The 48,271-nt window shown below is 38.2% G+C and carries 45 protein-coding genes and 4 tRNA genes (1 of these 49 cut by a window edge); 16 read left to right on the top strand and 33 right to left on the bottom strand.

The window, feature by feature from the left end; genetic code table 11:
* The first annotated feature begins 470 nt into the window (after nucleotides 1–470).
* The 5 genes from BW964_RS13435 to BW964_RS13410 all read left to right on the top strand — a co-directional run bounded on the left by BW964_RS13435 (nucleotide 471) and on the right by BW964_RS13410 (nucleotide 8,794).
* A complete protein-coding gene (locus tag BW964_RS13435) occupies nucleotides 471–3,296 on the top strand; it encodes a TonB-dependent receptor (protein ID WP_076507865.1) in 2,826 nt (941 codons plus the stop codon).
* A gap of 10 nt (nucleotides 3,297–3,306) precedes the next feature.
* Nucleotides 3,307–4,614, top strand: coding sequence for a DUF5690 family protein (locus tag BW964_RS13430; RefSeq protein WP_076507863.1), 1,308 nt, complete (start codon nucleotides 3,307–3,309; stop codon nucleotides 4,612–4,614).
* Nucleotides 4,615–4,616: 2 nt separating this feature from the next.
* Nucleotides 4,617–5,771 carry a TIGR03364 family FAD-dependent oxidoreductase gene (locus BW964_RS13425; protein WP_047455940.1) on the top strand — a complete coding sequence of 385 codons (1,155 nt, stop codon included), beginning with the start codon at nucleotides 4,617–4,619 and terminating at the stop codon, nucleotides 5,769–5,771.
* 6 nt (nucleotides 5,772–5,777) lie between these two features.
* Nucleotides 5,778–6,446: an HAD-IA family hydrolase gene (locus BW964_RS13420; RefSeq protein WP_076507861.1), complete on the top strand. Its 669-nt coding sequence runs from the start codon at nucleotides 5,778–5,780 to the stop codon at nucleotides 6,444–6,446.
* Between the two features lie 494 nt (nucleotides 6,447–6,940).
* Nucleotides 6,941–8,794: a LamG-like jellyroll fold domain-containing protein gene (locus tag BW964_RS13410; protein WP_076507857.1), complete on the top strand. Its 1,854-nt coding sequence runs from the start codon at nucleotides 6,941–6,943 to the stop codon at nucleotides 8,792–8,794.
* Between the two features lie 193 nt (nucleotides 8,795–8,987).
* Here BW964_RS13410 and BW964_RS13405 read toward each other — a convergent pair whose 3' ends face one another.
* The 4 genes from BW964_RS13405 to BW964_RS13390 all read right to left on the bottom strand — a co-directional run bounded on the left by BW964_RS13405 (nucleotide 8,988) and on the right by BW964_RS13390 (nucleotide 12,435).
* Nucleotides 8,988–9,473, bottom strand: coding sequence for a GNAT family N-acetyltransferase (locus tag BW964_RS13405; protein WP_076507855.1), 486 nt, complete (start codon nucleotides 9,471–9,473; stop codon nucleotides 8,988–8,990).
* A 639-nt stretch (nucleotides 9,474–10,112) separates the two neighbouring features.
* On the bottom strand, nucleotides 10,113–11,528 hold the full coding sequence (locus BW964_RS13400; RefSeq protein ID WP_076507854.1) for an aminotransferase-like domain-containing protein: 1,416 nt from the start codon (nucleotides 11,526–11,528) through the stop codon (nucleotides 10,113–10,115).
* Nucleotides 11,529–11,569: 41 nt separating this feature from the next.
* Entirely contained in the window at nucleotides 11,570–11,935 is a 366-nt protein-coding gene (locus tag BW964_RS13395) for a hypothetical protein (protein WP_076507852.1), read from the bottom strand.
* 418 nt (nucleotides 11,936–12,353) lie between these two features.
* Nucleotides 12,354–12,435 (bottom strand) — tRNA-Leu (locus BW964_RS13390).
* Between the two features lie 657 nt (nucleotides 12,436–13,092).
* Between BW964_RS13390 and BW964_RS13385 the strand changes: the two genes are divergently transcribed.
* The 4 genes from BW964_RS13385 to BW964_RS13370 all read left to right on the top strand — a co-directional run bounded on the left by BW964_RS13385 (nucleotide 13,093) and on the right by BW964_RS13370 (nucleotide 17,386).
* Complete coding sequence (locus BW964_RS13385) at nucleotides 13,093–13,668, top strand: hypothetical protein (protein WP_076507851.1); 576 nt, start codon at nucleotides 13,093–13,095, stop codon at nucleotides 13,666–13,668.
* A 121-nt stretch (nucleotides 13,669–13,789) separates the two neighbouring features.
* Complete coding sequence (locus BW964_RS13380) at nucleotides 13,790–16,264, top strand: GEVED domain-containing protein (RefSeq protein WP_076507849.1); 2,475 nt, start codon at nucleotides 13,790–13,792, stop codon at nucleotides 16,262–16,264.
* A gap of 78 nt (nucleotides 16,265–16,342) precedes the next feature.
* Entirely contained in the window at nucleotides 16,343–16,849 is a 507-nt protein-coding gene (locus BW964_RS13375; RefSeq protein WP_076507848.1) for a hypothetical protein, read from the top strand.
* Between the two features lie 108 nt (nucleotides 16,850–16,957).
* Entirely contained in the window at nucleotides 16,958–17,386 is a 429-nt protein-coding gene (locus BW964_RS13370; protein WP_084175846.1) for a transposase, read from the top strand.
* 162 nt (nucleotides 17,387–17,548) lie between these two features.
* Here the strand turns inward: BW964_RS13370 and BW964_RS13360 are convergent.
* The 3 genes from BW964_RS13360 to BW964_RS13350 form a co-directional block, all read right to left on the bottom strand.
* Nucleotides 17,549–17,632: transfer RNA gene (locus BW964_RS13360), tRNA-Leu, on the bottom strand.
* 5 nt (nucleotides 17,633–17,637) lie between these two features.
* Nucleotides 17,638–17,713, bottom strand: a tRNA-Gly gene (locus BW964_RS13355).
* Between the two features lie 4 nt (nucleotides 17,714–17,717).
* Nucleotides 17,718–17,799, bottom strand: a tRNA-Leu gene (locus BW964_RS13350).
* Nucleotides 17,800–17,971: 172 nt separating this feature from the next.
* Here BW964_RS13350 and BW964_RS13345 point away from each other — a divergent pair.
* The 3 genes from BW964_RS13345 to BW964_RS13335 are packed head-to-tail and all read left to right on the top strand — an operon-like array spanning nucleotide 17,972 to nucleotide 19,940.
* On the top strand, nucleotides 17,972–18,349 hold the full coding sequence (locus BW964_RS13345) for a DUF3127 domain-containing protein (protein WP_076507844.1): 378 nt from the start codon (nucleotides 17,972–17,974) through the stop codon (nucleotides 18,347–18,349).
* Between the two features lie 60 nt (nucleotides 18,350–18,409).
* A complete protein-coding gene (gene aat, locus BW964_RS13340; RefSeq protein ID WP_076507842.1) occupies nucleotides 18,410–19,063 on the top strand; it encodes a leucyl/phenylalanyl-tRNA--protein transferase in 654 nt (217 codons plus the stop codon).
* Nucleotides 19,050–19,940: a DMT family transporter gene (locus BW964_RS13335; protein WP_076507840.1), complete on the top strand. Its 891-nt coding sequence runs from the start codon at nucleotides 19,050–19,052 to the stop codon at nucleotides 19,938–19,940. The genes aat and BW964_RS13335 overlap by 14 nt, the downstream gene beginning before the upstream one ends.
* A 292-nt stretch (nucleotides 19,941–20,232) precedes the next feature.
* Here BW964_RS13335 and BW964_RS13330 read toward each other — a convergent pair whose 3' ends face one another.
* From BW964_RS13330 to BW964_RS13295, 8 genes are all read right to left on the bottom strand, one after another.
* A complete protein-coding gene (locus BW964_RS13330; protein WP_076507954.1) occupies nucleotides 20,233–21,615 on the bottom strand; it encodes a tetratricopeptide repeat protein in 1,383 nt (460 codons plus the stop codon).
* Between the two features lie 208 nt (nucleotides 21,616–21,823).
* Complete coding sequence (locus BW964_RS13325; protein WP_076507838.1) at nucleotides 21,824–22,042, bottom strand: hypothetical protein; 219 nt, start codon at nucleotides 22,040–22,042, stop codon at nucleotides 21,824–21,826.
* 23 nt (nucleotides 22,043–22,065) lie between these two features.
* Complete coding sequence (gene glmM, locus BW964_RS13320) at nucleotides 22,066–23,448, bottom strand: phosphoglucosamine mutase (RefSeq protein ID WP_076507836.1); 1,383 nt, start codon at nucleotides 23,446–23,448, stop codon at nucleotides 22,066–22,068.
* 61 nt (nucleotides 23,449–23,509) lie between these two features.
* Nucleotides 23,510–24,538, bottom strand: coding sequence for a DUF4421 family protein (locus BW964_RS13315; RefSeq protein ID WP_123911965.1), 1,029 nt, complete (start codon nucleotides 24,536–24,538; stop codon nucleotides 23,510–23,512).
* A 220-nt stretch (nucleotides 24,539–24,758) separates the two neighbouring features.
* The gene (gene feoB, locus BW964_RS13310; protein ID WP_076507833.1) at nucleotides 24,759–26,792 is read right to left on the bottom strand and encodes a ferrous iron transport protein B; all 2,034 of its coding nucleotides are present in this window, start codon (nucleotides 26,790–26,792) and stop codon (nucleotides 24,759–24,761) included.
* Complete coding sequence (locus tag BW964_RS13305) at nucleotides 26,792–27,046, bottom strand: FeoA family protein (protein ID WP_076507832.1); 255 nt, start codon at nucleotides 27,044–27,046, stop codon at nucleotides 26,792–26,794. The genes feoB and BW964_RS13305 overlap by 1 nt, the downstream gene beginning before the upstream one ends.
* 235 nt (nucleotides 27,047–27,281) lie before the next feature.
* A complete protein-coding gene (locus tag BW964_RS13300) occupies nucleotides 27,282–27,566 on the bottom strand; it encodes a hypothetical protein (RefSeq protein WP_076507830.1) in 285 nt (94 codons plus the stop codon).
* A gap of 235 nt (nucleotides 27,567–27,801) precedes the next feature.
* Nucleotides 27,802–28,710 (bottom strand): GLPGLI family protein, encoded by a 909-nt coding sequence (locus tag BW964_RS13295; RefSeq protein WP_076507829.1) that lies wholly within the window; start codon nucleotides 28,708–28,710, stop codon nucleotides 27,802–27,804.
* Nucleotides 28,711–28,956: 246 nt separating this feature from the next.
* Here BW964_RS13295 and BW964_RS13290 point away from each other — a divergent pair, with 246 nt between their 5' ends.
* A complete protein-coding gene (locus tag BW964_RS13290; RefSeq protein ID WP_076507827.1) occupies nucleotides 28,957–29,454 on the top strand; it encodes a DinB family protein in 498 nt (165 codons plus the stop codon).
* Nucleotides 29,455–29,521: 67 nt separating this feature from the next.
* On the opposite strand, the gene BW964_RS13285 is transcribed toward BW964_RS13290, so the two are convergent.
* Entirely contained in the window at nucleotides 29,522–32,197 is a 2,676-nt protein-coding gene (locus tag BW964_RS13285) for a carboxypeptidase-like regulatory domain-containing protein (RefSeq protein WP_076507826.1), read from the bottom strand.
* Nucleotides 32,198–32,694: 497 nt separating this feature from the next.
* Here BW964_RS13285 and BW964_RS13280 point away from each other — a divergent pair, with 497 nt between their 5' ends.
* Nucleotides 32,695–33,576, top strand: a complete 882-nt coding sequence (locus tag BW964_RS13280; RefSeq protein ID WP_073328563.1) for a cupin-like domain-containing protein — start codon at nucleotides 32,695–32,697, stop codon at nucleotides 33,574–33,576.
* A 35-nt stretch (nucleotides 33,577–33,611) separates the two neighbouring features.
* On the opposite strand, the gene BW964_RS13275 is transcribed toward BW964_RS13280, so the two are convergent.
* From BW964_RS13275 to BW964_RS13200, 16 genes are all read right to left on the bottom strand, one after another.
* A complete protein-coding gene (locus BW964_RS13275; RefSeq protein WP_076507824.1) occupies nucleotides 33,612–34,028 on the bottom strand; it encodes a hypothetical protein in 417 nt (138 codons plus the stop codon).
* Entirely contained in the window at nucleotides 34,018–34,299 is a 282-nt protein-coding gene (locus BW964_RS13270; protein ID WP_076507823.1) for a hypothetical protein, read from the bottom strand. Before BW964_RS13270 ends, BW964_RS13275 begins: the two co-directional genes overlap by 11 nt.
* A 141-nt stretch (nucleotides 34,300–34,440) precedes the next feature.
* Nucleotides 34,441–36,165: a M14 family metallopeptidase gene (locus tag BW964_RS13265; RefSeq protein ID WP_076507821.1), complete on the bottom strand. Its 1,725-nt coding sequence runs from the start codon at nucleotides 36,163–36,165 to the stop codon at nucleotides 34,441–34,443.
* A gap of 297 nt (nucleotides 36,166–36,462) precedes the next feature.
* Complete coding sequence (locus BW964_RS13260; RefSeq protein WP_076507952.1) at nucleotides 36,463–37,218, bottom strand: metallophosphoesterase family protein; 756 nt, start codon at nucleotides 37,216–37,218, stop codon at nucleotides 36,463–36,465.
* A gap of 1 nt (nucleotide 37,219) precedes the next feature.
* Complete coding sequence (locus BW964_RS13255) at nucleotides 37,220–37,762, bottom strand: RNA 2'-phosphotransferase (RefSeq protein WP_076507820.1); 543 nt, start codon at nucleotides 37,760–37,762, stop codon at nucleotides 37,220–37,222.
* Between the two features lie 13 nt (nucleotides 37,763–37,775).
* Nucleotides 37,776–38,717 carry an ADP-ribosylglycohydrolase family protein gene (locus BW964_RS13250; protein ID WP_076507818.1) on the bottom strand — a complete coding sequence of 314 codons (942 nt, stop codon included), beginning with the start codon at nucleotides 38,715–38,717 and terminating at the stop codon, nucleotides 37,776–37,778.
* On the bottom strand, nucleotides 38,717–39,403 hold the full coding sequence (locus BW964_RS13245) for an SIR2 family NAD-dependent protein deacylase (protein WP_076507817.1): 687 nt from the start codon (nucleotides 39,401–39,403) through the stop codon (nucleotides 38,717–38,719). The genes BW964_RS13250 and BW964_RS13245 overlap by 1 nt, the downstream gene beginning before the upstream one ends.
* Before the next feature lie 4 nt (nucleotides 39,404–39,407).
* Nucleotides 39,408–39,914, bottom strand: a complete 507-nt coding sequence (locus tag BW964_RS13240; protein ID WP_076507815.1) for an O-acetyl-ADP-ribose deacetylase — start codon at nucleotides 39,912–39,914, stop codon at nucleotides 39,408–39,410.
* 53 nt (nucleotides 39,915–39,967) lie between these two features.
* Entirely contained in the window at nucleotides 39,968–40,576 is a 609-nt protein-coding gene (locus BW964_RS13235) for a hypothetical protein (RefSeq protein WP_076507814.1), read from the bottom strand.
* Nucleotides 40,577–40,656: 80 nt separating this feature from the next.
* Nucleotides 40,657–41,130 (bottom strand): macro domain-containing protein, encoded by a 474-nt coding sequence (locus BW964_RS13230; protein WP_076507812.1) that lies wholly within the window; start codon nucleotides 41,128–41,130, stop codon nucleotides 40,657–40,659.
* Nucleotides 41,130–41,591 (bottom strand): ADP-ribosylation/crystallin J1, encoded by a 462-nt coding sequence (locus BW964_RS13225; protein WP_228432016.1) that lies wholly within the window; start codon nucleotides 41,589–41,591, stop codon nucleotides 41,130–41,132. Before BW964_RS13225 ends, BW964_RS13230 begins: the two co-directional genes overlap by 1 nt.
* An 8-nt stretch (nucleotides 41,592–41,599) precedes the next feature.
* On the bottom strand, nucleotides 41,600–42,670 hold the full coding sequence (locus BW964_RS13220) for an adenylosuccinate synthetase (protein WP_076507811.1): 1,071 nt from the start codon (nucleotides 42,668–42,670) through the stop codon (nucleotides 41,600–41,602).
* 3 nt (nucleotides 42,671–42,673) lie between these two features.
* Nucleotides 42,674–43,528: a hypothetical protein gene (locus BW964_RS13215; protein ID WP_076507809.1), complete on the bottom strand. Its 855-nt coding sequence runs from the start codon at nucleotides 43,526–43,528 to the stop codon at nucleotides 42,674–42,676.
* Between the two features lie 3 nt (nucleotides 43,529–43,531).
* Nucleotides 43,532–43,867 (bottom strand): hypothetical protein, encoded by a 336-nt coding sequence (locus BW964_RS13210; protein ID WP_076507807.1) that lies wholly within the window; start codon nucleotides 43,865–43,867, stop codon nucleotides 43,532–43,534.
* Nucleotides 43,868–44,008: 141 nt separating this feature from the next.
* Nucleotides 44,009–44,551, bottom strand: coding sequence for an NADAR family protein (locus BW964_RS13205; RefSeq protein WP_076507806.1), 543 nt, complete (start codon nucleotides 44,549–44,551; stop codon nucleotides 44,009–44,011).
* A gap of 258 nt (nucleotides 44,552–44,809) precedes the next feature.
* A complete protein-coding gene (locus tag BW964_RS13200) occupies nucleotides 44,810–45,487 on the bottom strand; it encodes an NUDIX hydrolase (RefSeq protein ID WP_076507804.1) in 678 nt (225 codons plus the stop codon).
* Between the two features lie 121 nt (nucleotides 45,488–45,608).
* Between BW964_RS13200 and BW964_RS13195 the strand changes: the two genes are divergently transcribed.
* Both BW964_RS13195 and BW964_RS13190 read left to right on the top strand, forming a co-directional pair.
* Nucleotides 45,609–46,241, top strand: a complete 633-nt coding sequence (locus tag BW964_RS13195; RefSeq protein ID WP_076507802.1) for a DUF1579 domain-containing protein — start codon at nucleotides 45,609–45,611, stop codon at nucleotides 46,239–46,241.
* A 99-nt stretch (nucleotides 46,242–46,340) separates the two neighbouring features.
* Complete coding sequence (locus BW964_RS13190; protein ID WP_123911964.1) at nucleotides 46,341–46,550, top strand: hypothetical protein; 210 nt, start codon at nucleotides 46,341–46,343, stop codon at nucleotides 46,548–46,550.
* A 39-nt stretch (nucleotides 46,551–46,589) separates the two neighbouring features.
* Here the strand turns inward: BW964_RS13190 and lepA are convergent, their stop codons facing one another.
* Nucleotides 46,590–48,271, bottom strand: the 3' portion of a protein-coding gene (gene lepA / locus BW964_RS13185; protein ID WP_076507799.1) for a translation elongation factor 4. 115 nt of this gene lie beyond the right edge of the window; 1,682 of the gene's 1,797 nt are visible here — the last part of the coding sequence; its start codon lies off the right edge, out of view; its stop codon occupies nucleotides 46,590–46,592.

Here is a 48,271-nt window from a genome sequence, read left to right as displayed (position 1 = left end):
AATACAATATCAACACAATTATTAATAAAATATAAATATTTTAACTTTTAAAAGTTGGCAATTAACATAGAATGTCAAGGTTTTGAACCTTGACACGGTTAGCACGTAGAAATGTTCCGTTTTTAGGTTCACATTTTAGATAAGCTTTCTTATTTATTAGGACAAAAAGTTTACAAATAGTAAAATTTATAATTTTCTGTTTACCTCTAAAATTAACGTTATGTTAACCCACAAGACTATCTCTGTCTAAAATTCTCATTCAGGAAACATTTCATCAATTAAACTAAAACGCTCTGTAATAAAGATATTTGAGGACTAAGTATCACTTTATTTTTCATTTCCCAAAAGGTAAATACAGTAAAATATAAGTAACAAATTGCCCTGATTTGTTAAATAATACTTAATACAAAATATTTATATATATTAAAATTATTAGCTTGATTTGCAGTGAAAATTTAATATATGTAAAAATGAGGACCCAATTAGAGAAATTATTGACCCTTGCTTTTGTCTGTTTGATCTTTTTTGTGTCAGCGCAGAAGCAGTTAATTATAGGAACTGTTTTTGACGACAGCCAACCCCTTCCCGGCGCGTCAGTCAAAATAAAAGGTTTATCAAAAAATACCGCTACAGATATTGATGGAAAATTCACGGTGAATGATATCAAAGAAGGGCAGTATAATTTACAGATAAGCTATATCGGTTACGAAACAGCAGACATCAATGTAGATGTGAAATCCGGAGAAACGGTAGATTTAGGTGCTGTCAAATTATCCCAACAGAGAAAGAACATTGACGAAGTTGTGGTAACCGGAACTTTGAAGAATACGGAAGCTAGAGCTTTAAACTTTCAGAAAAACTCGGTGAATATTACCAATGTCATCGCATCAGACGGAATTGGAAAACTTCCGGACAGAAATGCGGCAGAAACCGTTCAGCGTGTTCAGGGCGTTTCCATCGAAAGAGACCAGGGCGAAGGAAGATTTGTTTCTTTAAGAGGACTTCCTCCATTTTGGGCCTCAACAACCATCAACGGTAACAGGTTGCCTACTGCAGAGGAAGAAACCACTTCCAGAGCAACCGCATTTGACTTCTTCCCTACCGAGCTTATCTCCTATGTTCATGTGAATAAGTCGTTTACCCCTGATATGGAGGCTGACGGAATCGGAGGTGGAGTCAACTTTATTACGAAAACGCCACCCATGAAAACAGAGTTCAAAGCGACCATTGGAAGCGGTTACAATGCTAAAGCTGATAAAGGGGTTTACAACCTTGGACTTCTTTACGGAGGCCGGACGAAAGATAAAAAATTCGGATATCTTTTCAATTTGGCGCACTTCATCAGAAACTGGTCTACAGATAATTTTGAAGCAAGAAGAAGTGGTGACGAAGGTGTTTTCCGAATGGAGCTCCGTGACTACAACGGGGTCAGAAAAACAACGGGTGTGAATGCCGCTTTTGAATATGTTCTTTCTCCAAAAAACACATTCTATGTAAAAGGAATGTACGGAACACTTTCGGATGATGAAACGCATTACAAACACAGAATCAGATTTGATAAATTCAGTTCTGCGAATAATACGGCAAGAGTGGAACTTCAGAATATCCACAACTTACTGATCACCGAACTTACTTCTATATCTTTAGGTGGAGTTCATACTTTAAATAAAGGAAAAATCGACTGGGATCTATCCTATTATGACAACCGTTTTAAGTACGGGAACATTCCTGACAAGCAAAACAATTCCTATTATGTGATTAAATACACTCAATCCGGAGTAGGTATTAATCCTGATTATATTTCCAACCATGGAAGCGGGCCTAGAGCCTACTGGAAAGCAGATGGCGGAAAATTAGACTATAAAAATCCAGATGCTTTATTTGGGTTCTACAGTGATCCGGGCTTTAAAATGGATGCTTCGCAGATGAGATTTACAGACCTTGAATTCTACAAAGTTTTTGTTGAGGAAAAAGATAAAATCGTAGCAGCCTTCAATCATGAGATCAATGCATCAGATAAGCTGACTTTAAAATACGGATTCAAATACAGAGACAAAGAAAGAAACGCCAGATTCTCCGATATTTTCTATAACTGGAACGGTGGAACAGCTCCTCTTCTGTCTGATTATGCTCCCTACATCACCACACAGGCGAACGGACCAAAATATTTAAGTGAAATGAATACCCATATCGGGAACACTTTCGGGCCGGTGCTTTCTACCACAGGTATGGATCAGTTCTGGATCCAGAACCAGGGAAATCTGAAGATCAACCCTACCGATTCTGAAGCTTTAGAATACAATAAAGCATTGGGAAGAAACTTCGATGTTTTTGAGAAACATGCTGATGCTTACGGAATGGGAACGTATAAACTGAGCGACAAGATCACGATTTTAGGAGGAATCAGATTATCCAATACCAATACAAGAGTAAAAGGATATAATGTCGTTGAGGATGTTCTGACACCCGTTGAGCATACCAAAAAATACCTGGCCGTTCTTCCAATGCTCCACATCAAATATGCTTTGAACGATAAAACCAACCTTCGTTTTGCAGCAACCAGAACGTTTTCAAGACCGAACTTCGGGGATATTACACCGGGCGGAACGTACAGCGAAGCAGACAATGAATTCAAAGGTGGAAACCCAAACCTTAATCCAACGTATTCACTGAATTTTGACCTGATGGGAGAATATTATTTCTCCAATGTCGGGATCGTAAGCGGAGGTGTTTTCTATAAATCGATCACGGACCCAATTTTCCAGGATTCTTTCATCGGAAACTATAATGGAATGACGGGTGTACAGTTTACAGCACCAAATAACGGTAATGCAGCATGGTTGGGTGGTGTTGAGCTTGGAATCAACAGAAGATTCGACTTTTTACCAGGCTTTCTTCAGTATTTCGGAACACAGCTGAACGCCACGTTCATGACTTCGGAAATGGAAAAACCAAGCGGAAGAAAGGTAGCGCTTCCTTATCAGGCCAAGCAATTGTATAACGTACAGGTTTTCTTTGAGAAAAAAGGATTCAATGCAAGACTGGCTTATAATTACAAAGGAAAATACGCCGTAGAATATGCTGAAGACGACATCAATGATTCGTATTACGGGAAATACAGCAGCTTAGATTTCGGAGGATCCTACCAATTCACAAAACACCTGATGCTGTATGCCGATGTGAACAACATCCTGAACAAACCTTTGATCTATCATTTCGGAAAGAATGAAGACCGTCCTGAACAGGTAGAATATTACGGCGTACGATGTAACCTTGGAATAAAACTGAACTTCTAAACCATCATCAATGGCACAAAGTATCCATAAAAAAACATTAGTAACACTGAAGGCTGCCCTGGCTGCTTTCGGTGTTTACTTCTGCATGTACGGTTTCAGGAAACCCTTTACGGTAGCTTCTTTTGAAGGACTCGCCTATTTCGGGGTTGATTATAAAATCCTGATCATCATTGCACAGGCGGTGGGGTATTTCATTTCGAAATTTATCGGGATCAAATTTATTTCAGAGCTGAAACCTGAAAAAAGAATCGTCTATTTACTGGCTTTCATTGGAGTGGCAGAGCTTGCCTTACTTGGATTCGCAGCTGTTCCCGCTCCTTACAATATCTTCTTTATGTTGATCAATGGGATTCCGTTGGGAATGATCTGGGGAATTGTATTCTCTTATATTGAAGGCCGGAAAACGACAGAAATCATCGGACTTTTCCTGTGTACAAGCTTTGTGGTTTCTTCAGGATTTACAAAATCGGTCGGGAAGTCTATCATGGATACTTTTCCTGTTTCGGAATTCTGGATGCCGTTCTGCACCGGATTGGTTTTCATTATTCCCCTGATTATTTTCGCTCTTCTTTTAGAGAGAATTCCCAAACCTACGGAAGAAGATATTTTGCTTAAAAACAAAAGACAACCTTTGGACCGTACAGAAAGAAGGGCACTGATCCGCAGGTTTTTCATTCCGATTGTATGCATTATTTTCCTGTATGTCTGCTTAACCGTTTTAAGGGATTTCAGGGATAATTTCAACCGAGAGATCTGGGATGGTCTGCATTTTAGTTTTGACAGTTCTATTTTTACCCTCACAGAAATTCCGATTGCGATCATGGTGCTTCTCATCTTAAGCTTTATGGTCAAGGTGAAAAACAATAAAAAAGCATTTGCCTACTACCATTATATCCTTTTTGGAGGGATTCTGACGGTAGGATTGTCAACGTATCTGTTCCAGAATGCTGCATTATCTCCTTTTCTGTGGATGGTGATCTCAGGTTTTGGTATGTATATCTGCTATATTCCTTTCAACGGAATTTATTTTGACCGGATGATCGCCGCTTTTGACATCAAAGGAAATGTAGGGTTCCTGATTTATACCGTGGATTCTTTCGGTTACCTCGGAAGTGTACTGATCCTGCTGTACAAGAACTTCGGTTCTGCGCAGACTTCGTGGCTTAATTTTTATATTCATTTAAATTATATCATTACAGCCGCCGTTCTTATTCTTTCGGTTACAGCTTTTTTAGCTTTCAAAAAAAAGGCAAAACCGAATTCAAATTCTAATCAATTCATCAATTTCGATCCGTCGAAGTTTTATAAATTAAAATAACAATGACAGCAAAATTTGATTTAATCGTTGTGGGAGGAGGAATTCTGGGAACATTCCACGCCTATCATGCCCTAAAAAGAGGTCTTAAGGTCGCTATACTGGAAAGGAATTCCGTTCCTCAGGGCGCAACGGTGAGAAATTTCGGACAGGTAGTTCCCTCCGGAATGGATCTTACTTGGCAGAACTACGGAAGAGAAAGTCTGGCCATTTATAACGAACTTCACGCCCAGGCAGATCTTACCATAAGAAAAAACGGTTCCGTATATATCGCTTCGAATGATGAGGAAATACAGCTGATTGAAGAGCTGTATGAAATCAACAGAAATAATGATTACGAATCCGTTCTGTTATCTAAAAACGACTGCATCAAGAAATTTGATGGCCTCCGTTCGGATTACTGCAAAGGAGGACTTTTTTTTCCGCAGGAACTTTCGGTAGACTCTGCTGATATGATCGTCAAGCTTCACAAGCTGTTGCAGGAAAAACTGGGACTTCAGATTTTCTACAATACCACAATTATTGAAACGGGTGAAAACGGCCAGAACTGCGTCGCCATAAGTGCAGACGGAACAGAATTTACAGCATCGAAAATCATGATCTGCGGAGGCCATGAATTCAAAACATTATACCCTAAAGTATTTGATGAAAGCGATTTAGAAGTGAGTAAGCTGCAAATGCTTCAGACAAAGCCACAGGGCATTTATTCGCTTCCGGGAAATATTCTTACAGGACTTTCCATCAGAAGATATGAATCGTTCAGTGAATGTGCATCTTTTGAAAAAATCAAGGCATCAGAAGATCCGAAATCTTTTGAAAAGAAGTATGGGGTTCATATTTTATTCAAACAGGCACTTGACGGATCTATCATTCTGGGCGACTCCCATGAATATGCAGATGCTAAAAACGCCGATGATCTTGGCTACGATCTGAATATGGAAATCGACGAGTTCATGATTCACGAAGCCAAAAAAATTATAGACCTTCCTACCTATGAAATTCAGAGGAGATGGTTCGGGATCTATTCCCAGTGCAAGACAAAAGATATTTTTGAACACAATCCTTCCCCGAATATCTACATCGTAACAGGGATCGGAGGCAAAGGAATGACGGGAAGCGGAGGCTTTTCCAAATTTAATATAGATAAAATTTACGCATAAATTTCAATGAAGAATATAGAATTACTGGTTCTGGATATGGCCGGAACAACGATTGACGAAGACAATGTAGTGTACAAAACTTTAACGCAGGCTGTGAATAATCACGGCTACCATGTGACGTTAGAAAACGTGCTTTCAAGCTGTGCAGGAATGGAAAAGCTGGAAGCCATCACCAGTTTACTGAAGGAAATCGGGGGCAATGAAAAGGATGCTTCCGTTATTTTCCAAAACTTTTCGGAACAGTTAAAAGAAGCTTACCAAAAACTGGAAGTGAAGCCTATCAACGGGACCGAAAACTTTCTTTTAAAGATGAAAGCTCAGCATAAAAAAGTGGTTCTCAACACCGGTTATACTTCCGAGATTGCCCATCAGCTTTTGGATAAATTACAATGGAAGGAAAATATACACTTCGATGCGCTGATCACCGCAGACGATGTTTCAGAAAGCCGCCCGAGCCCTGATATGATCAATCTTGCGATGAAAAAATTCAATATCACTGAGCCGGAAAAGGTTTTAAAAGCAGGTGACTCTGTGATCGATATTGAAGAAGGGAAAAATGCAGGCTGCGGACTGACGATCGCTGTTCTTTCCGGAGCACAAAGCAGGACGGAGCTGGAAAAGGCACATCCTGATTATATTTTTAATACGATTTCTGAGGCTGAAGATATACTTTAACTCTTCTTTCAAATTATACTTACTTTTTTCAGCCTCATCTTTTAATTTTAAAATATAATCTGAATAAACAGGTCGCTTAGCTTATCTTTTTTTAACATTAAGAAGTTAAGTTGATTGGGTAAAAAAAGAAGAATTAAGAATTTGCCGCTGGCAAAATGAAGCAGCAGCCTTAATGAAATATCGGAGATATTCTTAATAAGTCTTTAAACTCAATGTTATGAATCTCTTAATGCCTTAATGTTTGATTTTATTACAAATTTAAACAGTCCAGTGAACACTAATGGCACTAATATTTTTCACAAATAACACCACTTTATGATTCGTGGAAATTCGTGAAGGTATTTGTGCTGTTTGTGTTTAAAAACCTTAAACATTTAGTTATCAATTTCTTAACTTTAAGTTTACACATGTTTACAAATAGTAAATTAATTTTACAATAGTTAAAAATAAAATTACTATTTGTAAACATTTCTTTTTCAAAACCCTTTATCCCCATGAAAACAAAACTATTCTCAATGGCCGTTCTTATGAGCTGTTTCTTTGAAGCTCAGACCAAGAAAGTTCTATTTATCGGTATCGACGGATGCCGTGCAGATGTGATGATGTCCAGCAACATTCCAAACATCCAAAGCCTTGTCAATCAATCCATTTACTCCCTTGATGGTCTGTGTGCCGCCACGACATGGAGCGGAAACGGCTGGAGCACCATGCTTACCGGTGTATGGCACACGAAACACAATGTTCAGGACAACAATTTCACCAGCCCAAACTATGTGAACTATCCTGACTTCTTAACAAGAGCTGAAACTTATAATCCCAACTTAAGAACGATGTCCCTGGTTAATTGGGCTCCGCTTAATGACAAGATTGTAAAGACCGCTGACGTAAAAAGCAATCTTGGATCAGACCTGGCCGTAAAAAATGCAGCCGTGAATGCCATGCAGAATGACAATCCTGATATTCTTTTTGTGGATTTTGACGATGTGGACCACGCAGGACATTCTTACGGATTTGCAGGCACGGTTCCTCAGTATGTTGCCTCAATTCAGACTACGGATACTTATATCGGAGAGATTGTAAATGCTATGAAAAACAGGCCAACATACAGCAATGAAGACTGGTTGGTGGTCTTAACAACAGATCATGGGGCTATTCAAAGCTCTCACGGTGGCGGAAACCTTTCGGAGCGAAATATCTTTAATATCTATTCCAATCCGGGATTTACGCCTCAGCAGATCAGTAAAACCATTCTGGAATCCAATAAAACGTTTAACCAGCTTAGCTTTCCGGCAGGTACCTATGCAAAACCGGCTAATCAGACTCCGTTTAATTTCGGGGCCACTCAGGATTTCACGATTGAATTCTGGGTAAAACCGAATGCAGCCTATTCAAGCGATCCGGTGATGATGAGTAATAAAAACTGGGCGAACGGAAGAAATAAAGGTTTTGTGATCTCCGGAAGCTCGGGACAAAATTTCAAAATGAATATCGGTGACGGAACGAACAGAATTGACCTGACCGGTGGAAAAGTGGAAACAGGAAAATGGAAACATATTGCCGTAAGTTTTGACAGAGACGGTCTTGTAACCCTGTACGAAGATGGTGTTCCGGTGACTTTTGCTAAAATGAATACCATTGGAAATATAGATTCCGGGCTGCCATTTACTATCAATCAGGACGGAACCAATGTCTATGGTGAGAATCTTGCTGCCTCCTATAAAGATATCAGAGTCTGGAAATCTGCTCTTCCGAATGATGTGATCGTTAACTGGGCGAACCAGGATATTACTTCTTCGCATCCTTATTATGCCCAGTTGCTGGCGGACTGGAAATGCAACGGAACATCAGGAAACACGCTGGCCGATTCAAGCCCGAATGCCAACAACCTTGCCGTAACCGGATCTCCGGCTTATGCTGCAGGGACTACCAACGTATTTAAAATATATGATTACACCTCAACAACGAGAGAAACGGATCATTTCCCTACCGTTCTGAACTGGATGTGTATTCCGGTACAGTCATCATGGGGAATCGATGGGGTGAACCGTATTCCGGTATGTGCTAACGGTGCTTTGGCTGTAAAGGATACTAAAGCAAAAACGGATGATTTCAGACTTTATCCAAACCCGGCTTCAGAAAGCATCAGCATTCAGTATCAGTCTGATGATAAGGAAATTAAAGCAGAAATCATCGATGCTAAGGGAGCATTAATTTCAACGACCTCTCTAAAATCATCCAACGGAACTTATAACGAAAAAATAAGCATTCAGGGTCTACCCGCAGGAATGTATTTTATGAAAATGAACGGAAGCAAAAAGTCGCTGACGAAGACTTTTATTAAGAAATAGGAGAAGATGGGAAGTTTGAAGCTCGAAGATGGAAGTTATCTTAGCCTAAAGCCAAAATTGCAGTGGGTTTTAATCACTTTTTATAGAAACTGTTGAGATGAATGCCTAACAGCTCTACCAACGCATTAGATTTAATTTTTTTTGATATTAGAACAAGGATTTTCATGTCCGAGTTCTAATATCTTTTTTTTGCTTAATCATTGAATGTCAGCAGCATTTGGGTATCACAACGGTCATAGGCTGAATCTGAAATTGGCATATGTCTGAACCCCAGCTTTTCGTAGAGTTTTATCGCAGGAACCAGCACAGAATTCGTTTCCAGAAAAATACTTTCTGCTTTCAGTTCTCTTGCTTTATCCACTAAAGCCTGTCCTACCAGATACCCTATTTTCTTTCCCTGTGCTTTAGGGCTTACCGCCATCTTTGAAAGTTCAAATCTAAGCGGCTCATCGGACATTTTTACCAGTGCACAGGTTCCTACCGCTTCATGATCCAAAATTGCAAAAACAATATGCCCTCCTTTATCTATAATATGTTCTTCGGGATTGTCCAGCAGTTTATAGTCGCCAGCTTCCATGGTAAAGAATGTTTTGATCCATTCTTCATTTAATGTTTTAAAAGCTTCTTTGTACTGAGGCTCGTAGTTGATAATGGTTACTTCATTATTCATTTCATTCATCGCTATAGGGTTTAATTGATCGTATTATTTATATTTTGACAGATTTTTGTAATCATGATTCCTCTAAAAATCTCCGATTTTTTCTAAACTTATGTGCACTTTTTATGCTCAATACATTCAACTTAAAATAACTAAAGTGTTTAAAAACTTTTGTGACTTTTGTGGTTAATATTTTTTTCCACAGATTTTCACAGATGATAACATATATATTTTTTTGAAACATTAAGATCAGTGAAGGAAGTAAAAAGAGTTAAGAGAAAATCTAAAGATTTTTTAAGCTGCAATCCTTATAGCGAAGCTCTCTTAATCATCTTAATACCTTAATTTTCCTTAATGGTTTAAATCATATTCATAAAAATCTCCGATTTTTTTTAAATCTTATGTGTTCTTTTTATCCTCAATACATTCAACTTAAAATAACTAAAGTGTTTAAAAGCTTTTGTGACTTTTGTGGTTGATTTTTTTATCTCTCGCAGATTTCTCAGATGGTACAGATTTTAATGCATGTTTTAAAAAAAAATCTCTGATTTTTTCTAAAGTGATATGCTCTTTTTATCCGTAATACATTTTACTTAAAATAACTAAAGTGTTTAAAAAATTTTGTCACTTTTGTGGTTGATCATGATCCGGTACCGGAAATTAAATTCTTTTCTTCACCATTTTGGCTAATTTTTCAAGATCACTCTCCACTCTGCCCGTCCATTCCAGCGCATAATTCAGACGCATACAGTTCTGGTACTGATTGTACTGCGAAAACATCCTCCCCGGCGCAAAATTGATTTTCTGACTCATCGCTTCATCAAACAAATCTTCCGTACAGATTTTTTTATCCAGTTCCAGCCACAGCATAAAGCCTCCTTTGGGTTCTGATATTTTGGTATTATCGGGAAAATATTCCGTCACCGACTTCTGTATCTGAAGATAATTCGCATATAATTTTTTCCTGAATGTCCTCAAATGATGGTCGTACCGTCCGTGCTCGAGAAAATCTGCAATGACATCCGGATAGATGGACGGGCTGCATACCGTCTGCACCAGCTTCTGCCGGATGACCTGCTCTTTAAATTTTCCCGGAGCTACCCATCCCACTCGATAACCCGGCGCAAGGGTCTTGGAAACCGATCCTATCCACATCACCAATCCGGCTTCATCATAGAATTTACAGGGCTTTGGTCTTTCTGCTCCAAAATACAGGTTCCCGTAGATATCGTCTTCGATCAGCGGTACATTATATTCCGTGATCAGTTTTACCAGTTCTTTTTTGTTATCATCAGGCATCTGGAAACCTAACGGATTATTGAAATTAGTCACAAAACAGCATGCTGAAAGCGTGGGAATCACTTTTTTCAGCGCCTCCAGATCTACTCCGTAAATAGGATGGGTAGGAATTTCCACCACCTTCAGTCCCAACTGCTGAATAGCCTGAAGAACCCCGAAATACACCGGACTTTCCACGGCTACGGAATCTCCCGGCTTCGTTACCGCCATCAGGCAGGTGTACACCGCATTCATCGCTCCGGAGGTGATCACCAGGTCATCTTCCGAGATTTTCCCTTCCAGTACCAAAGCCCACTTGGCCGATTCTCTGCGCAGATATTCATTTCCCTGCACCGGTTCGTAATCTGTTCCGCTGTCAGCCTTTCTGTTAATGACATTGATCATCGATTTCTTTAGCTTGGCTAATGGAAGAAAGCTTTTTCCCGGAATTCCCAAAGCAAACTGGGTAACATCTGTTCCACCGATGGTTCCGAACACTTTATCAATAAGAACCTCTGCTGTATTTTCTCTTTCCGCTACTTTCATAGGCGCCACAGACGGCAGCGCCAGCTTTCTTTGGGAACTCTGGCTCACAAAATAGCCGTATTTCGGACGTGATTCTACCAGCGAACGGCTTTCCAGCTCCATATAGGCCTGCTTCACGGTATTCAGACTGACATTGTAAAGTTTCTGGGCACTTCTAAGGGAAGGCAATCGGTCTCCAAACTGCAGGGTATCGCTTTTGATCTGCTCCGTGACAGATTTTGCTATTTTAAGATACAGAACGTCTTTAGACATAGGGAATCGGGTTTAAGTAAATGTACAACTTTCCATTATTTCTATCCAATATTCAGCCAGCTGACCATTCGCAAAATACTGCTTTTAAGCTGCTCCGGATTTCGGAAGTTCGCAGTATTACTTTTCCTGAAATAACTTTCCGTGCGCTGGGTAAAATTTCTTTTCTCAGTATCGGAAAGACGGTCTTCATAGATCTTAAAGGCAATCTCTCCTTTTTCACTGATCACCAGAGTGGCAAACGCTACCACTTCCCCTTTCTTCTTAACCAAAAGAAAAGGAACCCCGAAATTCTGATTCAGTTGTTTGAGGGTCTGGGTCCGCAAAAAGATGTCTTTCAGGGCTGGCATATCTGAAATAAAAACTTCAGCATAGAGAAGCTGATCTCGGGATTGTGGTAAGGTTTCCATACTATTCTGCTTTATTTCAACAAAATTATGGACTATTTCATCATGGATACAGATACAGAAGTTACTATTATTTTGGATACAGATAAGAGTCTTTCCCCTGTTAAAAAGAAAAACCATTTCTTTTCTGACCTCTTTTTAATGGATAAAATATGGCTATTTTGAAAGAGAAACCAAAAATAAGTAAGACAACCAAAAGAAATGGTACTCTTTTAAGGTCCATTCAAAAAAAATCAAATTCTTTTTTTAACGCAGGATATGGATTAGGATAGAGGATATTACTGTAAGTATTGAGAAATGAAAAGGTATTTGATTAGCTTAATCCGTTATTTACCATTCTTCATCATTAAAAAGGATAGAGATGATCAGTCTAAAAACAAAAAACTCTCTGTGAGATTTCACAAAGAGTTTTTTTGCTGAGTGCGGATGAAGGGACTCGAACCCCCACGCCTCACGGCACCAGATCCTAAGTCTGGCATGGCTACCAATTACACCACATCCGCTGGTTGTTTTATTCTTTATTAAAAAGAGTTTACATCCTTTTGAGACTACAAATATAAAACATTTTGTTTTAAAATAAAAACTAAAAAAAAGAAACATTCAGAAAAACTCAATAAAATAATAAAGATCTTTTCAATCTTCTTAAAACCAAAAGCCCGGCTTGCAGACAAAGACTCTAGATGTTTTTAGCATAATAAATGGTCGCTCTGTAAAATTTTGGGGTAAGAATTCATCATTATATATTGCCAAAAAGGTAAAAATTCCATACAATGGAGCAAGAAAATAACGATGATTATGGGAATAAAATAATTTTATTATTAATTTCGTTTTTTGAGAAAAAAATTTTAAAATTCATAATAAACAAAAATTATTATTTTATTTAAACAGGAGAATAAAAAAGACAATTATTCAAGAACTGGCCTTATTATTTTATAAAAACTCATGTTTAAATAGGTAGGGATTAAGATTATTTAATTTAATAATAATAACCCATTTTTAATGTTTTTTTTATACCCTTTTTTTTCTGAAAAAGTTAAAATTTAGACCATAAACACCTACATCACAAGTACTTATTTCTATATTTTATTAGAATTTAACTATATTCGCACTTTACCAAACGAATATATTTAGCACCACTTTAACACAAGTAATCGTCAGTGATGGAAAAAAAACATATAGTATCATTCTATATCAATGGGAAGTGGTTCTGCATTTTTCTGTTACAGATATGTTTTATTTTTCAGATACAGCATCTAGGTCCTTTTCAGAATTACATAAAAAATGACAGGATAAAACAAAAGTTTTCTATTATTCCTTCCTCTTTTCAGGGAAAGAATAAAATTTACAGTTTCAAAACCATTCCCACAGGACAGCTTTCTGATAAAACGCTATTCTTAAGTCAATTTCCTGTAAGTAAATCTGATCAAAAAGCTTCATCTGCTGTTTCACAGATTCCCTATTATATCATGCTTTATCAAAAGAGATTTTTCATTGTTCCTCATTTCAGCTCTTTTTTATCTTTAGCAGCATTGTCTTCGGGTCAATTCAAAACACACAATAAAATCATGCTGAAGAGATTAGAATCTCTTGACCATTACAATATCCTCGATCTCATCACCAATAATAAGGACTATCCATCTTTATTTATATTTTATATTTTCCTGAGGTCATACAGGTTACGTCCACCTCCCCTATTAATCAGTTATAAGGTTTCTGAAGATACCCAACTGAATTAACCGAAACACTAAGAAATTTTAAAACTAACTGTTATTCTGAATCTTGTCATGAACATTGATCTGCCAAACGGTAATCGTGAGATTAAAAATTTAGAATAGCTAATATTCATACAGACATAAAATGAAATTAAAAATTTATACTTCCATAAAGCATAGTCTTCAAGTATTATCCTGTATCTGTACAGTTTTACTGACATTCTATCAGACTAAGGGGCAAAATCTTTTAAAAGAAAGCTTCAACTATACCTCGGGCACATTGCTGACAGACAATAACTGGATTGTCCAGTCAGGGAATGGAACAAATGATATAACTGTTTCCAATGGTAATCTTCTTTACCCTGGCTCCATAGGAAACACAATGGGAAATAAAGTTCCTTTGGCTAATAACGGAGAGGACGTCTACCGTACTTTTACCACGACTGCTGCTCCTATCTACTCCTCACTCATTGTTAAAGTGTCATCAGCCAACAGTGTGGGAGATTTTTTCTATTCGATAGGCACAAGTATAGATCCGGTTTCCACCGTAGGAGCCAAGCTATTTATACGATCGAATGGAACAGGTTTCAGTTTTGGAGTTCTGAGAGGAACCGGAGGGATCCCCAGCTATGAAACAACCGTAAGACCCTTTAATACCAATGTATTGGTGGTTATAAAATATGAAGTGGTAGCTGGAGCTACGAACGACGCTGTAAAACTCTATGTAAATCCGCCATTGGCTTCGGAACCGGCAACAACCGACGCCACCTATAATGCAGCAACCGGAACGGATGCAGGAGCTTTTTCTGCCATAGCCCTTCTTCAAGGCACAGCAGCTTCAGCCCCCACTCTGGAGGTAGATGGTATCAATGTAGGAACTACCTGGGCAAGTATCACGTCTGCTATTTATGATTATGGAGATGTCCCTACGATGTATGATTTTACAAAAGATGGCGTCTATGCTCCTGCAGCACATATTCCCCTTACCGGTCTGTCCCTTGGAAATATTATTGGGGATGTAGAACTTTCACCATTAAGTGTCGTTTCAGGAGCTGACAATAATGGAAGCAATGGAGATGGCACCGATGAAAATGCCATAGTCCCTTCAGCCAATTCTATAGTAAAAGGGGTCACATATACTTTAAATGTTCCTGTGAATAATCCTGCAGCTACTGCAAAATATCTTTACGGCTGGATTGATTTTAATAATGATGGCCTTTTTGAGGTAGGTGAATTATCTGATGCCATTGTTTCATTTTCCACAACAGGAGCGACAACACAGACCCTTACATGGTCTTCTTCCAAAACAGCAACGATAACCACAGCTTCTAAGGTATATATGAGACTGAGGCTCTCAGACCGGTCTCTGAACGATTTTACCACCGCGGCATCCGGAGGTGCCCTTATTGATGAGCGAAGCATTGGAAATGGAGCCTTAAGCACAGCCAGTGCCGCTGATTTTCCTTCAGCCGCCAATGGTGAAGTTGAAGATTACCAATTATCTGTGGTTGAACCTACTACCTGTACCGGTGGCAGTGCCAATATTGCTCCTAATGGAACCACCACAATAAACGGGGTGCAAGTTACTTCATCATCAAGTGGTGATGTAGGTTCTTATCCAATACCTTTGGGGGGATGTGCAGGAAATAATACTAGTGTGAACTCATTATTTGTAGGACAAGTAGGTTCATGGTCCGAAACACTTACTTTTAATAAACCCGTCAATAATTTGTTGGTTATATTAACGGCTACGGGTATTACTGCTAATGAAAATTTCATTTTCAATTCCAATGGAGGCACGGTATCTATTATGTCTACCTCCTTCTGCACCTCGACTATAATCGGTAATACGATTTTATCAGGCAACGGGGCGAACCCTACAACCGGTGGAGGTGGCGTCTTTAGAATTACCTCTCCTACTGCATTTACTTCATTGACAATAAATGGGGCAGGCGGGTCCGGAGGCTCAAGTATGGCTCTATGTACTGCCAGTATTACTCCTCAGGGGCCAATTATATCCTCTATCACGCCCAATCAGCAAACGGTTTGTCAAAATATTACGCCTTCCGCTATTACAGCAACCGCAACAGGGGCAGGCTCGTTAAGCTACAAATGGTATCGCAACACGACAAATACTAATGTTGGAGGAACTTTAATCGCCGGTGCAACATCTCAAAACTATACCCCTCCTGCTACCGCAGTTGTAGGAACAATTTACTATTACGTAGAGATTACCGATACCAATGCAAGCACCCTCTCCTCACCTGTAAGTGTAATCACAAAAAGCTGTGCATGTTACAAGCCCGGAGTAATAAGCGGAACTGCATTGGACAGCAATCTGGGAATAACCTCTCTAAGCAGGGCAGGAACAACAGATCCTGATAAATGGCCTATGGTACGTAAAGGAGGGTGGATGGTCCTTGAGTCAAAGACTAAAGGATTTGTAGTGAACAGACTGGCCTTTGATGCTTCCGGCAATCCGGTAGGTATTCCTGCTGCCAATTTTGTAGAGGGGATGATGCTATATGATACGACGAATAATTGTCTGAAAATGTATACATCAACAGATGGAACTACCTATGCATGGTTTTGTATCAATACACAAACCTGCCCTGATTAAATCTATGAATTCGTCTGAAACAACAAATCCTTTTCTATGTTGATTTAGGCAAGTCTTTTAATTTTAAAATTTATAAAAATGAATAAAATAATCTTAATTATTACGGCATTTTGTATGGTCATCGTGAAGGGTCAGGTGGCCATAGGAAAGGGCAATGTAGTGAACACCTCAGTATCTCTGGAGTTCGCCAGTACAGAAAATAGAGGGTTGGTCCTTCCCTATGTAGAAGATACTAGTGGGATTTCCCAAAATGGAACTTTAATTTACGATACAGGGGATCATAAGGTAAAATACCTTAAATCCGGTGTTTGGTTCGACTTAAGTGTCGATACTACGGGCACTGCTGATCTGAGCATACAAACATCAAAAACAGAGAAAACAGGAGCCAAAGTCAGTATCGGAAGTCCTACTTCAACAGCGGGGATTCTGGTGTTGGAAGATAGTAACAAGGCGATGATTTTACCCAAAGTAGCCAGCCCTTATTTGAATGTAATTAACCCTGCGGCAGGAATGATGGTCTATGACACTACCGCAAGACAATTAGCCATATATAATGGCAGTGTATGGTCTTTCTGGAAACCTTAAGATCCGTTTAAACTTAAGTCTACTTCAGCCAAATAATCGGGGTACAATTTTACATCATTATTAGGCTGAAGTTTCTTTTATAGATGACTCATCAATAAATCATTAAACATGGATATCAACTTCAAAAATATTCATATCGGCTCATTACTTGAGCAGAAAACGAGAGAGTTGGAGATCGAAACTTCTCGTATTTGTAATTTCATAAAATGTGATGAGAAAGAGGTGGAGAATATGTTTTTACAAAAAGATATGCCAACTGATATTTTATTGAGGTGGTGTAAATTGCTGGAGTATGATTTCTTTAGATTATATAGTCAGCATCTGATCTTATTTTCGCCTTCCGTCAGGCGTAATAATGACCGTACCCATAAGATCTGTCAACTTCCACAATTCAGAAAAAATATTTATACCAAAGAAGTCATTACTTTTATTTTAGAGCTTATCCGTTCTGGTGAAAAAACGAAACAGCAGGTCATTAGCGAATACCGAATCCCAAAGACAACACTTTTTAAATGGGTCTCAAAATACAATGTATGACAACATATCTATCTGCTTTCAGTTAAAAGCACAGGAGGAGTATAAAAATACAGAATTTATAGAAGGATTGTGGTCTGAATTTACAGGTAGCGTCACTGCCGCCCTCTTGTACGTCTTAAAAACAAAAAACCCTCTGTTAACCGAAGTTACAGAGGGTTTTAGTACCCCGGGCGGGACTTGAACCCGCACGTTCTTACGAACACAGGATTTTAAGTCCTGCGTGTCTACCAGTTCCACCACCAGGGCAGGTGTGGAGCGAAAAACGGGATTCGAACCCGCGACCCCAACCTTGGCAAGGTTGTGCTCTACCAGCTGAGCTATTTTCGCATAGTGCGGATGAAGGGACTCGAACCCCCACGCCTCACGGCACCAGATCCTAAGTCTGGCATGGCTACCAATTACACCACATCCGCTGGTTTTTGTTTATTTTAAAGAGCTTGCTTCGTTTTTGTGAGTGCAAATATAGGACATTTTCCTTTACCTCCAAACTTTTCATTAAAAAAAATTAAAATTTATAGATTTTTTTTCTGTCCACCCTATTATTACATTTCATTTTCTTACTTTTACAACGTTAATAATTACAATATGGAACTACAAGGAACGGTAAAGAAACTTTTTGATGCTCAGACATTTGCAAGCGGTTTTCAAAAAAGAGAAATGGTTATTTTAACCCAGGAACAGTACCCACAGCCGATAAACATAGAATTTTTGTCTGATAAGATCAGTTTATTAGATAACCTTAAAGAAGGTGAAAATGTAAAAGTGGGAATCAACATCAGAGGAAGAGAATGGGTTTCTCCACAAGGTGAAACTAAATATTTTAATTCTATCACAGGATGGAAAATTGAAAAAGTAATGGATAACGGATCTGAGCCAACTCAGGCGTCTCCTGCTCAATCTGCATCTCCGGTTTCCAACGAAAACCCTTTCGCTGGCGATGATGACGATGATTTACCTTTTTAATTAAAAAACAAGATCAAATATAAATCCTACTTTCTCAAGTGGGATTTTTTTTCCAAAATAATGGTCCGACTAGACGAAAATGAGATTTCATTCCCCGATCCTGAACTTTATGACGGCCACGAAGGCCTGATTGCTTTCGGTGGTGATCTATCTATAGAACGTATTTGGTTTGCTTACCAGCTAGGCATTTTCCCTTGGTATAATCCGGGAGAGGAAATACTGTGGTGGAGCCCTGATCCAAGATTTGTTCTGTTTCCTGATGAGCTAAAAGTTTCAAAATCGATGCGGAAAATACTCAACAGATCCGTTTTTACATTTTCCGAAAACAAAAGTTTCAGAGAAGTGATCCAAAACTGCCAGCAAAGCAGCAGAAAAGGACAAACGGGAACCTGGCTTTCAGACGAGCTGATGGAATCTTTCATCAAACTTCACGAATACGGCCTTGCCAAAAGTATTGAAGTATGGCTTAATGAAGAACTGGTTGGCGGATTTTACGGAATTCAGATCGGCCATGTTTTCTGTGGAGAAAGTATGTTTGCAAAGGTAAGTAACGCATCTAAAGCAGGCTTTATACATTTTGTAGAAAGCAACAAAGAAGCCTTAGATCTCATTGACTGTCAATCTCATACCGAACACCTGGAAAGTCTGGGGGCCAAAATGATTCCTAAAAAAGAATTTTTAAAAATCTTACACAAAAACAATGAACGCAGATAAAGAAAAATGGATTCTTCTGGTTGTATTAACGCTTATCTGGGGGTCATCTTTTATTTTGATCAAAAAATCTCTGGAGCACTTCAGCCCTTATCAGGTCGGTGCACTAAGGGTTTTGATTGCAGGAATTGTATTAATGCCTGTTGCCATTTCAAAATATAAACTCTTTCCTAAAAAACATCTGAAATGGCTTATTCTGGCTGCATTTACAGGAAATTTTATTCCCATGTTCCTGTTCCCGATTGCAGAAACGGAGGTGAGCAGCAGTATTGCGGGAATTATCAATTCTATGATGCCCATTTTTGTAATCATTGTGGGAGCTCTGATCTGGAAATTTGACACCACCAAAAGGCAGATCGTAGGAACAATGATCAGCTTTGCAGGCGTCTGTTTACTGGCATTTGGAGGGGATGGAGAAGGTGGAAAATTTAAGCTGATTCCGATATTGCTCTTATTATTAGCCACCTTATGCTACGCTGTAAGCACGACAACGGTGAAATCTAAACTGATGGGAATTTCTTCCACTATTTTATCCGCTTTTGTTTTCTCTTTTGTTTTGTTTTTACCTTCTCTGATTGCTTTAACAGGAACCGGATTTTTTTCCACCTTCAGTTTCAATGAAGATCAAATGCTGGGACTGATGTTTGTGGGCCTGCTATCGGTCTTCGGAACGGGGCTGGCGATGACATTGAATTACCGGCTGCTGAAAGTGTCTACTCCTCTTTTTGCCTCAACAGTAACGCTGCTGATGCCGATCGTTGCGATTATCTGGGGCTTTTTAGATGGTGAAAAACTAAGTGTTTTACAGTTTGTGGGCGCTGGTGTCATTATCGGAGGATTAATCTTTTTAAGGTCTAAAACCAGCATTATAAAAAAGTAAGTTCAGCTATATAATGAATTTATTTTAACGCAAAGACTGATCATACATACATAACAATTGAAGTAAGGTAAGATGTGACATAACCTTTGCTTAAGCTGATGGATAAAAGATCCGCTTAATCAAAACAATGCACTTGTACGGTTGACATCAAGTTGATTGAAAATAAAAATCCTGCATTGCTGCAGGATTTACTTATTTGAATTATTTTAATTTAAATCTTTCAGAATCTTAAGCTGTTTGGTGAGACAGATTTTCAGAAACATCTTTCTTCCAGTTTCATTCCTCTGGCTTCTTAAGAATTCTTCTTTTTTACTTTTGCTTTGACTTTCTTTACCTCATCTTTGATGAAAGGATACTTTTTCTGCATATCCGGCGCCAACGATGGGTCTATACTCAATGCTTTCTGAAGAGATTCCGCGCCTTTTTCCGCTCTCTTAAGGTTAAAATAGCAGTTGCTTAGCTGATAGTAGAGTTCTGCTCTGTCGTGTACCTTTAGAGCTCTCTCCAGGATCGTCACAGCTTCTTCATACTCTCCAAGAAGCATTAAAACTTCAGAGTAAGCATACCAGTTGTAAAATCTTGTAGGCTCTGCATCAACCAGCTTTTTAAGACAGCCAAGGCTTTCTTCAAATTTTCCGGAATCGATGAACAGAAACGCCAACCTTTTCTGATAATCAAGATTGTCATCATTCAGATGGGTGGCTTCTTTCGCAAAATGCAGTGCCTCTTTCATCCCTCCCATTTCTTCATACAGGTAAGACTGCTCCATCATCGCAAGATAAAACTGAGGGTCTTCTCTCAATGATTTCTGAAACGCATTAAGAGCCATAATAGACTGTTTCTGCGCCTTGTAACACAATCCTATTTTGTAAAAAGTAAATGCTTTGGTATATTCCAGCTCAAGCATTTCCTCATAGACCGTTACTGCTTTCTGATACTGTCCTAAAGCTTCGTAACAGGCTGCTTTATTAGCATAAACTCCTACAGAATTTGAATTGATGGCCAAAAGATAGTCATACCCTTTGATGGCTTCTTCAAAATTCTTTCTGTTGAAATAAAACTGTCCATATTCAAACCATGCGGTTTCGGAGTAAGCAAATTCATCTAAATATTCATTAAGAAAGGCAATAGCCTCCTCGCTCTTATTCAGATCGCTGAAGCAGATCATACAGTTTTCAAGTGAATACTCGTCCGTAGGATCTTCTTTCAGAGCTTTTCTGTAGTGTTTAAGAGCGTTAAAGGGATCTCCCAAATTCACATATTCATCCGCAATAAAGTTGTGAAGGAAGTTCTCTTCTTCTTTCAATTCTAAAGCTTTTTTACAGATATCAATGGATTTTCTAGGGTTTCCCAGGCTCGAATAATACTTCGCATAGCAGACTAAAAAGTCTGTGTTCTCCATCGATGCGCCTTTCAGCTCATTGATGAGTTCCTTTGCGGTATTATAATCTTCCCATTCCAGAAGAATCTCAAGTCTTTTGATCTTGATATCTAATGAATTCGGGTGAAGCTTAAGTCCATAGTTAACAGCATTGTCTGCGTAGTTAAAATCTCCCAGCTCCAAATAATAAACAATAATATCTTCCAATTCTTCGGTATCGAAGTAGAATTCATCATTGTTTTCCATCATTTCCTCGAACTTTTTCACAAGTTCATTTCCAAAATACTCTTCCAATAGTGTCGTCTTTGTCGGTCCGATGTCTGAATGTACTTGCAAACCTCGGCAAACTTTATTAATTAATAATAACTTCTGAAACTGACATTCAAATGTTTATGCAAAGTTGCAACTTTTTTTTGAATTAGTTTTTCATAAATTTCTATAATAAAGATAGTAAAAAAAGAAAACAGATAAAAGGATTGTGGATAAATAACGCAAATTGTGGTTAAATAGTAATAATGATTCTTTTTCCGGACGGAATTTCTGCCGATCCAGCCAATTTTTGTATCTTTTCTGAAAGCGGTGAGTACCTCTGATATGTTTCCCCCTGCGGCAGCCTGAAATATCTTGAAAATAATTTCAGAATCTGATTTCCCCATCCGGATCTGCCCTGCACTTCATATTCTTTTATCACCCTTTTGCAGAAGAAAAAAGAACGGAGCATTTCTGTTCCGTTCTTCTTTTATTTTAAATTAAACTTTTAATTTTAGCGATGATATCATCTCCAAGTTTATCGGCTTCTTCCTGTGTATAAGCCTCTGTATAGATTCTGATAATGGGTTCTGTATTGGATTTTCTAAGGTGCACCCAGTTGTTTTCAAAGTCGATCTTTACCCCATCAATGGTAGAAACCTGCTCATTCTGGTATTCTTTTTCCATTTTGGATAAGATTTCATCGACATTGATCTCCGGAGTGAGTTCTATTTTCTTTTTCCCCATAAAGTAGCCCGGATATCCGGCTCTTAATTCGGAAACTGTTTTGTTTTCTTTGGCCAGATGGGTTAAAAACAAAGCAGCACCTACCAAAGAGTCTCTTCCGTAGTGAAGATCAGGATAGATGATTCCTCCGTTTCCTTCTCCTCCGATCACTGCATTTTTTTCTTTCATCAGGTTCACGACGTTCACCTCTCCTACAGCACTTGCAAAGTATTCTGAATCGTGGCTATTGGCAACGTCCCTCAAAGCACGGCTTGAAGAAAGATTGGAGATAGCGGCTCCTTTTTTATGCTTTAATAAATAATCTGCAACCGCAACCAGCGTATATTCTTCTCCGAACATTTCCCCATTTTCATCAATTAAAGCCAGTCTGTCCACGTCCGGATCTACAACAATCCCAAGGTCGGCATTTTCTTTTTTTACCAGCTCACAGATGTCTCCCAAATGTTCTTTCAAAGGTTCAGGATTGTGTGGAAACTGTCCGTTCGGTTCGCAGTATAATTTTACAGTCTCGCAACCAAGCTTATCCAACAGCATCGGAATAGCGATTCCTCCTGTAGAGTTGACGGCATCAAGAACAATTTTGAATTTTTTTGCTTTAATCGCTTCAACATCTACCATCGGCAGGTCAAGAATTTGCTGAATATGAATATCAAAAGCATCTTCTCTTGTTTCATATTTTCCAAGATCATCTACTTCAGCGTAGTTGAAATCTTCGCTTTCAGCCAGAGCCAGTACTTTTGCCCCATCGTCTCCGCTAATGAACTCTCCTTTGCCATTCAATAGCTTAAGTGCGTTCCATTGTTTTGGATTGTGTGAAGCGGTAAGGATGATTCCTCCGTCTGCGTTCAGTTCGGGAACCATGATTTCTACGGTTGGTGTTGTAGAAAGTCCTAAGTCCACAACATTAATTCCCAATCCCTGAAGGGTAGCTGTTACCAGTGAAGAAACCATTTCGCCTGATATTCTGGCATCTCTTCCTATGACAAGGGTTAAATTCTTTTTATTCTGTGTATTCTGAAGCCAGGTACCGAATGCGGATGCAAATTTCACCACGTCCAGAGGAGTCAGGTTATCATTTACTTTTCCGCCGATTGTCCCTCGGATCCCTGAAATAGATTTTATTAACGACATTCTGTTTTTATTTTTTTAAGTTGTTTTTATTCCGGGCAAAGATACTTAAAAGACCTGTAATTTATAAAACAGGGATTTTTTTCTGGATCTTATCATAATTTCTCTGTACCACTTTTGGAGGTGGAAAACGGTAGCCGATGTAAAGCAGTCCGTATAAATTATTATTTTGTACACTTTGGTTATCTTTTTCATTATAGGCATAGGCATTGACATTAAATTTTCCTCCGAAAAGGAACCGGTCTGTATTATATCCTATATGAAGCCCTGTCGCAAATCTCAGGGTCAGATATTGAGTATTTTCTTTGTTTAGTTTCGTTCCATCATTACCAATATCCCAGCTACTGGAAAACATTCCGCCTAATCCCAGTGAAACATTTGGGGCGATATTGACTCTTTTTTTAGCACCCAGCACCCAGTTGTAAAAATACCCCATATTGGCTCCGAAACTGTATTGGGTCTCTTTGCTTTTCTGTCCGTTCAGAATATCTCTGAATACCGAAAGATCATAATCCACAAAAGGAACCCAGCTTCCACGGCTTTCTTTCTGCCACTCCCCTTGTGTATAAATGCTTTTCAGGGAAAAATCCTTCTTCATCACATAGGCCGTAGATCCTCCAAAGCTTTGAATTCTGAGATCCGGAAATTGCAGGTAAGGATCTTTTCCTTCTTTCCAGTCGGGAAAGAGATCTTTCATATTCTCAATATAAAATCCTTTTACATTTTTGTAATAAACGGTCTGAATAAATCTTTTGGGGAAAAACCGAAATCTGAAATCGGCATAGGAACTGTTGCCCTTCAGCTCATTATCATTGTTTCCGGGAAGAAAACTGGGCGTAAATGATACCGTGGCACTTATGATCCTGTAATCAATAGAAAAAGAGGCTCTTGTTTTGTTGTTAATCGAAAGGATGGTTTCCAACGGTTTATCCTCAGGACCTTCCGTAAAAACATATTTTTCAACATTGGTATCAAGGTTGACGCGCACCATAACCTGATCTGTATAAGACTTGATTTTGGTTGTATCTATCTGGGCTTTTACCAGCATGGTTACCGTAGAAAATATGAAGATAGCGACTGATTTCGGGCTCAAATCGAAATGGTTTTAATTTCAGAAAATGAAATTACTACAATTTTTTCAATTATGAGCTTAAAACAGGATCATGAGCATCCGCAATCTTTATCACAACTGCTTCTTTTGGAGCTGAATTTTTTCGGCGCAAAATTCTTTCTGAGTACTTTAAATAAAGAGTAACAGGCAAATGCAACAATCAATACAATAATAACGTACTGAAAAATTAAGGAAGTTTCCATTATTTTAAAATCTGATAAGATATCAACGACACAAAATATGCCAAACCGGTCATCATCGCTACCTGAAAGCCGGTCCATTTCCAGCTTTTGGTCTCTCTGTAGACTACTGCCAGTGTAGAAACACACTGCATTGCAAATGCATAAAACAAGAGAACGGAAATACCGGTTGCAAAGCTGAATACTTTACTTCCGTCAGGTTTCACATCTCTTCTCATTTTATCGATCACTTTTACTTCAGGAGCATCATCCTCCAAGCTATACAGGGTAGACATAGTTCCTACGAAAACTTCTCTCGCCACAAAACTGGTCAGAATTCCTACTCCCATTTTCCAGTCGTAGCCAAGGGGCTCGATAAGAGGCTCGATTCCTTTACCCATTTTTGCCAGATAAGAGTGGTCAAGTTCAACATTCGTTGCTACAAACTGCTCTGGCTTTTGTTTGGGTCCGAAATAACTTAAGAACCAGATGATGATACTTACTATAAATATGATCTTACCGGCTCCTGTTACGAACTCCCATACTTTACCTAAAACCATTTTAAGATCGTATCCGAAAAGGGGTTTTTTATAAGCAGGAAGGTCCATGACAAGATAGGTCTTTCCTTCATTTTTGATAAATCTTTTAAGAATTGCTGCTGAAAACAGGGCTACAAGGAAACCTAAAAGGTACATTCCCATCAGCACCAATGCTTTATATTTAATTCCAAGGAATGATCCTTCAGAAATAATCAAACCGATAATGATACTGTAGACAGGAAGTCTTGCAGAACATGTCATGAAAGGTGTCACCAGAATAGTTAATAATCTTTCTCTTACGTTTTCAATATTCCTTGTGGAAATCACGGCAGGAATGGCGCAGGCGGTCCCTGACACCAAAGGGACAATACTTTTCCCGTTCAGTCCAAAGGGACGCAGCAGTCTGTCCATCAGGAATACGACTCTTGCCATATATCCTGAATCTTCTAATAAATATAAGAAATATAATAAGATCCCAATCTGCGGGGCAAAGACTACAATTCCTCCGATTCCGGGAACAATTCCGTTTGAAATCAATGAATTGATCGGCCCTTCCGGAAGATGTTCTCCGGTAAATGCGGCCAGCCATGAGAAGAAATCATCAATCCAGTTCATCGGATATTCGGCCAGGAAGAAAACACTTTGGAAAATAACCAGCAGAATCATCAGAAAAACGATGTAGCCCCAGAATTTGTGAACCAGTACTCTATCTAATTTTTCCGTGAGAAGTTCTTTGAACTGAGCTTTCTTAGAGATAACGTCTGCTAATATTTTGTCAACATTCTGATATCTTCTAACCGTTTCCTGCACCTGAAGCCTTTTCGGAACCAGACTTTTGGATTCGGGTTCGTTCATTCTATCTTTTATTGAGGCTATTTTTACCACGTCTGAGCCTAAAGAAAGGCTCATCCATGCTTTATATTCATTGTCAATACCTTTGTGGGCAACCAGTTTATGGATAAAATCTTTGTGCTCGTTGGGTATTTCGAAAGAGGTCTTTTCGGTTTTTACAAAGCCATTGTTCAGAACAGCGTCTCTGATCTCGTCTATTCCCAACTGCTCTTTAGCATTGGTTTGAATAATTTTAATGCCCAAAGCATCAGAAAACTTCCGGATATCGATGGTAATTCCTCTTCTTTCTGCCTGGTCGATCTGGTTAACTACCAGAATCATTGGGATGCCGAGGTCTTGTATCTGTTGAAAGAGGAGCAGTCCTCTTTTTAAGCTTAAAGCTTCAAGAATGTAAATGACCCCTGCATAATTTTTTTGCTCGTCGATAAGAAATTTGGAAAAAATAGCTTCATCTTCGGAGCTCGGGTAAACACTGTATGAACCCGGCAGGTCGATGACCTCAACTTCTTCGTTTTGATACGTGTAATTTCCAGAATGGCTTGCCACGGTAACTCCTGCATAATTTCCGGTCTTCTGCTTTTTGTTGCACAGTGCATTGAAAACCGTAGACTTTCCTACATTAGGATTCCCGACCAAAAGGACCTGTTTTTTCTTATTTTCCTGCATTAATTCAATTCTTCAACAATGATATAATTTCCCTCTTCTTCACGTAGAGCGATGCGGCTTTTTTCTTCTCCAAATTCCACATACATAGGACCATTGAACGGCGCCTGATACAATATCCTGAAAATGGTTTCCGGCAGAAGTCCCATTTCTATGATCTTGTTAGGCATTTTAAGGTGGTCATTGTCATAACCCAAAATCTTCCCCATTTTGTTCTTAGGGAATCCGCTTAATTTATGTAAGTCCTTCTCTTTCAAAACCTGCTTTTTAGTACGGGCAAATATACGCTATTTAAATTTAATCTAAATAACGACAGATATGAAAGAAATCAACCCAAATACATTGCTGTACCTGGGTTGATTCAAAAATATAATTTAGTTGATATGAATGTTTATTTTTTCTTTTTCTAGATATTTAAAATACTATACACACAACATAACTGTAAAAAAACACACTCTACAATAGTATATTTTTCATTTTTGTTTAATGACTTTAATACCCCGCAGCTTCTAATGCGGCACACAAACTATAATCTGGGAAAGCAGGAGGCATCACTTGTGACATTGCAATATAACATCCTGCAGAAGAAAGATTGTTTGGCCGTTTTTTTAAAACAATTTTTTCTTTTTTCATTTCTTCTTGAAATTTAATTGCTCTTTTTTTCATTAAAACTTGCTCCTTTTGATACTCCACACTACCCTTTACCTTAGGCTCTTCTTTATTTGCAAACATTAGTGTAGATGATGCAAATAATAATGTAAAAATAATTTTTTTCATGATAAAATTTTTAAATCGTTAATTAGCAAACATATAAATCAGTATAATAATTTCCAAATGTTGTGATATATTCTCCTTAAAGCTACATAAAATGTAAATATTCCACCTGTAATTTAGGATATCTTTAATATAGATTAATGTAATGCTTGAAAATATTTAGGGATAAAAAAAATCAACCCAAATACATTGCTGCACCTGGGTTGATTTAAAAATATAATTTAGTTGATATGAATGTTTATTTTTTCTTTTTCTCAGGAGTTTGAGAAGAAACCTCTATTGGATTGTCATTAGAATTAAAGAAGTCTTTTGCTTGTTTTTCCTGTTTTTTCGCGAATTCTCCGATAGTAAGATCTGATCCGGGCATTTTCATACTCATCATTTCAGGTGTTACTTTCTGACGAAACTCAGACATAGGATCCTGTTTAAAGCTTGCATAAGCTTTTTCAAACTTTTCTTTTGTAGTTGGCGTCAGCGTTTGAGGAACTCCATATTTAGCATTAATCTTGTCTGAATATGACATTTCCTCATAATTTACGATCTTCTTGTTTCCACTTAGTTTCCAAGAGTAGTTCTTCTCTGAATCTTCAATTTTAACAATCAACCCGGGAAGACCATAAAACTTGTAAGGTCCATCCTGAAAAGGAATATCTGTACTGAACCAAGCCGTCCATTTTCTTCCTCCAAATTCTGTAGTTGCTTTTTGTGTATTGTATTCTCCTACTTTTTCTTTTTCTGGTAAAATGTTCCAATTAAATTTAATATCATCATCATATCCAAATAAATTCATGCTGACTCTATCAATATATTGCTCCTTCATTTCCGGATAAGTTTTAACAATTTTATAAGAAAACTTAGGCATTCTGATAAGTTTTGTTACATCTTTCCAGCTTTTCGTTTTTTCCATTTCGTCAACCGCGACTTTGATAATCGAGTCCTGAGCAGGAATTGTATAATCTTGATAAATTGACTTTTTACCTGTAATATCCAAAATAGTCACTACTTTATCCATCTTCGTTGAATCTTTCTTCGGCTTAAAAGTCAGTTCATAAAAGAAACGGTTGGCTGTTTCTTTAGATTCTTTAGAATCCTGTGCCGATGCAAAAGCAAAGAGTGCAATAAAGAATACGGAGAATAGATTTTTCATTGTAATAATGTTTACTAATTAGTTACCATTTGTTGAAATATGTTACAGTTTTTTTTCAAATTTTCACTAAATCAAATTTAAATTATTGACTATCAATATTTTGTCAATTACAATTTATTCTAATCGATTTATGGGTGTCATTTAGAATTATTGCCGACAGCCTATCCCTGATGAAAAATTATCGTTTCGTTAAAACATTTTTTGCTTAAAAAACTTTATCTTTAAGTACTTAAAAAACAAAATATTATGGACACTTTATCACAATTTAGAGACGAGTTTGAAACGGAGTACCAGACGACGAAAAAGTTCTTTGAAGCTTATCCTGAAGGCAAAAACGAGTATGCGCCCCATGAAAAAAGCATGAAACTCATGCCTCTTGCCACTCATATTTCAGAAATCTTTGGATGGCCGGACACCATACTGAAAACTTCAGAACTGGATTTTGCCAATGGAGGCTTTCAGCCCAAACATTTGTCCACCAAAGAAGACCTCCTGAATACGCTGGATGAAAATTTCAAATCTGCCCAATACGCTCTCGAAAATGCTAAAGAAGAACACCTTAATGATACCTGGGCGCTCAAGAACAATGGTCATGAAGTGGCAAAATGGACAAAATACGGTTCTATCCGCCATGCGCTGAACCAGATCACCCATCACCGGGCACAGCTGGGCGTGTATTACAGGCTGAATGATATTCCTCTTCCCGGAAGTTACGGTCCATCCGCAGACCATCAGAGTTTCTAGAAACACCAGAATAGACCTCAAACAAAAAACCAATCTCCGGGAGATTGGTTTTTTTTGTTTTTATTTTCTATTTGAAATTGAATTTAACGGTAAACATGACCTGGCTCGGACGGAGCTGATATCTTGTGTAGGTAATATTCGTAGTATTGATGTCATAGGTTTCGAATACTTTTTTATTAGCGATATTCATCCATTTAACCTCGAAATCAATCTTCTTTTTGGACCAGGTAAACTGGTATGAAACGTCGTAGAATCCGTTGTGGTATTTTTGACCGACGGCATTGGTATTAACCTGATCCCAGTTGAATCCGATAGTATGGTTTTCCACCGGGTAGAAAAACGCTCCAAGATTATGCGTAAATCCTGTTCTGGTAGCGCTAGAGTTTACCCTCCCTGTACTTGTCTGCTTGGTTCTTGAAATACTCGCATTGTAATCTATGCTCATCCAGCTAAAATAGGTATTGTTGAATTTAATACCATAGGACTGGCTATTGTTATTATTGGTGTAAGATTCATTATTTAAGAATGCATCAGATTTTGCTGTATTATTGCTGTAAGTAAGGGAAGCATTTGTTTTAAATTTCGGGAAATATTTTCCTACTTCTGCTGAATATCCATTGTTCAGGACATGATTATCCTGTTCTATATATTTCATAATGCTATATCCAGGTCCATTGATCGTGGGATTGGAAATCAGATTTCTTTTAGCATCAGAAAATCTATAATTCACATTAAAGAATAAATTGTTTAATGGATTTCTGTATTCCAATCTTGTGCCTGCAGATTTATTATTGTTCTCAGGAATCGGATTATTGATGTCCATGGCATTAATACCACTTGGGGAAGTCATCAGAAACCCTGAATAAGCTGTGTTTATTTCTCCAAAGTTATTATTGATATTAGCATTTACGGAAGCTTTCCAGAAAGAGGCAAAGGTATATTGTGCAAAAATATTGGGTTCAAAAGTAACTTTGTTTACTGTTTTTGCCACATTTCTCAGCGGGTCGTCTGCTTTAATATTATTAGAGTTTACAGGGAAGTTGGCATACAACATCCAGGATTCATTCTTATAGTTAACTCCTAAGCTTCCGTAAGGTGTTGCGGTTGTGTAGGTAAGATCGTTGCTGTATGCATTCGGAGATACCCCTGTTGTTGTGATATTGAATAAATCCGAAACTAAATCTGTTGTTTTAAAATTAAATCCAACTTCCGGCGTAAGGGTCCATCCTTTTTTGGAAAAGCTGATGTTGGCAGAATGGTTGGCTTCAAAGGTTTTAAGTCTCAGGTTCTGACGAACGAAATTACTTGGAACAGGCGTAAATCCAGGAATTCCTAAATAAGACGACGGAGAAACATCCAGATTCTGTCTGTCTGTCTGATAACTTATAAATGACAGCAAATTGACCATTTTTTCTTTCCATGGAATAATGGTACTCAATGAGTTTTGAAATGAGGTTGTAGGTGACTCAATTGCTTCGTTTGCGTGTCTCAGGCTGCCATCTTTAACATCTGTTCTGTCTACAATTCCTCTGTCTGCATTCCAGAACTGAGAGAAGCTGGTTGTATTTTTAAAGAATCCTTTTTTGGCATTCTTCGTGAATATTAGTTCTCCTTTTGCTTTGTCTGTATAAAAATTATTAAGGATGTTTGTATAATTGGAACTTCCCTCAAAATAATCGGTCTGGCTGTAAGATTGTCTTTCAACCGCATTATTGGTATAGTTGGCATTGGCTTTAAGCTCCCATTCTTTCTTTTTATCAATATTGGTAAGATAGTTGGCCGACAAATAATGGACGTTATTCATCAGGTATCTTTTTACCGGAAGATTGGGCGTACTGGCATTTTCCACATTGAGCCAGTCGTTTTGGGAACTATTAATTCTTCTTCCTTCAAATCGGCTTCCAAAGGCCAGGATGTTTCCTTCATTTTCTACCTGTTCTCCAACATTGTTGGTTTTATAGTTAACCACCCACTGGCTTTTTTGTCCAAAAAACATAGGGGTCAATTTAACGTTCCATAGCCACGGATCTCCAAAACCGGTTCCCACTTCTCCTCTTCCGGTCATTGTCACGGAGTTTTTCAGTTTGATATTGATGGCTGCCTGGTCAGAAGGCACTTTATCCTGAAGAATTTTTACCGGCTGGTGGTTTTCCAGAACTTCTACTTTCTGTACGGCATCTTTTGGAAGCGAGTTGTTGATGGTTCCGTAACCGCCTTCCATCAGGTCTTTCCCGTTAACATAAAATTTATTGATGGCATTACCCTGGTAAAGAATGGTTCCGTCTTTATTGACTTCAATACCGGGAATTTTTCTCATTACATCGGCCAGTGTCCTATCACTTTTACTGTCAAACGCTTTAAGATCATACGCAATGGTGTCTCCTCTTGCGGTGATCATCTTTGTTTTCAGCTGAACTTCCTTTATTTCTGTCGCTTCAGACTGCATTTTTAAACTGATGGTCTGATCGCTGTTGCTAATCTGTTTGGTTTGAGATTTTTGGTTGAAAGCCTTTACTTTCATGTCTACATTAGCCTCTGAAGAAGTGAATGTCACTTTGTATTCCCCTTTGGAATTGGTGATCCCATAGGCCAGAATAGCATCTTTGCCCGGCTCTTCTATGGTAACGCTGGCGCTTGGAATAGCAGATCCGTCTTCATCGGTAATTTTCCCTGACACTGTTTTCTGTGCAAAAGTGAGCACGGTAAAAAAAAGCATCAGAAATAAAGAAATCTTTCCTTTCATAATTTATTATTTGCCTAATTAGTTTATCGCTTGTGTTTTTTGTTACACTTTTTATAAAGATGTATTTTAGGGGTAAAGGTTAAATGCTTTTAACACTATAAACTTAGTGATAATTTTTATAGGTTCAAATTTTTGCCCGGTTATTTTAAAACTTTATTCCTGAAGAAGCTGTTATGTATTTAAAATTCAATATTATCCTGCTTTGGGTAACGGTCTGTCAATTTTATTTTAAAAATTCGTTTGGTATGCTAATTCTTTAAAATCTATTCATTAAATTTATCCGATAACTAATCCCTTGGTGTTATTAGTTTTTATCATTTTCAATGAAAATGTGGGCTTATAACAGGGAAAAACTAAAGACTTCTCAGAAAAGGATCAATTTCCATATTCTTACTTAGTCTAAATCGGTAAAAGTGATTTGAATCATAGATTAAAAAAAACTTAAACACTGATTCATATCTATTTATTTAATAATTTTGTAACATAAAATTTATAGAATGGGAATTATTTTAAAGCCTATAGATGTTGTAGATGATATTACTCAGGAGGAGTTCATGGAAAAATATCTAAAGCCAAGAAGGCCCGTTGTCATAAAAAATATGGCAAGAAAATGGCCTGCTTACCAGAAGTGGACCATGGAGTATGTAAAGGAAGTGGTAGGTGATGTAGAAGTTCCTCTTTATGATTCCAAAAAAGCCGATCCTGCAGCTCCCATTAATACACCCACGACGAAAATGAAGTTCGGAGATTATATAGACCTCATCCAAAGAGAACCTACCGATCTGAGAATTTTCTTTTTTGACCCGATAAAGCATGCCAATAAGCTGATGGATGATTTTATCGCTCCCAAAGAACTGATGGGAGGTTTTCTGGATAAATATCCATCCATGTTTTTTGGAGGAAAGAGTTCGGTCACTTTTCTTCATTTCGATATTGATATGGCGCATATTTTCCATACGCACTTCAACGGAAGAAAGCATGTGAAGTTATTTGAATATAAATGGAAAGAAAGATTGTACAGGCTTCCTTACGCAACCTATGCACTGGAAGATTATGACATCGACAATCCTGATTTTGAAAAATATCCTGCCCTTAACGGGGTAGAAGGTATTGAATGTTTCCTGGAACATGGCGACACGCTTTTCATGCCTACCGGATGGTGGCACTGGATGAAATATCTGGACGGAAGTTTTTCTATTTCCCTGAGAGCATGGGACAAATCCTGGGCTGTGAAAGCGCACTCTCTATGGAATCTTACCGTACAGCGTAAGTTTGATGATATTATGAAGTCCAATTTTAAAAATACCTATATGGACTGGAAGGAAAAAGCAGCCGTTAAAACCGCAGAAATGGCTTTAAAGAAAGGCTTACCCAAATAAAATAAAAAAGACGTTTCACTGTGAAGCGTCTTTTTTTATGATGGAGTACCTGTACCTACTAAAAGTTCTTCCATATTCCTCGTGACCTCATTGCACGAAAAACAGGCTTCTATTCCATCCTGGGAAAACCATCTGCACTGCGTCCTTATCGGACAATAGAACAGTTCAGTTTCTTTATGGTTATCCAGATGCTGCACCTTTTTGGACAAAGAACATTTGGACTCTTCAGCGTTCCACTGTGCACAGCCTTTTTCTACACATTTTCCCGTAAAACGAAATCTTTGCTCGAGGCTGTTTTTGTCTTTATTAAGATTCAGAAAATCTTCTGTAACGGTGAGAGGTGAGATGAACTGTACCTTCCCGTCTTTGCCGACTACTCCAAAAAGCTGTGCCCCAACTTTCCCCAGATAACTGGGACACTTCTTCTTTGAAGATTGTGAATTAGCCTCCATAGCCTTTGATTTGGGCCTGAATTTCTTTCACCTGATTTTGGATATCAATTCCGGGTTTAAAGATGATCATTCCCCACGGAAACCAGTCTTTAATTTTCATTGGTCTTAAAAGTCCCTTGAAATCCCTGTGCGCTGCAAAAGCCTGGGTATTGTCAATTTTTGAAAGTTCAGAAAGAACGACATTCTGAATTCCTCTGTCGATGTTTTTCAACTGCTCGTCTGAGAGATCTACTCCTTCCAACGAAACGAAAAATTGCTTTTTAGTAGCCATAACTATAGTTTTTATTGGTTTTATAAAGCAAATTTCGTCAGAGACCGGGCAACATGCATCAGGAAAAACACCCTTTCTGCATAGGTGAAAATCCTTAAAATTAATTACTGATTATCAATTAATTACATCAGTTTTGAAATTTTATAAGATCCTGTAAATCGGATACTGTCTGAATGTTTTCTCTTCAAAATAAGGAGAATTCCTGTAGATCCAGTCCAGCTGGGCTGTTCCGTCATCGGCAAATTTTTTATCTGATGATTTTTTGGCTTCAAAAGCTTCTTTTAATTTTTTGTCCGTCTTCAAAAGTTCTGAAGCGGTATCTTCAAAAATATAAGCGGAATAATATTCTTTCTGCGCTAAAATCCCATCGAATAAATTCCAGTTGAAAAAGGAGTCTAATGCCTCAGGTTCAAGGGTTTCAATGATATATTTTATCCCAGGCTGATGTGTTGGAATGATATAATCTCCTGCAGAAAAAGTAATATTGCTTTTTGCCATTTCTACAGTGGTATCATAATGAAGATAATGTCCTTCGTAAGGGTTTTTAACCGTTTTAAAGTCTTTGATTTTGTATGACTCTGCCCATGCCGTGCTATCCTTCTTAAGGCTTGTCATTTGGATCTTATTCCTTTTCATTTCTTCAATTACCCGGTACTGGGATTGCGGAACCACATAGTATTCAGGAATCGTGATATATCCGGTTGGGACAGCGGTCATGAAGAGTTTTATCTTTTTAGTAAAAGGTTTATTTCTATCATAATACAGTCTTGGTTTTCCGGAAATACCACTTGGCTTATAGCTTCCTTCATAGCCTTTGAAATCCATCGTAGAAAATTGGGTAGAATCTATTTTCCAACGGATTCCGTACTGCATTCCCGATTTGTACTGTTTTAGATTGTCAAGACGGAGCTGTTTGATCTTTTTGTAGTCTTTATCCAGATTCTGAAGGTTGGCCAGCATATATTGATAGGTTGCATCAACCCTTTTGTCATAAGGTTTCAGCATGTGCGTTTCCGGAACGGTTCCCAATGAATTAAAGAGGGAGGTATATCCTGTAGAATATCTCGGAGAATCTTCAAAAGCAGCAAATCCTTCATCAGGAACATCCCCGTGGATATTGACGTACGGTGTACTTTCATAGCCTGCCTTCTTCATCCCTTCCAGATTTTTAGCCTGATAATCATTGTAGAAGTAGTTTCCGAGGACTTTTCCAAGGCGTTCTTTAAAGGTAGAAATATAGGTGAAAGTATATTGATAATCAGCGCCGTTGCTTACATGATTGTCTATAAAAACATCCGGCTGCAGCCATTGATAGATTTCCTGAAAACTTCTGGCATTCTTTGAATCTGCTTTAATGAAATCTCTGTTCAGGTCATAGTTTCTTGCATTTCCTCTGAAACCATACTGTTCGGGACCGTTTTGATTGGCTCTGGAGAAAGATCCTCTGTTCAGCATTCCGCTGACGTTATACGCAGAAATGGCAGCTACAATAAAGTTTTGCGGCGTTTTTACTTTTCCTGTAGCAAGATCTCTCATGAGCATCATCGTGGCATCTATTCCATCCGGTTCTCCAGGGTGAATTCCGTTGTTTACGAATAAAACAGCTTTATCTTTTCTCAGTTTATCGAGATCTTTTTCAGGGAAAGGATTGTACATAACGACGTAAATGGGTTTTCCATTATCGTCTTCTCCTTTTTTTAGGTATTGAATGGTATTGAAATGCTGAGCCAGATCCTGATAATAGGCATTCATTTGATCGTAGGTCACCGTTTGGTTTCCGTTTCCTTTTTCAAAAGGAGTCTGAAATGATTTTTGCGCTAAAAAAAAGGATGTGCTTAGGAATATTAAGAGGTATTTCAGTTTCATTGAAGCAGTTTTTGAACTTCAAAATTACTTAATCTGATTTGGGTGGGAAAGGGAAATTGTGGATTTATTGAGCTCTATGTAATGGGGTTGGACGATCGCAAGGGCGCTAAGGCTTTTGATCTTCATTATGTTTTAAGGCGCAAGAAAACAGAAGATTTTCATTGGATAATAGGCTGTCCGGGAATGTGATTAGTCTTTGGGAAACCGCTACTTATATTGAGTTTTTTTATCGATAAAAACCTTATAGATTTTGGAAACCTATAAGGCTGGTGTGTGTTGGAGATTTCTGATCTATTTTCATAGGGTTTTATTTCCTGCCATATCATTATTCCTACCCTTTTCATCAGGATATAAAGAAGGAAGAGGATCGCTTTGCCAGAATTCTTTGGTGTCGATATCCAGTACTGACAAGGCCCCTGTAAATGCTGCTCCGGTATCGATGTTCCAGACGTTGGCTTTATTGACAGGATGTTTAATTCCTATATCCAGTGTCGGTGTATGTCCGATAAAGATTTCATGGTATAAAAGTAGCCTTTTGGGATAAAGTGCTGAATTTTTTTTTAATTTTTTATCCATTGCTACCGCGGTTTCCCAAAGGGTTCTGTCCCAGCGGTAATTGCTGGAATAGACTTCTTTTTCAGGGCCGTGCATAGAGGAATATCCTGCATGGATAAACAGACTGTTTTCTTCATCTACGTGATAGTTTTTCATCCTCCGGAAAAATTCAAGATGGAGTTCCAGATCTTCCAGTGAATAGTCATTATAACTTTCTACCGTGCTTTTCCCGCCATTGAAAAGCCATACATCCGGTTTGTCTCCAAGGCTCAGCCAATCCTCAGTCCAGGTATCATGGTTTCCTTTAATGAAAATGCATTCCTGTTTTTCGGAAAGCTGCAAAAGAAAATGGATGACCTGGGCAGATTCGCTCCAGCCATCCACATAATCTCCGAGGAAGATCAGTTTATCTTCATTATTTACTCCGGCTCTTTCAAAAACCTGTTGTAAAGCTTTAAAACCTCCATGAATGTCTCCTATTACTAATGTTCTTCCCATTTTATTTTGAAATGTATTTGGCATCCACAAAATCCGTCAGCCAAACATTGTTGGCGGAAAGATAAAAAGGAATCCCGTCATCATTCATTTTCTTCGTTCTGATGGTCAGAATCACAGGTTTTCCGTGGCGCATTCCTACTTTCGTGGCGGTTTCCTTATCTGCGCTTAAGTGAACATGCTGGCGGCTTCTTTTTTCAATTCCTTTGTCCAGAATAGAAGAAATATTGCTTTCTGCTGTTCCGTGATAAAGAAAATCCGGTGGCTGAGCTGTTTTCAGGGCCAGATCTATATCAATAGAATGTCCCTGGCTGGCTCTGATCATTGTTTTATCATCGTTGAAGGCGAACCGTTTTTTATTATTGGTTTCCACCACTTCCTCCAGGTCTTCAAAACTGAAGTGTATTCTTCCTTTTGCAGATTTTGTAATGAGTTCGCTCACTTCTGCCCAACCGTTTTCATCCAGTTTTAGCTGAATGGTTTCGGGCTGATGTCTCAGAATAAGGCTTAGAAATTTGCTTATTCTTTTGTTTTCTATTTCGTTCATGGTTTGTGTATTTTTATGTCATTAATTTTTCGTGAAGCTTTTCACATAAAACTTCAATATCCTCTTTTCTTACCAAATCGGAAACCCAGCCTTCCGGAATATTTTCAAATCCGTAGTAAATACCTGCAATTCCTCCGGTAATGGCTCCCGTAGTGTCTGTATCTTCTCCTAAATTCACGGCTTTCAATACGGCTTCCGCATAGGTTTCAGAGTGGAGAAAACACCAAAGCGAGGCTTCCAGGCTGTGGAGGACGTAGCCCCCACTTTTAATTTCATCTTCCGGATAAATTGAAATATCATTTTTTAAAATTCTATGGAAAAGCTCTATCTCTTTGGGGTTAAACTCATGAATTACAGAATATTCCAAAGCTACCTTCTGCACATGTAAGTAAGCCTCTTTTTTATTCTTCCCCTTGATCAGCTCAATCGCAAAAATAATGTAAATGAAGCAGGCAAAAACAGAACGGAAATGTCCATGGGTAATAGCTGAAACCTCTTTTACCGTCTGATATATTTTCTCAATATCTCCTTCATCTTTCAGATAAAAAGCTAAGGGAAGCGTTCTCATTAAGGAGCCATTCCCATTATCTTCTTCAAAAATATTTCCTGAAAACCTGGCGCTTTCTCCTTTGATCAATCTTGCAATGGAATGCCTTGTGGTTCCTCCTATATCAAAAAGTCTTCCGTGAGCAGTCCAGTGTCCATATTTGTTCCATTTTACAAAGCTTTCTCCGATCTTCTCCAGGTCATACCCTTTTGTAAGTACGTCAGCAATGCAAAGCGTTAATGAGCTGTCATCACTCCATGTTCCTTTGGGTTGGTTCCAGGACATGAATTCCAGATAACCTGTAACGGGAAATCTTTTTAAATCTTCTCTTTTCTTAAATTCCACCGGAACTCCCAGCGCATCCCCGATGCATACTCCAAAGATTCCGGCTTTTACTATATTTTCCATCAGGCAAGATTAACCAATTTATCAAACAGCAGTTTCATTCCTTTGGTTGCCGATTCTTTCATCACTACCGCTCTTTGTCCGTATCCGAATCCTGTTTCGTTGGGATTGATGACCACCAGCAGGCAGTCGTCTTTGATGTCATGGATCAGTCCAGCCGCAGGATATACCTGCAGAGAAGTTCCGATGACCACCATAATATCAGCTTCCTTTACCTTTTCCTGAGCAGTCTTATACAAAGGAACATCTTCCCCAAACCATACTATAAATGGTCTTAACTGAGCGCCATCTTCTGCTTTGTCTCCGATCCTGATGTCTCCTTTCTCTTCATAGACCAGGTTTTTATTATTGCATGAGCACGACTTGAACAATTCTCCATGAATATGAAGGATATTCGTTGACCCAGCTCGTTCATGCAGGTCATCTATGTTTTGGGTGATGATCTGAACGTCAAAATATTTTTCCAGTTCTGCGACTAATTGATGGGCTTGGTTAGGTTCAACTTCATGAAGCTGTCTTCTTCTCTGGTTATAAAATTCCAGCACCAATTCTCTGTCTTTTCGCCATCCTTCCGGACTTGCTACGTCTGTGATATTATGATTTTCCCAGAGACCATCTCCGTCTCTGAATGTTTTTATTCCACTTTCGGCACTGATTCCCGCACCGCTTAATATGATTAGTTTTTTCATTGTTTTAATCTAATAATTTTTTGTAAATCCTTTCATTTTCGTCATCAAAGCAGACAAAAATAACTTTCTCAATGTTCTCTGACTGAAAATTCTTTACTGTTTCTACCGCAATTTTTCCGGCCAGTTCTTTAGGGAACTTATAAATTCCTGTACTGATATTTGGAAAAGCTATGGTTTTGAGGCCCAAACTTTCTGCCAGTTGTAAAGAATTTTTATAACATTGTTTCAAAAGTTTTGAGCTTTTATCTTCTTCTCCATTCCAGACCGGTCCTACAGTATGAATGACATACTTTGCGGGAAGATTTCCTGCTGAAGTTACCACAGCTTCTCCGGTATTGCATTTTCCTTGTCTGTTTCTGATCCGGATACATTCTTCTAGAATCTGCTTTCCACCGGCACGATGAATAGCCCCGTCTACTCCACCTCCACCAAGCAGGGATGAATTGGCAGCATTAACAATAGCGTCTGCATGGATCTTTGTGATGTCTCCTTTTATTAATTTAATCTCCATAAAATATGTTTTGCCCAATCTCTACAAAAGTCACATTTCTAGTATTATTAAGTTTAGAATCCATTTTCTTCATAAAAACTATCTCTTTCTTGTTTTTCAATGGCTTTATAGTCCTCCTGAGGGAAATCATAACGATTGATCAATATTTCTAGGTTAAAATCATTCATCTGAGGAAAAAATAATTGGGTAATCACTTTATTTAATCTTTCTACAAGTACATCTATATCCTTAATACTATCAATAACTAATCTTTTTGAAACCCTATCTTCGACAGGTACTTTTCCCATCGCCCAAACTCCTCCAAAAACTCCTTCAAGCAACTCAATATACCTAGTTCTAAAATAAATAATCCTGGCAATAATCTCTTTAAGATCTTTGTTTTTAATATCTTCAACAGTATAAAAACCTTCAATACTTGATTGTACCGCTTCTATTATACCATCCGAAAACTGATAGTTTTTATATTGATGAATAAATTCCAGATCGCAGAAACTTTTTTTATCTTTAATTTCAATTCCAATAGAGGCAAAAACTGAACAGATCCTCTTAAATTTGAGTTGAGTTGATGGTAACATTTTTGTAGGATCATCTGTAAAAACATACCTGAACAGTAATAATAATTCTAAAATTTCTATAGTGATCTCTTCTCTTGTAATTTTCATTTTATCTGTGTAAATAATTTTAACAACTCTTCATTTTAGGAAAAACAGCAAACATAGCTCCTTCTAAATATATTACTATTCTAATCAAAGTCATAAACCCATACCGGGATATTATTTCTCACTAATATTTTTTCAATAATGGGCTCTATCTCTTCCCATTTCCCTCCGGCCAAACCACAGCCTATTCTTGGCATGTGTATCTCAGCATTGAGTTGTAAAGCTTCCGGAACTAATTTTTCAAGGCATCTTTCTACGGCTTCATATCTTATTGGCGAAATTCCTTTTGAACTGGTTATCGTTTTATGCTGACCGATCATATTGCAAACCCAAATCTCTTCTTCAACCATTATGATCTGAATCTCTCCGAGACTGAAATTTTCTCTACTTTCATACCATTCCCTGTAGTTTGCTTCAGGCTCCTTCCATCTTTTAGAAATTGCCATCACAAATCCTCTTCCCCAACCCCCAATGTCGTTACAGATATGGGTGATAATCTTATTTCCTTTTGTTTGAGGTTGGGTGGCATCTCCTTTTAAATATTGTATCTCTTTCATTACTTCTGAAGCTTTAAAACAAGATTATTAATTTCAGTATTTGCAGAAGCTTTAAATTCATTTCCCACAAAAACATTTATCACCTCAATATCTCCTATAATCCTATTATTAAAGCTTTCCAGCTCTTCCGACGGAACCCACAATTCATTATGATTTCCGGCACCTACATTCTGCGTTGGATAGTGATTCAAAACGTCTTCTGAGACCTCAAACTTTGTAACAAAACCAAGATAATTTCCAGCTTCATCTCTGGTGTTCCATTTTCCAGCAATTTCCGAGGCATAGCTTTCATCGAGTACCGGATAAAAAATAGGTTGCCATTCCAGTCTTGGTGGAAATTTTTTATAGCCACTTTCTGCAATCAGGATCATTTCTTTTTCTCCAACGGGTCTGTATAGTGTTTTTGTGTTCATCATTTTTTCATTAATCCAGCTTAATTCTGTCACTAAATATAAAGCCATTATTTGGTTTATAAAATGGGTTTAAAGTCTTTTGAATATGGAGAATAAGATCCATAGATCTGGTCAAATTCTGTTTTTATATTCTCCTTTTTAAATTTCTCTTCGGTCTGATCCAGACACGTAACGACAAGATTCTTTTGGGTTGGCGTTCCATAAGCACCATCCAAAAGGAGCGCATAGTTGAGTAAGTCATAATCCAGTTCTCCCAGGCGAAGTTCTTTCTGATACTCATTAAAAATGCAGGTTTCCTCTTCATTATTTTTCAGCATCAGTTCCTTTTCATTGCTCATCCATCCGCTTCCGTGACGTGTAGAATACATTCTGGTGACATAGTACATTTCAATATTCTCAATTTTCAGGAGTTGACAGATCTCGTACGCATTTTTTGAAGTGGTATGGGCATAAGTTACATTGGGAAATACCCCGTGGTCCATATCCAGCAAAATTCCCTGACTTCCTTCAAACAGGAGATTTTCAAATGAATTCAGATAGGTATAACCCTCTAATTTCCAATCGATCTCATCTACCGCATCCAGGAAATGATCCAGCGCTTCCTGTACCTGATCTTCGTCCGTAAAACCATAGTAATAGGCAATTCCTTTCAGTTTTTCGATCAGCATTGCTTTTGGGGCTATCAAATCGGCGGCAAATAGCTTGTAAGGGCTTTCATGTCTTTTCATGGTCGCTCCAATTCCTTTTCCACAGGTTCCATGCTCCAGATTTTTTGAATTGGTTCTGTTTTGCCAGACATCAAATGGGGTGGTCACTTTAGCCAATGGATGAATATGCAGTTCAGTATTTCCATTTTTCTCCATTAATTCCTTTCGTTCATTCCGTAAAAACACAGGATGAATCGTGCAATGTTCCGAAAAATAGGAAGGCAGTCCCCGAAGTGCCCCGCTTGCAAAACTGGAATGAATATGCTTTTTACCATCAATCATTACGGTATGTGCCGCCTGCTGACCTCCGGAAAATCTGATGACAACAGACTCAGGGTTTTGCTGCGCCAGAAAATCTGTGGTGATTCCCTTTCCCTCGTCTCCAAAACCCAAGCCTATTACTATTTGTGCCTTTTTCATGACTTAAAACATTTGAATATTATCAAATCCGTTTTTATCTCCAGAGAAGAATGTTTTATTTTTATAGGTATCACAGATAATTCCTTTAATTACATTGGGAATTTCCCTGTGGTCTTCTATGGATAAACAGTTTTGGCCTAACAATTCTTTCCATCCGCTCTCTACTCTCATAGCCTGATCAGAATGTACAACATTGATGTGGTACACTTCATACCTTTTTCGGGCTTCTTCCAAGAGTTCAAAGTGCGTAAAAGTATGCTGGCCGGCTCCCATGATTTCTCTGATCGCTGATGCCGGAAGTTTTTTCAGACAAGGTTCATCACCTACGGTAAACAAAAGTCCTTTTTGGTTTCTCTTCTCAAAAGCATCCGTTCTGGTATGAAAAGCGGCAAAATACCATGCGAGAAGATAACTTTCTCCTGCATTTCCCCCACCACCGGATTCAATATAAGTGCGGGTAAGCCACATATCCAATTCCTCATCTCCGGATTCAAACTGACCTACCTGAAGAGGATAAGCATCCCACTCATGATCTCCGATTCCTAAGAATAAAAGAGCGGGATCCGGAACGCCGCCCTGGATAATTCCTCCCATCAATTTAGGTAAGCCTTCTTTAATCAGTTCGTGGGGAATATGTCCCATACTGCCGGTCACATCCAATCCTAAGATGATGGGAACAGAGTTCGGATGCACTTCAGAATCTCTGGATTCTCTGAAAGAAATACCTTTGGGATTCATCGATTCATGAGCCATTCTTTTGGCATTCTGAGTGAAAATTTCACCTGCGGATTTAAATCCGTACCCTGCTTTTCTTGCTCTGTCGAAACGAGCGTCCATATCGTATCTTGTACTTCCCATAATTTAAAATGTTTTACCGAATAAATATTCAAATCTTTTTACTGCGACTTCTAACTGAATATTTAAATTTCTGATGGTTAATGAATATTCTATATCTTTCTGAACAAATGCCTCGGGCTGAAAGTCTGCAAATGTGAGGCTGTTCCTGTCTAAAGGGCTGATGTCAATAAGGCCTTCCTGCTCTCTTTTCAGTCTCTTGATCTTCAGTTCAATATCTTCCACCCTGCGCCTGTAAATCAATTCGGAATCTGCTCCGATGGTGCGTGCACGGTCTTCTCTGATCTGGTCATTGTTTCTCTGCAATGACTCGATGAATCTTGGTTTTAGGTCGTCTTCCATTTTTTTATTTTTTGTGTCTATTTTACGCTAAATAAAAAAGACATAGTGATGCATCTCCTTTTAAAGATGATTACTTACGGATATACAATGACATCGGTTCTTAAAAACATCTTTTTTATTTTGTGTTTAGTGCTTGTGTCTTTACCTTCTTAACTCGTCCCTTACTTCCATCAAAGCAAAACCGAGCAGATTTTCTCCATTCCATAAAGCGGGATCTTTCGCTCTGGAATCTGTTTCCAGCATTCCGATTCCCCAGATCCTGTCATAAGGACTTGCTTCAATCAGAACCTTATCATCTGTAGACAAGAGAAAATCTTTAAATTTTGAATTTTGGGAGAACTTCAGAAGATTGGCATTTTTTACTATTTCGTATTTATGCGCGTCCCAGAGTTTCGGATCAAAATTTTTGACTTTTCTTCCCAGGCTTTTGGCCTTATCGGGTGTTTCAGTTTTTACAATCTTTTCTAAAATGTCCTGATCGTTAAACAGCTTTGCTTTTCCCGCCATCATATAATGTTCAGCGGTTTTATAGATGCTTCCATTTTCTTCAAACTGAAGGGGAAACCATTGACTGAAACATGATTTGGTGATCTGATCTTTTACGGTGTGTCCCCAGAAAAATAGAAATTCAGGGCTTTGATTTTCCTGAAATCTTTTCATCATATGTTGCAAGGTGTATTTCATGATTGTGTTATTATTACACAAATGTAAAACAATCTCATTTTATCAGCAAAATTTATTTGCGTTATTTTTACACTATAAATACAACACACTGATTATCAATTATAAAAATTCAATCAAATAAAACACAAATGACATTGATATCATCACAAATGATACGAATTAACCAAAAAAAACTAAAACTTTAGTCTAAGTAGTTGAAACAGGAAAAATGGAAATTTCCGGTGTAAATTTATAGAGGGAATTATATCGAATAGAGGGTTATTTGATCTCGAAATAGAATCCTTCTTTTTCAAATTCTTCATATTTCTCCTGATTGAATGTAAACAGCTTTCCAGGTCTTCCGCTCCCTTCTTTTTTTACATTGTTGGTTTCATTAAGCAGTCCGTAGCTCATGATTTTTTTACGGAAATTCCTTCGGTCTATCTCGCGCCCGATAATGGTTTTGTAAAGGTTTTCAAGGTCTGAAAAAGGGAATTCTTCATTGAGAAGATTAAAGCCGATCGGCTGGTACTGGATTTTGGTACGAAGTCTTTTTAACGCTATATCAATAATGGTTTTATGATCAAAAGCAAGGTTTGGAAGTTTGTTGACACTGAACCATTGTGCATCTTCCGCATCTGAGTCTGCAAAGAGCTCATGATAAGAAGGGTTCACAAGACCCAGATAAGCTACAGAAACCACCCTGTTTCTTGGATCGCGGCCTACGTTACCAAAAGTATAAAGTTGTTCTAAAAAATCGGGTTTTATACCGGCTTCTTCATGCAGTTCTCTTTTAACGGCATCATCAAGGTTTTCATCATCCAGAACAAGACCTCCGGGAAGCGCCCAGCCTCCTTTAAAAGGTTCAATCTTTCTTTTGATTAAAAGGAGCTGAAGGTCCTGCTTATCAAAGTATCCGAAAATGACTGCGTCTACTGCAACTTTTATAGCCTGCATAATTAATTTGCGTTATGAATACACAAAATTACGTTTTATAAATGACATTAAAAAAACAATTAACCGAATAATAAAATTTACTAACTTTATTTTTCAATAACCTACTTAAAATTAATTAATTATGAAAAATCTATTGTTATTATTCTCCATTGCTTTTCTCTTGACCGCTTGCGAGAAAGGAAAACCTGCCACAGAAAAAAGTTTATCCAAAACTGATTCTGCGGATTGGAAACCTGTAGATTCAGCTACAGCCATGAAAGCGTGGATGGAGTATGCTACGCCCGGAGATATGCACAAAACATTGGCTGCCTATGACGGAAACTGGACAGGCGTCACCCAGATGTGGATGGAAGAAGGCGCACAACCTGTAACGAGCCAGTCTGAATGTACCAATAAAATGATTTTCGGAGGCCGTTATCAGCAAAGTTCTTATAAGGGAAATTTTATGGGAATGCCGTTTGAAGGAATAAGCTTTATAGGCTATGATAATTCTAAGAAGAAATTTGTAAGCACCTGGATTGATAATATGGGAACAGGCATTATGCATGCGGAGGGCGACTGGAATCCCTCTAAAAAATCTATTGAATTCAAAGGTAAAATGACTGATCCGGCAAGACCTGGAAAAGACTGTGATTTCAGAGAGGTGTATACCTTTAATGATGCCAGTACTCACACGATGGAAATGTACGGGCCTAATTCGAAAACAGGGAAAGAGTACAAAACCATGGAAATAAAATTTACAAAAAAGAAATAAAAAACCGGTGAAATCACTTTCGTGAAACAGTGATTTTCCTTATGAATTTAGTGACGAATTTGCTCAACTTTGGTATAGAAAATAAAAATGTATACCATCATGAAAACATTATTAAGAGCCTTTATCGTGGTCATTATTATCATAGGAGGAGTATTGATCATTGTCGTAGGAAAAAAACCTTTTCCGGAACCTGAATGTCTCGTATGCGGGATCAATCTTATCAGAACATTAGGCATCGCTGAAATTATTCTCGGCCTTGGTGCTTTGGTGATCCAAGCGAATCTGACGGAGAAGCAGCGAACTTTCTAAAAAATAAAAGACCGGTAAAAATTACCGGTCTTTTTTATATTAATCGTTTAATTTTAATACTGCCATGAATGCAGACTGAGGGACTTCTACCCTTCCGATCTGTTTCATTTTCTTCTTACCTTCTTTCTGCTTTTCAAGAAGTTTACGTTTTCTGGAGATATCTCCACCGTAACATTTTGCGGTAACGTCTTTTCTTAACGCTTTGATGGTTTCTCTTGCGATTACTTTCGCTCCTAAAGCGGCCTGAACAGCGATATCAAACTGCTGTCTGGGAATCAGCTCACGAAGCTTTTCACACATCTTTTTACCGATATGATATGCATTGCTGTCGTGAATCAGTGAAGAAAGAGCATCTACCATATCCCCATTAATCAGGATATCCATTTTTACCAGTTTGGAAGCACGCATTCCGATTGGTGTGTAATCGAATGATGCATATCCTTTTGAGATCGATTTAAGACGGTCATAGAAGTCGAAAACAACTTCTGCCAAAGGCATATTGAATGTCAATTCTACTCTGTCCGCTGTTAAATAGCTCTGGTTTAGAATTTCCCCTCTCTTTTCTATACAAAGGGTCATTACCGGACCTACAAAGTCTGACTTGGTAATGATGGAAGCTTTAATGAAAGGCTCTTCTACTCTGTCCAGAATGGAGGGATCCATCATTTCAGACGGGTTGTTAATTAAAATGGTCGTCTCAGGATCTTTTTTAGAATAGCCATGGTATGAAACGTTGGGTACCGTAGTAATAACGTCCATATTAAATTCTCTGTCAAGACGTTCCTGAACGATTTCCATGTGAAGCATTCCTAAGAATCCGCAACGGAAACCGAAACCTAAAGCCGCTGAACTTTCCGGTTCGAAAACCAGGGAAGCATCATTTAATCTTAATTTTTCAAGGGAGAATCTTAATTCTTCAAAATCTTCTGATTCTATAGGATAAATTCCGGCAAAAACCATTGGTTTTACTTCTTCAAAACCATCGATGGCAGCAGCAGCCGGATTCACAAAGGAAGTGATGGTATCTCCTACTTTTACTTCTCTTGCATCTTTGATCCCTGAAATAATGTATCCTACGTCACCACAATGAATGGTTTTCTTGGGAACTTGTTTTAGTTTCAAAGTCCCTACTTCATCAGCTCCATATTCTTTTCCTGTAGCGAAAAATTTGATTTTCTCGTTTTTGGAAATACTTCCGTTGACCACTTTAAAATACGCTTCAATTCCTCTGAAGGGATTGTAAACAGAGTCAAAGATTAAAGCCTGTAATGGCGCGTCAGGATCTCCCACCGGAGGTGGTATTCTATTCACAATCTGCTCAAGCAAATCGTGTACTCCTTCTCCTGTTTTTCCGGAAACTCTAAGAACGTCTTCATATTTGCACCCCAAAAGCCCCATAATTTCGTCAGTCACTTCTTCAGGGTTGGCAGATGGAAGATCTATTTTATTCAGAATTGGAATAATTTCCAAATCGTTTTCTAATGCTAAATAAAGGTTACTGATGGTCTGCGCCTGGATACTCTGTGCCGCATCTACAATCAGAAGAGCTCCCTCACAGGCCGCAATAGAACGGGAAACCTCGTAAGAAAAGTCTACGTGTCCCGGGGTATCGATAAGGTTTAAGATATATTTTTCTCCTTTATATTCATAATCCATCTGGATGGCGTGAGACTTAATAGTTATCCCACGTTCTTTCTCCAAATCCATATCATCCAGGGTCT

The sequence above is a fragment of the Chryseobacterium shigense genome (assembly GCF_900156575.1).
GTDB classification, from domain to species: domain Bacteria; phylum Bacteroidota; class Bacteroidia; order Flavobacteriales; family Weeksellaceae; genus Chryseobacterium; species Chryseobacterium shigense.
This window is presented reverse-complemented; position numbering and strand designations above follow the sequence as displayed.

What these genes read in the sequence shown, in the direction of transcription:
- BW964_RS13225 (WP_228432016.1), bottom strand. Translation starts at nt 41,591, where the DNA reads ATGGCTTTATATTTAGTGACAGAATTAAGCTGGATTAATGAAAAAATG.
- BW964_RS13270 (WP_076507823.1), bottom strand. Translation starts at nt 34,299, where the DNA reads ATGGCTACTAAAAAGCAATTTTTCGTTTCGTTGGAAGGAGTAGATCTC.
- BW964_RS13375 (WP_076507848.1), top strand. Translation starts at nt 16,343, where the DNA reads ATGAATAAAATAATCTTAATTATTACGGCATTTTGTATGGTCATCGTG.
- BW964_RS13430 (WP_076507863.1), top strand. Translation starts at nt 3,307, where the DNA reads ATGGCACAAAGTATCCATAAAAAAACATTAGTAACACTGAAGGCTGCC.
- BW964_RS13195 (WP_076507802.1), top strand. Translation starts at nt 45,609, where the DNA reads ATGAAAAATCTATTGTTATTATTCTCCATTGCTTTTCTCTTGACCGCT.
- BW964_RS13410 (WP_076507857.1), top strand. Translation starts at nt 6,941, where the DNA reads ATGAAAACAAAACTATTCTCAATGGCCGTTCTTATGAGCTGTTTCTTT.
- BW964_RS13220 (WP_076507811.1), bottom strand. Translation starts at nt 42,670, where the DNA reads ATGAAAAAGGCACAAATAGTAATAGGCTTGGGTTTTGGAGACGAGGGA.
- BW964_RS13385 (WP_076507851.1), top strand. Translation starts at nt 13,093, where the DNA reads ATGGAAAAAAAACATATAGTATCATTCTATATCAATGGGAAGTGGTTC.
- BW964_RS13205 (WP_076507806.1), bottom strand. Translation starts at nt 44,551, where the DNA reads ATGAAATACACCTTGCAACATATGATGAAAAGATTTCAGGAAAATCAA.
- BW964_RS13255 (WP_076507820.1), bottom strand. Translation starts at nt 37,762, where the DNA reads ATGAACGAAATAGAAAACAAAAGAATAAGCAAATTTCTAAGCCTTATT.
- BW964_RS13300 (WP_076507830.1), bottom strand. Translation starts at nt 27,566, where the DNA reads ATGAAAAAAATTATTTTTACATTATTATTTGCATCATCTACACTAATG.
- BW964_RS13280 (WP_073328563.1), top strand. Translation starts at nt 32,695, where the DNA reads ATGGGAATTATTTTAAAGCCTATAGATGTTGTAGATGATATTACTCAG.
- BW964_RS13245 (WP_076507817.1), bottom strand. Translation starts at nt 39,403, where the DNA reads ATGAAAAAACTAATCATATTAAGCGGTGCGGGAATCAGTGCCGAAAGT.
- BW964_RS13275 (WP_076507824.1), bottom strand. Translation starts at nt 34,028, where the DNA reads ATGGAGGCTAATTCACAATCTTCAAAGAAGAAGTGTCCCAGTTATCTG.
- BW964_RS13425 (WP_047455940.1), top strand. Translation starts at nt 4,617, where the DNA reads ATGACAGCAAAATTTGATTTAATCGTTGTGGGAGGAGGAATTCTGGGA.
- BW964_RS13295 (WP_076507829.1), bottom strand. Translation starts at nt 28,710, where the DNA reads ATGAAAAATCTATTCTCCGTATTCTTTATTGCACTCTTTGCTTTTGCA.
- BW964_RS13260 (WP_076507952.1), bottom strand. Translation starts at nt 37,218, where the DNA reads ATGGGAAGAACATTAGTAATAGGAGACATTCATGGAGGTTTTAAAGCT.
- BW964_RS13285 (WP_076507826.1), bottom strand. Translation starts at nt 32,197, where the DNA reads ATGAAAGGAAAGATTTCTTTATTTCTGATGCTTTTTTTTACCGTGCTC.
- BW964_RS13210 (WP_076507807.1), bottom strand. Translation starts at nt 43,867, where the DNA reads ATGGAAGACGACCTAAAACCAAGATTCATCGAGTCATTGCAGAGAAAC.
- BW964_RS13240 (WP_076507815.1), bottom strand. Translation starts at nt 39,914, where the DNA reads ATGGAGATTAAATTAATAAAAGGAGACATCACAAAGATCCATGCAGAC.
- BW964_RS13405 (WP_076507855.1), bottom strand. Translation starts at nt 9,473, where the DNA reads ATGAATGAAATGAATAATGAAGTAACCATTATCAACTACGAGCCTCAG.
- BW964_RS13400 (WP_076507854.1), bottom strand. Translation starts at nt 11,528, where the DNA reads ATGTCTAAAGACGTTCTGTATCTTAAAATAGCAAAATCTGTCACGGAG.
- BW964_RS13215 (WP_076507809.1), bottom strand. Translation starts at nt 43,528, where the DNA reads ATGGGAAGTACAAGATACGATATGGACGCTCGTTTCGACAGAGCAAGA.
- BW964_RS13290 (WP_076507827.1), top strand. Translation starts at nt 28,957, where the DNA reads ATGGACACTTTATCACAATTTAGAGACGAGTTTGAAACGGAGTACCAG.
- BW964_RS13370 (WP_084175846.1), top strand. Translation starts at nt 16,958, where the DNA reads ATGGATATCAACTTCAAAAATATTCATATCGGCTCATTACTTGAGCAG.
- feoB (WP_076507833.1), bottom strand. Translation starts at nt 26,792, where the DNA reads ATGCAGGAAAATAAGAAAAAACAGGTCCTTTTGGTCGGGAATCCTAAT.
- BW964_RS13420 (WP_076507861.1), top strand. Translation starts at nt 5,778, where the DNA reads ATGAAGAATATAGAATTACTGGTTCTGGATATGGCCGGAACAACGATT.
- BW964_RS13235 (WP_076507814.1), bottom strand. Translation starts at nt 40,576, where the DNA reads ATGAAAATTACAAGAGAAGAGATCACTATAGAAATTTTAGAATTATTA.
- glmM (WP_076507836.1), bottom strand. Translation starts at nt 23,448, where the DNA reads ATGTCGTTAATAAAATCTATTTCAGGGATCCGAGGGACAATCGGCGGA.
- BW964_RS13200 (WP_076507804.1), bottom strand. Translation starts at nt 45,487, where the DNA reads ATGCAGGCTATAAAAGTTGCAGTAGACGCAGTCATTTTCGGATACTTT.
- BW964_RS13345 (WP_076507844.1), top strand. Translation starts at nt 17,972, where the DNA reads ATGGAACTACAAGGAACGGTAAAGAAACTTTTTGATGCTCAGACATTT.
- aat (WP_076507842.1), top strand. Translation starts at nt 18,410, where the DNA reads ATGGTCCGACTAGACGAAAATGAGATTTCATTCCCCGATCCTGAACTT.
- BW964_RS13380 (WP_076507849.1), top strand. Translation starts at nt 13,790, where the DNA reads ATGAAATTAAAAATTTATACTTCCATAAAGCATAGTCTTCAAGTATTA.
- BW964_RS13265 (WP_076507821.1), bottom strand. Translation starts at nt 36,165, where the DNA reads ATGAAACTGAAATACCTCTTAATATTCCTAAGCACATCCTTTTTTTTA.
- BW964_RS13335 (WP_076507840.1), top strand. Translation starts at nt 19,050, where the DNA reads ATGAACGCAGATAAAGAAAAATGGATTCTTCTGGTTGTATTAACGCTT.
- BW964_RS13190 (WP_123911964.1), top strand. Translation starts at nt 46,341, where the DNA reads ATGAAAACATTATTAAGAGCCTTTATCGTGGTCATTATTATCATAGGA.
- BW964_RS13250 (WP_076507818.1), bottom strand. Translation starts at nt 38,717, where the DNA reads ATGGAAAATATAGTAAAAGCCGGAATCTTTGGAGTATGCATCGGGGAT.
- BW964_RS13395 (WP_076507852.1), bottom strand. Translation starts at nt 11,935, where the DNA reads ATGGAAACCTTACCACAATCCCGAGATCAGCTTCTCTATGCTGAAGTT.
- BW964_RS13230 (WP_076507812.1), bottom strand. Translation starts at nt 41,130, where the DNA reads ATGAAAGAGATACAATATTTAAAAGGAGATGCCACCCAACCTCAAACA.
- BW964_RS13435 (WP_076507865.1), top strand. Translation starts at nt 471, where the DNA reads ATGAGGACCCAATTAGAGAAATTATTGACCCTTGCTTTTGTCTGTTTG.
- BW964_RS13325 (WP_076507838.1), bottom strand. Translation starts at nt 22,042, where the DNA reads ATGCTCCGTTCTTTTTTCTTCTGCAAAAGGGTGATAAAAGAATATGAA.